Source organism: Nocardioides sp. WJ219, assembly GCF_058559815.1.
In genome coordinates, this window is record NZ_JBZUJV010000005.1 from 112,362 (window position 1) to 168,444 (window position 56,083).

Genomic DNA, 56,083 nt, shown 5'->3' on the forward strand with positions numbered 1-56,083 from the left:
TGACGCGCTGGAGATGGCGTCGTCGACGGTCGGGTCGTCGCCGTCGATCACCTACCTTCACAACCCGCCGCACCTGCTCGCGGACGTCCGGTAGGAGCCGGCCGTGGGTTTCGTCAAGGAGACCGTCGACGACGTACGACGGGTGCGCAAGGGGTTCCGCTGGGGACGGCGGGCGCAGGTGCCGCGCTCGGCCGAGCCCTTCGTGCCGGCGCCCTCGCCCAACGTCTACCCCAACGACTGGTCGCGCACGAAGAGCGCCACCGTGGCGCGCGAGGTCGCCCAGAAGGCCGCGCTCGAGCCGCTGTTCCGCTCGGTGGTCCGCACCCGCGTCGAGGGGCTCGACGTCCTCGACCGCATCGACGGCCCGGTCATCTTCGCCGCCAACCACGCCTCCCACCTCGACACCCCGCTCATCCTGCTGTCGCTGCCCGACGCATGGCGGCGTCGTACGGCGGTCGCGGCGGCGGCCGACTACTTCTTCGACACCTGGTGGCGCGCCGTCGGCTCGTCCCTGGCCTTCAACACGATGCCGATCGACCGCCGCGGCGGGTCGATGGCGACCACCCCGCGCGAGGTGCTCGACGACGGCTGGAGCCTGGTGATCTTCCCCGAGGGCACCCGCTCCAAGGACGGCTGGCTCGGCACGTTCCGGATGGGCGCCGCCTACCTCGCCATCGAGCACGGCGTGCCGGTCGTCCCCGTCGCGCACCGCGGCACCTTCGCGGCGATGCCCAAGGGCGCCGCCTGGCCCGCCCGCGGACGCCGCCAGCTCACCGTCCGCTTCGGCGACCCGCTGGCGCCCGCCGAGGGCGAGTCGGTGCGCGAGTTCGCCCCCCGCATCCGCGACGCCATCGCCCGGCTCCTCGACGAGGACGAGACCGACTGGTACTCCGCCATGCGCCGCGCCGCCGACGGCACCACCCCCGACCCCGCCGGCCCCGCCGTCGCCCAGTGGCGCCGCGTCTGGCACACCTCCCGCTCCCCCGAGGTCGCCACCACCCGCGGCCGCGCCTGGCGTCGGAGCCGCTGACCGGCGTCCGGCGGGTGGGGTCGGTCGCCCCGGCGAGATTTCACCGGTTCACCGGCGATCCCTGAACGCCGTCCGCCGCCCCCAGCACTCGGCTACCCCACGACCGTAAACCGATGGCGCCCGCCGCGCGGGTCGGCGATCGTCCGTGTCGTGACCTCGAGCGACTACTGGGATGCCGACGACGCGGCGCGCTACGACGAGTCGTCGGCGTTCATGTCCACCCCCGAGGTCCTCGACCCGGCCGTCGACCTCCTCGCCGAGCTCGCCGGGGACGGCGGCGCCCTCGAGCTGGCCATCGGAACCGGCCGGGTGGCCATCCCGCTCGCCGACCGCGGCGTGCCGGTCACCGGCATCGAGCTCTCCCAACCGATGGCAGACGAGCTGCGCCGCAAGCGTGCCGACCTGCCGGTCGTGGTGGGCGACATGGCGACGACCATCGTCGACGGCCGGTTCTCGCTCGTCTACGTCGTGTGGAACAGCATCGCCAACCTGCGCACCCAGGACGAGCAGGTCGCCTGCTTCGCCAACGCCGCCCGCCACCTCGCGCCGGGTGGGAGGTTCGTCGTCGAGCTGTGGATCCCGGGCCTGCGGCGGATGCCGCCCGGCCAGGAGGCGGTGCCGTTCCACGTCGGTGAGCGGCACGTCGGGTTCGACACCTACGACCTGGTCACCCAGCAGGGCACCTCCCACCACTACACCCGTGAGCCGGACGGGGTGGTGCGCTACGGCGCCAGCAACTTCCGCTACCTGTGGCCCTCCGAGTGCGACCTGATGGCCCGGCTCGCCGGCCTCGAGCTCGAGCACAGGTACGCCGACTGGCGCGGGGCCGAGTTCACCGGCGACAGCGACAACCACGTCTCGGTCTGGCGCGCGCCGGCCTGACGCGAGGACCAGGCCCGCGGCGCCCAGCCACGGCTAGGCCCCGACGTACGCCGCCAGGTGCTCGCCGGTCAGCGTCTTGTCCTTTGCCCCGACCAGCTCGGCCGGCGTGCCCTCGAAGACGACCCGGCCGCCGTCGTGTCCGGCGCCGGGCCCGAGGTCGATGATCCAGTCGGCGTGGGCCATCACGGCCTGGTGGTGCTCGATGACGATGACGGACCGGCCCGCCTCGACCAGGCGGTCGAGCAGCGCGAGCAGGTTGTCGACGTCGGCGAGGTGGAGGCCGGTGGTCGGTTCGTCGAGGACGTAGACGTCGCCCTGCTCGGCCATCTGCACGGCGAGCTTGAGTCGCTGGCGCTCGCCGCCGGACAGGGTCGTCAGCGGCTGGCCGAGGCTGAGGTAGCCGAGGCCGACGTCGTCGAGGCGGGCGAGGACCTTGTGGGCGGCGGGTGTGCGGGCCTCGCCGTCGCCGAAGAACGCCGTCGCCTCGGTGACCGACATGTCGAGCACCTCGGCGATGTCGCGTCCGCCGAGGGTGTGCTCGAGGACCTCGGCCTTGAAGCGGCGGCCGCCGCACTCCTCGCAGGGCGACTCGAAGGTCGCCATCGGCCCGAGCTCGGTGAAGATCACCCCCGCGCCGTTGCACCCCTCGCAGCCGCCCTCGGAGTTGGCGCTGAACAGGGCCGGCTTGACGCCGTTGGCCTTGGCGAACGCCTTGCGGATCGGCTCCAGGAGCCCGCTGTACGTCGCCGGGTTGCTGCGCCGCGACCCCTTGATCGCGCCCTGGTCGACCACGACCACGCCGTCGCGGCCGGCCACCGAGCCGTGGATCAGCGAGCTCTTGCCCGAGCCGGCGACCCCGGTGACGACGCAGAGCACGCCGAGCGGCACGTCGACGTCGACGTCGTCGAGGTTGTGGGTCGAGGCCCCCCGCACCTCGAGCACGCCGGAGCGCTCGCGCACGGAGTCCTTGAGGGTCGCGCGGTGGTCGAGGTGCCGACCGGTGACCGAGTCGCTGGCCCGGAGCCCCTCGACCGTGCCCTCGAAGCAGATGGTGCCGCCGTGCGACCCGGCGCCGGGGCCGAGGTCGACCACGTGGTCGGCGATCGCGATCGTCTCGGGCTTGTGCTCGACGACGAGCACCGTGTTGCCCTTGTCGCGCAGCCGCAGGAGCAGCTGGTTCATCCGCTCGATGTCGTGCGGGTGCAGCCCGATCGTGGGCTCGTCGAAGACGTAGGTGACGTCGGTCAGCGACGAGCCCAGGTGGCGGATCATCTTGGTGCGCTGCGACTCACCGCCGCTGAGCGTCCCGGACGGCCGGTCGAGGGAGAGGTAGCCGAGCCCGATGGCGTCGAAGGAGTCGAGCAGGTGCTGCAGGCCGCCGAGCAGGGGCCCGACCGACGGTTCGTCGAGCTCGCGCACCCAGTCGGCGAGGTCGGTGATCTGCATCGAGCACAGGTCGGCGATGTTCTTCTCGCGGATGCGCGAGCCGAGCGCCTCCCGGGTCAGCCGGGTGCCCTCGCACTCGGGGCAGCGCTGGAAGGTCACCGCCCGCTCGACGAAGCGGCGCACGTGGGGCTGCATCGCCTCGGGGTCCTTGGACAGCATCGACTTCTGGATCTTGGGGATGATCCCCTCGAAGGTGAGGTTGACGCCCTCGACCTTGATCTTGGTCGGCTCGGCGAACAGCATCGTGTCGAGCTGCTTGGCGGTGAACGTCGAGATCGGCTTGTCCATCGGCAGCCCGACGCCCTCGAACAGCCGGCCGTACCAGCCGTCCATCGAGTAACCCGGAACCGTCAGCGCGCCGTCGGCGAGCGACTTGGAGTCGTCGTACAGCGCCGTGCGGTCGATGTCGTTGACGTTGCCCATGCCCTCGCACCGCGGGCACATCCCGCCGAGGTAGACGGCCTGCTTGACGACGTTCTTCTCGACCCGGCCGCCCTTCTCGGTCGACATCACGCCGCTCGCCCGACGCGTCGGCACGTTGAACGAGTACGCCGTGGGCGGGCCGATCTGCGGGTCGCCCAGCCTGCTGAACAGGATGCGCAGCATCGCGTTGGCGTCGGTGACGGTGCCGACCGTCGAGCGTGGGTTGGCACCCATGCGCTCCTGGTCGACGATGATCGCCGTCGTCAGCCCCTCGAGGTAGTCGACCTCGGGACGGGCCAGCGTCGGCATGAAGCCCTGCACGAAGGCGCTGTAGGTCTCGTTGATCATCCGCTGCGACTCCGCGGCGATGGTCGCGAAGACCAGCGAGCTCTTGCCCGACCCGGACACGCCAGTGAACGCCGTCAGCCGCCGCTTCGGCAGCTCGACGCTGACGTCCTTGAGGTTGTTCTCGCGGGCGCCCTGCACCCGGATCAGGTCGTGCGTGTCGGCCGTGTGGGCGGTCTCGGTGGTCGTGTCGGTCATCCTCGTCCTCTGCTCGTGCTGGTGGTCGCTACTACTACCAGGGGTCCGGGACAGCCAGGTGTCGCCGCGGGCTCAGGGCATCTCCTGGATCCGGACCATGTTGCCCGCGGGGTCGCGCACGGCGCAGTCGCGCATCCCCCAGTCCTGCTGCACCGGCTCCTGGACGACCTCGACGCCCCGGCCCTGCAGGTGCTCGAACGTGGCGTCGAGGTCCGTGGTCGCGAGCATGATGCTGGCGTAGGTGCCCTTGGCCATCATCTCGGCGATGGTGCGGCGCTCGTCGTCGGTGATACCCGGGTCGGCGCCCGGCGGGTGCAGCACGACCTGGACGTCGGGCTGCCCGGCGGGCCCGACGGTGAGCCACCGCATGCCCTCGTAGCCGACGTCGTTGCGCAGCTCGAAGCCGAGCGTGTCGCGGTAGAAGCCGAGGGCCGCGTCGGCGTCGTCGTGCGGGAGGAAGGTGGCGTGGATGCTGATGTCGATGGGGGTTGCGTTGGTGGTCATGAGGCTCACGCTAGGACGGGGTCGACCGCCGGCGCTTCTTCGTTCCTGACCGGTTCGGGTGGCCTGCGCACCGGCCGGGTGACCTTCCGGGCCTCGCACGGCGGCATCCCCGCCGTGGCGCCCGCCGCCTGGTCCCGGTAGACGCTCGGCGGGACCCCGACGAGCTGGGTGAAGCGGGTGCTGAAGCTGCCCAGGGACGAGCAGCCGACGGCGACGCAGACGTCGGTGACGCTCAGGTCGCCGCGTCGCAGCAGCGTCATCGCCCGCTCGATGCGCCGCGTCATCAGGTAGGAGTACGGCGGCTCGCCGTAGGCCCGCTTGAACTCGCGGCTCAGGTGACCGGCCGAGAGGTGCACGTCGCGCGCGAGCGCCTCGACGTCGAGCGGCTCGGCGTACTCGCGGTCGATCCGGTCGCGGACCCGCCGCAGCAGCGCCAGGTCGCGCAGCCGTTGAGCGTCGGCCGGACTGGTCGTCACGCGCTGATCGTGCCACGACTCACGCCCTCGCGACGCTCAGCTCGTAGGTGATCCCGCCATCGGTGGTGGGGGTGGCGAACGAGGCGCCCTCGCCCGTCACGGTGAAGGTGTCCTCGAGGTCGGTCAGGGCGAGACCGCCGTCGGCGGAGGCCGGCGCCATGTCCTGGCTGGTCTCGACCACGACGGCGCCGTCGTCGGTGTCGGTGATCTCGATGCGGACCTCCTCGCTCAGCCCCTCGACCCACACCTCGTTGCCCTCGGCCACGATCACCGTGGCCGTCTCGGGCGACGACACGTGGTCGGGGTCCCAGCCGTTCCAGTCGGTGGAGACGATGGTCAGCTCGCGCTCCGGCACGTTGCCGCCGGTCTGGTCCCCGTCGCCGCACCCGGACAGCGCGAGGACGGCGGCGGCCGCGAGGACCAGCGCGACGGGACGACGACGGACGGTCGATGAGGTGAGGGGCATGGCGGTGGGACGTCAGCCGGCGTCGGAGGGTTCCGGGGACACCGCGGCGCCGCCGACGCCGACCTCGTTGCCCCCGGGGCTCGGTGTCGTGGGTGCGAACGTCACGGCGTTGCCGGCGAACAGGTCGTCCATGTCAGCACCGACCAGGCTCGACGCGCCGACTCATCGGAGCCGGTCGACCGGATCCCCGTCCCCGGCCGCGAGCAGCAGCCGGCCGAGCCGCACGCACGCGTGGCGCAGCTCGGCGGGCTCCTCGACGCGGAACGGCGCCTCGACCCGCAGCAGCTGCCAGGCGTACCACCCGGTGTCGTCGGTGCTCCCGACCACGCGGGTGCGGTCGCCGTCGAGGGCCTCGAGCCGGCCCAGGGTCCGCGGCAGGCAGGCGGCCACGACGTCGACGGGAGCGTCGACCACGACCGCCACCGCCCGGCCCCAGCCCTCGGACATGTGGTCGTCGACCGTCGCGACGACGTCGAGGTCAGCCGGTGGGTCGAAGCGCTCGGCCAGCGCCTCGTGCGACTCCACGCGGTCGAGGCGCAGCACCCGCTTGGCGTCGGCCGCGTGCGACCAGCACAGGAGGTACCAGCGGTCGTGGCGCAGGTGGACGCCCCACGGGTCGACCACCATCTCGCGCGGCTCGGTGCCCCCGCGGGTCCGGTAGCGCAACCGGACCCGGGCGCCGTCCTGGGCGGCGCGTGCCAGGTCGCTGGCCAGGCGGGGGTCGGGGCCCTCGGGCGTGCGCTGGGCGGCGGCGATGCTGCGCAGGGCGGCCGCCGGACCGGCCAGGGGCTCGGGCAGCACCCGCACGATCTTGTCGAGGGCGGCGTCGACGGCGCCGTCGCCGCCGACCGCGCCCCGGCCGCGCACCGCCGCCATCACCAGCGCGAGGGCCTCGTCGGCGGAGAACATCAGCGGCGGCACCCGGAAGCCACGGCCGACGCGGTAGCCCCCGTGGCGACCCGGCGTGGACTCGACCGGGATCCCGGCCTGGCGCAGGATGCCGACGTAGCGCCGCGCGGCGCGCGAGGTGACCCCCAGCCGCTCCCCCAGCCGCTCGCCGGTGACGCCCGGCCGGTCGTGGATCATCTCGAGCGCCGCCAGCGCCCGGGCGGTCGGCGTCGCGTCGTCGGCGCGGAACTCGGTCACCGACCGCACGCTAGTACGAGGGTGACCCCGGCGGCGGCCGTCAGTCGCCGCGGCCGGTGGAGTCCTGGAGCCGCTCGATCTGCTCGGAGGCCTCGGCCTTGGTCAGGTCGGCCGACAGCGTCTCGCCGGCCTCGCGGGCCAGGGTGTCGAGGTAGCTGCGCTGCGCCCCGGTCATCGGCTCGTCGCCGGTGACCCAGTCGCTGGGGTCCTTCTCGGTCGTGGTGGGCGCCTCCGCGCCGAGGACGTCGCCGGTCGGCTCGGTGGGTTCGGAGGACTCGGTCGAATGGGTGTTCGATTCGCTCATGCTCCGACCGTACGACGTCGCGCCGACGGTGCAGGTCACCCGCAGGGACGATCCGGCGATCGGCCAGACCTCCTGGTCACTCGTGACCAGATCGGCGCGGGCGGCCACGACGGCGTGCCGGGCGTCCTACCGTCGAGGTGAGAGGAAGGACGGTGGACCCGATGTGGGACTCGATGGACGACCAGGTGCACAGCCACCTGACGCACGACCTGCCGTGCGGCCGTTGCGGGCACGCCGTGCACACCTACCTCGCCTGCAGCGACACCTGCACGTGCGCGCCGTGCGTGCCGCCGGGCGTGCCGGCCCGCGTGCTGACGCACGTCTGAGCCCCGGTCAGGGCTGCAGCAGCACCTTGATCGCGGTCCGCTCGTCCATCGCCCGGTAGCCGTCGGCCACCTGGTCCAGCGGCAGCGTGAGGTCGAAGACCCGGCCGGGGTCGATGGTGCGCGCGAGGACGAGGTCGAGCAGCTCGGGCAGGTAGCGCCGGACCGGCGCCATGCCTCCGGCGAGCCCGATGTTCTTGCTGAACATCACCCGCAGCGGGGCCTCGATCCCGTGCGGTACGCCGACGAACCCGACGGTCGCGCCCGGTCGCGCGACCCGGAAGGCCTGGTCGAACGCCGGTCCGTTGCCCACGCACTCGAGCACCGCGTCGCCGCCGACCCCGCCGAGGATGTCCTTGACCGCGGCCACGCCCTCCTTGCCGCGCTCGGCCACCACGTGGGTGGCCCCGAACGCGCACGCCAGCTCCTGGCGCGGCTCGTGCCGCGACATCGCGATCACGGTCTCGGCCCCCATCTGCGCCGCGGCCAGCACGCCGCAGAGCCCGACGGCACCGTCGCCGACGACGACCACCGACCCGCCCCGTCGTACGCCGGCCGACACCGCGGCGTGCCAGCCGGTGGCCATCACGTCCGACAGTGCGAGCAGCGAGGGCCACAGGTCCTGGTCGGGGACGCCGTCGGTCTTGACCAGCGAGCCGTCGGCCTGGGTGACGCGGGCGTACTCGGCCTGGCCGCTCCTGGTCATGCCGACGTTGTCGCACGCCGAGTGGGCCCCGTTGCGGCACGCCGCGCAGGTGTTGTCGCAGTGGTCGAAGGGCACCACGACGAAGTCACCGGCCCGGAAGTCGCGCACCTCGGAGCCGACCTCCTCGACCACCCCGAGGCACTCGTGGCCGATGGTGTGCGGCTCGGTGGTCTCGTCGTCGCCGCGGTAGGGCCACAGGTCGGAGCCGCAGATGCACGACGCCGCGACCTTGACGATCGCGTCGGTCGGCGCCTCCAGCGTGGGGTCCGCGACCTCCTCGAAGCGGATGTCGCGCGGTCCGTGGATCACAGTCGCCCTCATGTGTCGATGAAACCAGACGCCACGCCGAGGGCCGAGTTGGGCCGTTATCTCACATGTGAGTTACCGTGGATCTCATGGTCACCGACTACAAGGGCCGCATCGGCAACCTCATCCGCGACGCCCGCAAGCACCGAGGTCTCACCCAGACCCAGCTCGCCGATCTGCTGAGCACCAGCCAGAGCGCGATCAACCGCATCGAGAAGGGCCACCAGAACCTCTCCCTGGAGATGCTGGCGCGCATCGGCGAGGCCCTCGACTCCGAGATCGTCGCGCTCGGCGCCGGCCCCACCCACCTGCGGGTGCAGGGACCCACGACGCTGTCGGGCGCCATCGACGTCAAGACCTCCAAGAACGCCGGGGTCGCGCTGCTGTGCGCCTCGCTGCTCAACCGCGGCCGCACCACGCTGCGCAAGGTGGCCCGCATCGAGGAGGTCAACCGGCTGCTCGAGGTGCTCAACAGCCTCGGCGTGCAGACCCGGTGGATCGGCGACGACGGCGACCTCGAGATCGTCCCGCCCAAGGTCCTCGACCTGTCCCAGATCAACGAGATCGCCGCCCGGCGCACCCGCTCGGTGATCATGTTCCTCGGTCCGCTGCTGCACCGGGCGGAGACCTTCGAGCTGCCCTACGCCGGCGGCTGCAACCTCGGCACCCGCACCGTCGAGCCCCACATGACCGCGCTGCGGCCGTTCGGCCTGGAGGTCAAGGCGACCGACGGGATGTACCACGCGCAGGTCAACCAGGCCGTCGAGCCGCGGCGGCCGATCGTGCTCACCGAGCGCGGCGACACCGTCACCGAGAACGCCCTGATGGCCGCGGCGCTGCACCCCGGCGAGACCGTCATCCGCAACGCCTCGTCCAACTACATGGTCCAGGACCTGTGCTTCTACCTGCAGAAGCTCGGCGTCCGCATCGACGGCGTCGGCACCACCACCCTGCGCATCACCGGCCTGGAGACCATCGACGTCGACGTCGACTACGCGCCGTCGGAGGACCCGATCGAGGCCATGTCGCTGCTCGCCGCGGCGATCGTGACCCAGTCGTCGATCACCATCCAGCGCGTCCCGATCGAGTTCCTCGAGATCGAGCTGGCGGTGCTGGAGGAGATGGGCTTCCAGTACGACCGCACCGAGGAGTACGTCGCCCGCAACGGCCACACCCGCCTCGTCGACCTCCACACCAAGCCCTCGACGCTGCACGCCCCCCTCGACAAGATCCACCCGATGCCGTTCCCGGGGCTGAACATCGACAACCTGCCGTTCTTCGCGGTCATCGCCGCGGTCGCCGAGGGACAGACGTTCCTGCACGACTGGGTCTACGAGAACCGCGCGATCTACCTCACCGAGCTCACCAAGCTCGGCGGGCACGTCAAGCTCCTCGACCCCCACCGCGTGATGATCGAGGGCCCCACGTCGTTCTCCGGCGCCGAGCTCGTCTGCCCCCCGGCCCTGCGCCCGGCCGTGGTGATCCTGCTGGCGATGCTGGCCTCCAAGGGCACCTCGGTGCTCCGCTCGACCTACGTCATCCACCGCGGCTACGAGGACCTCGCCGAGCGCCTCAGCGCCCTCGGTGCCAACATCGAGACCTTCCGCGACATCTGACGTCGACCGGCCGCTCAGCCGCCGTACGCCGCCGCCAGCTCGGCGCCGATGCGCGCCAGGTGGTCGCGCACCGACGTCGGTTCGACGACCTCCACCAGCCGGCCCCACCCGGCGAGCGTGCGGGCCACGTCGAGCGGCGTCGGTGCGGCCAGCCGGACGCGGACCCGGCCGTCCTCCTCGGTGCCGACCCGCTCGCAGTGCCGGCCGAAGTGGTCGTGGAGGATCGGCACCCACCGCTCGTCGCTCAGCACGGTCGCCCAGGTGGTCGAGCGTCGTCGCTCCATCGCCTCGACGGTCTCGCTCCACGCCTCGTCGAGGACGAAGCCGGGCGGCGGCTCGAAGGCCTCCCCCGTGACCTCGGCGGCCGTGACGCGGTCGAGGCGGAAGGTGCGGCGGCCGCGTGGCGTGCCGGCCATCAGGTACCAGGCGTCGTCCTTGTCGACGAGGCCCCACGGGTCGACCAGACGCACGCTGGTGGCCCCGCGGGCGTCGGCGTAGGTGAGCCGGACCCGCTGCCGGCGGACCACCGCGGCCTGGAGCCGCTCGACGAGCGGCGGGCGCGCCCGATCGGACGCCCCCCACGGCAGCGGGTCGACGGCGGTCGCCGACGCGGCCGCCTCGGCCTCGTCGCGGAACGTCGCAGGCAGGGCCCGCAGCAGCTTGCGCAGCGCCGTGCGCGACGCCGACGAGCCCCGGGCTGAGGGCCCGAGCGCGAGGAACAGCGCCTGCGCCTCGGACCCGGACAGCCCGCTCAGGTCGGTGCGCGCCCCGCCGACCAGCTGCCACCCTCCCCCGCGTCCGGGCTGGGGGTAGACGGGTACCCCGGCGGTCGCCAGGGCCTCGAGGTCTCGGCGCGCCGTCGGCACCGACACCTCGAGCTCCGTGGCGACCTCGCGGGCGGTGACCCGTCCGCGCTGCTGCAGCAGCAGGACGGTGGCGACGAGGCGATCGGCACGCACCGCTCCAGCCTGCCAGGAAAGTGATCACTTGGTGATCACTTCACGGAGCAGAGTGGTGATCACCGGCGCACCAGCCGGGCCCACCCGCAGGAACCCCACCGAGGAGCCAGTCATGTTGCGAGGACTCACCACCATCACCTACGTCGCCGACGACCTGGAGGTCGCCCGCGCCTGGTACGCCGAGGTGCTCGGCGTCGAGGCGTACTTCGCCAAGGAGGCGGCCGGCACGCTCGCCTACGTCGAGTTCCGCGTCGGCGACCACCAGCACGAGCTCGGGCTGCTCGCCCGCCGGTTCGCACCCGCCGCCGACGGCCTCGCCGCGGCCACGACGTACTGGGCCGTCGACGACGTGCACGCCGCGCACCAGCGGCTCCTCGACCTCGGCGCCACCGCCCACGAGCCCCCGACCGAGCGCGGCCCCGGTTTCGTGACCGCCTCGGTCGTCGACCCGTTCGGCAACGTCGTCGGCGTCATGTTCAACCAGCACTACCTCGACGTCGTCGAGGCGTCGCGGGGAACAGAGCACGGGGACTCATGACGGCGCTGCGGGCAGGCGCGATACTTCCCCGGTGACCTCCCCCCGCACCGGCCGGCCCTACCTCGACGCGGTGCTGCAGCAACCGGGGTCGGTCATCGCGCTCGCCCACCGCGGCGGCGCCTACCACCCCGAGATCGAGGGGCTGGAGAACACGCTCGAGGCGTTCCGGCACGCCGCCGCCCTCGGCTACCGCTACCTCGAGACCGACGTGCACGTCACGGCCGACGGGGTGCTGATGGCCTTCCACGACGACGTCCTCGACCGGGTCAGCGACCAGCAGGGCGCGATCGCGGCGCTGACCCACGCCGACGTACGACGGGCGCGCGTCGGGGGGCGCGAGGAGGTGCCGACCCTGGCGGCGCTGGTCGAGGAGCTCCGGGGCGCCCGGTTCAACATCGACCTGAAGTCCGACGGCGCCGTCCGCCCGCTCGCCGACTTCGTCGCCGCGCGCGACCTGTGGGACGACGTCCTCGTGGGGTCCTTCTCGCTGCCGCGGATGCGGGAGTTCCGGAGGCTGACCGGGGGGCGGGTCGCCACGTCGGCGGCGCCGGCGGAGGTCGCGGCGTTCGTCGCCGGCGTACCGGCGCGCCGGGCGGCCTGGGACGCCCTGCAGGTGCCGCGGCGACGCGGTCGGGTCGTGGTCCTCACGGCGCGTCTGGTCCGCCGGGCGCACGCGGCAGGCAAGCATGTGCACGTCTGGACGATCGACACCGCCGAGGAGATCCACGAGCTCCTCGACGGCGGCGTGGACGGCCTGTTCACCGACCGGACGGACGTGCTCCACGACGTGCTCGTCGAGCGCGGGCAGTGGCTGGACCCGGGGAGGGAGACCACGTGAACGACGGACCGGCGGCGATCGCCGACCTCGCGCCGCTGCAGCGCGCGCAGGAGCAGAAGGCCTGGTACTGGTACGACTGGGCCAACAGCGCCTTCTACACCACGGTGCTCAGCGTCATGTTCGCGCCGTACATGATCGAGGTGGCCGGCAAGGCCGCCGGCTGCGCCGACCCCGACGACACCTGCGACCGCACCGTCAGCGTGCTGGGGCTCGACCTCGCCGCAGGGTCGCTGCCGTTCTACCTGACCAGCTTCGCCACCATCTTCAGTGCCCTCCTGCTGCCGATCGTCGGCGCGGTCGTCGACCGGTCGCACCACAAGAAGCGGCACATGGCCGGGTTCGCCTGGGCCGGCGCGGCCTGCGCCGCACTGCTGTTCTTCGTGCGCGGCGAGAGCTGGCAGCTCGGCGCCGCCGCGATCGTGGCGGCCAGCGTGCTGGCCGGCTGCTCGGTGATCAGCTACTCCGCGATCCTCGTCGACATCTCCACCGAGGACGAGCGCGACCGGGTCAGCTCCCGGGGCTGGGCGTTCGGCTACCTCGGCGGCGGCCTGCTGCTCGTGGTCAACCTCGGCATGTTCCTCGGCCACGACGCGATCGGCCTGTCCAGCTCGATGGCCGTGCGCCTGTCGCTGCTCTCGGCGGCCGTGTGGTGGGCGGGGTTCACGATCATCCCGTTCGTGCGGCTGCGCGACCGGCCGCCGGCGAACGCCGTGGAGGTCTCCGGCAACCTCCTCGACCGCAGCTTCGGCCAGCTCTGGCGCACCCTGAAGGAGCTGCGGCAGTACCCGATGACGCTGACCTTCCTGGCGGCGTACCTGTTCTTCAACGACGGCATCCAGACCGTCATCTACGCCGCCTCGACCTACGGCTCCAAGCAGCTCGGCTTCGGCGACACCGTGCTGATCGCCACCATCGTGCTGATCCAGTTCGTGGCGTTCGGCGGGGCGCTGCTGTTCGGGCGGATCGCCCAGCGGATCGGCAGCTACAAGCCGATCCTGTACGGCGTCTACGCGTGGATCGCGATCGTGGTCGTCGCGTTCTTCCTGCCGGAGAAGAACGTCGCGCTGTTCCTGGTCGTCGGCCTCGCGATCGGCATCGTGCTCGGTGGCACGCAGGCGCTGTCCCGCTCGTTCTTCAGCCTGCTCATCCCCCGCGGTCGCGAGGGCGAGTACTTCGCGCTCTACCACGCCTGCGAGCGCGGTACGTCGTGGCTCGGCACCGCCGTCTTCGCGCTGGTCTTCCAGCTCACCGGGTCCTACCGACCGGCGATCCTCGCGCTGATCGCGTTCTTCGTCATCGGCGGCGCGCTGCTGCTGCGGGTCGACGCCGCGCGCGGCATCCGCGAGGCCGGGAACGAGGTCCCCCGGTCGCTCCTGAGCGCCGAGGGGCGGCGCGACGCGCGCAGCACCTGACCGGCCCGGCGCCCGCGGGAGGCCCGCCTCGGGTGTATTTCAGGAGTGGAATCTTGGCACGCTGGGTACGGTTGAGGAAGATGTCGGGCGGTCTGCCCGACCAATCACCACGCACAACGTTGGGAGGTGCCCTCATGGCAGAGCGCACACTGCGTGGCGCGCGACTGGGCGGCCAGAGCTTCGAGGACGAGCGGGGGATCGAGTTCGCTGCGCGTCAGCAGGTCGGCTACCGGTGTTCTCAGGGTCACGACTTCGAGATCACCATGTCGGTCGAGGCCGAGGTCCCTGCGGTGTGGGAGTGCCCGCGCTGCGGCGCCGAGGCACTGAGCACGGCAGGCATCGAGCGGGTGGAGAAGGCCGAGAAGCCGGTCCGCACCCACTGGGACATGCTGCTCGAGCGTCGTTCGGAGAAGGAGCTCGAGGACATCCTCAAGGAGCGGCTCGACCTGCTCCGCGGGGGCGAGATCGGGCCGGCCCACCTGCACCGTCCCGGACCGAAGAAGAAGACCCGCGCCAACGCCTGAACCGGACGGGGCTCAGCCCTCGTCCTCCACCACCTCACCCCGGACCACAGGTCCGGGGTGTCGTGCGTCCGGGCCCGTGCGGTAGGTCGCCCCACCAGCCGGGCCGGTCATCCCGCCGACGACCGGGAGCCGCCGGGCGACCACCCGGGCGAGCACGCGGCGCAGCAGCGGACGGGTGAACGGCAGGATCAGCAGGATCCCGAGGATGTCGGTGACGAAACCCGGGCTGAGCATCAGGGTGCCGCCGACGAGGATGAGGGCACCGTCGGCGATCTCGGTGGCCGGCATCCGGCCGTGCTCGAGCGCCGACCTCAGCGCGGTCCAGGCGCGCCCGCCCTCGCGCCGGATCAGCCAGGTGCCGACGATGCTGTCGAGCACCAGCAGCCCGATGGTCCACCAGGCCCCGATGACCTGACCGACCTGGATGAGCACGTAGATCTCCAGGAGCGGGACGACGACGAACGCCACCAGCAGGATCCACGGGAGACGTCGACGGGCGGCCACGCTCCGAGTCTAGAAGGCGCGTCCTCGCGCGCGGACCGCGACGGCGCGGCGCACCTGGTCGCGACGCTCGCGCAGCCCCCACACGGTGATCCGGCGCAGCGACTCGGTGGCCACCGAGCCGCTCATCTTCGACTCCCCCCGCACCCGCTCGACGAACTCGATCGGGACCTCGCGCACGACGAGCCCGGCCTGCAGGGTGCGCGAGACCAGGTCGGTCTGGAACACGTAGCCGGTCGAGCGCACCTGGGCGAGGTCGATCTTCTCCAGGGTCGCCCGGTGGAAGAGCCGGTAGCCGGCGGTGGCGTCGCGGACGCCGACGCCGAGCAGCAGCCGCACGTAGAGGTTGCCACCGCGCGAGAGGGCCTCGCGGTGCAGCGGCCAGTTGACGACGCTGCCGCCGGGCACCCACCGCGACCCGATCACCAGGTCGGCGTCGGGCAGCGCCGCGAGGAGGCGGTGGAGCTGCTCGGGCTGGTGGGACCCGTCGGCGTCCATCTCGCCGATCACGTCGTAGCCGCGGTCGAGCGCCCACGCGAACCCGGCCAGGTACGCCGCGCCGAGACCCTCCTTGGCGGCCCGGTGCAGCACGTGCACCCGCGGGTCGGCGGCGGCGAGCCGGTCGGCGACCTCGCCGGTGCCGTCGGGCGAGCGGTCGTCGACGACCAGGACGTCGACCTCGGGCTGCGCGGCGTGCAGGCGGTCGACGACCCAGGCGAGGTTGGCGGCCTCGTCGTAGGTCGGCAGCACCATCACGGTCCTCATGCCGGGACCTCCTGGGCGCTCCGCCGCTCCACGTCAGCGCTCGCGCTGGTGGGCGCCGCAGCGCGGCGCGACCGGCGGTGCAGCACGATGCCCCACAGGACGCCCACGACGGTGACGAACGGCGTGGCCCGGTGCAGCGCCGTACCGATGCCGAGGCCGGGCGTCGCCCCGCTCTTGAGGTCGACGGTCTCGACGAGCAGGTCCTGGGTGCGTCGCTCGGTGCGGTCGACCACGGACCCGTCGGGGGCGATCACCCCGGCGACGCCGTTGGTCGCCGCCACGACCAGGTAGCGACCCGACTCGATGGCCCTCGCCCGCGTGATGGCGAACTGCTGCTCGATCTGGTCGGTGAAGATGAAGCTGGCGTTGCTCGTCTGCACCACCAGCAGCTCGGCCCCGTGGTCGACCTGCTCGACGAACCCGTCGTCGTAGCCGACGTCGAAGCAGATGGCGTCGGCGATCTCGACCCCCGCGATCGTCAGCGGGGTCTTGCGGTCGCCGCTGAGCATGTCGCGCGGGATCCGGGCCAGCTGACCGCTCTCCACGAGGCTGTCGGGCAGCTGGTCGCGGAACGGGATGAACTCGCCGAAGGCGACCGGGTGGCGCTTGGCGTAGCGCTCGCCGGGGCCGGTGAGGGGGTCCCAGACGATGCCCTGGTTGAGCACGTGGTCCTCCCCCGCGTCGACGATGCCGCCGACCAGGATCGGGACGCCGATGGTGTCGACGGCGGTCTGGATCCGGGCGTTGATGCTCGCGTCGGCGAACGGGTCGGTCGCGGTGGAGTTCTCGGGCCAGACCACGAAGTCGGGCTTCGGTGCCTGTCCCGCGGCGACCCGGTCGGCGAGCTCGACGGTCATGTCGACGTGGTTCTGGGTGAGCTGCTGGACGTCGACGAGCACGTCGTCGCCCCGGCCCGGCACGTCGCCCTGGACGGCGGCCACGGTGGTCTGGCCGGTGGTGGTGAGGGTCCACGGCACCAGGGCCGGCACCACCGCGGCGGCGGCCACCAGGACGACGCCCCCGGCCGCGAACAGCCGCTCGTCGCCGCGGGGGGTCAGCACCGCCTTGGCGAGCAGGAAGCCGAGCGCTGCGACCAGCAGGCTCACGCCGTTGACCCCGACCCAGGCGAGGGCGGGAGCGAGCGGCGTGTCGACCACCCCGAACCCGATGCGCCCCCACGGCATCCCGCTGAACGGCCAGGTGGAGCGGATCGTCTCCATCGCGACCCAGCCGGCCGCGAGCCACGCCGGCCACGCCCGCAGCCGCTGCAGGACCGGCGAGAGCGCGCCCAGGACGCCGTAGAAGGAGGCCTCCAGGGACGCCAGCAGCAGCCAGGCCGGGAGCCCGATCGAGGGGCTCATCCAGTAGATGTGCGGGAAGTAGAACCCGACCCCGAAGGCCAGTCCGACCACGAACCCGGCGCGCGAGCGCACCTCACGGGTCGCGAGCGCGTACGCCGCCAGGCAGAACGGCATGACGTAGGGCAGCGCGACCGGCTCGAAGGCCAGTGAGAGCACGACCCCGGCGAGCCCCGCGACGAAGATCCGGGCGAGCATGATGGGCAAACGGTACCCGGCACTCCCTGGGCACGTGCAGGGCATCGGGAGGGCCCACCCCGGCTCCGGCCGTCCCCGGCCACGACGGGCTGCCGTGACGGAGTCGTTGTCTCGGCCCGGGTGGGCCCTCCCGTGTCGCTCCCGCGGCGCGGACCGACCTCCGCGAACCAGCGTCACCACGATGTTGGCGCTACACCTGGTGATCGCCGGCCACTCGGACGTCGGTCCGCTCCCCACGTCCTGCACGAGCGAACGGCCGCAAGGTTTCCGCGCCGCCACCCGGGTGTCAACCGGGCCCTGACCTGCGACAACGCGGAAAGCCGCAGGTCAGGGACGGGCACCCGGCGACGAAATAGCCCTCGAAATAGTCCTTGCCGTCGGCGTGTCGTCCCGGACGCGCCGATGGCCACGCGGTAGTGCGCCCGCGTCACCGGACCGGTGGGTCAGGGCACGACGACGGTGCCGGTGGCGGTGGTGGCCAGGAGCGGCGGGTCGAGGACCTCGGCGCGCCCCGGCCGGTCGTCGGTGGCGGCCCCGCGGGCGACCACGTGGACGCTGAAGCGCACCTGCCGCGACCGGGTGCCGGCCCGCACCAGCTCGGCGGTGATCTCCAGCACGTCACCGGCGCGCACCGGGGCGGTGAACTGGACGTCGGAGTAGGAGGCGAACAGGCCTTCGTCGCCGTCGGTGACGATGCACAGCTCGGTGGCGACATCGCCGAACAGCCCGAGGCTGTAGGCGCCGTCGACGAGGTTGCCGGCGTAGTGGGCGTGGGCGTAGGGGACGTAGCGCCGGTGCACGACCCGCGTGCCGATCAGGGACTCGTTCACGAGGCCACCTTGGCGGAAGCTAACCGGTGGGCGATGAAGGAGGCGACCTCGCCGGGCGTCGTACCGCGGCCGAAGACGCGGTCGACCCCGAGCTCACCGGCCATCGCCTCGTCGAAGCGGGGACCGCCGACGATGAGCAGCGGGCGCCGGTCGGACGGGTAGGACTCGCGGAACGCCGCCGACATCTCGCGGGTGTTGAGCAGGTGGGCGTCGCGCTGGGTGACGACCTGGGAGACCAGGACGGCGTCGGCCCGCTCGGTGCGGGCCCGGTCGACGAGCTCGGGCACCGAGACCTGGGCGCCGAGGTTGACCACCTTGAGCTCGCGGTAGTACTCCAGCCCCTTCTCACCGGCGAAGCCCTTGATGTTGAGGATCGCGTCGATGCCGACCGTGTGGGCGTCGGTGCCGATGCAGGCCCCCACGACCGTCAGGCGGCGCCGTAGGGAGCGCTTGACGGCCGCGTTGACCTCCTTGGGCGTCAGCAGCGGGTAGTCGCGCTCGACGACCTGCACGACACTGGGGTCGACCACGTGGTTGACCCGCCCGTAGACGACGAAGAAGGTGAAGCCCGGCCCCATCGGCTTGGCGTGCACGACGAGCGCGGGGTCCATGCCCATCTTGCCGGCCAGCTGCAGGGCGGAGCCCTCGGCGATCTTGGAGTGCGGCATCGGCAGGGTGAAGCTCAGCTGCACCATGCCGTCGCCGGTGGTGTCGCCGTACGGCATCACGACGCTCACAGCGCCTCCTTGGCGTCGAGGATCTCGGTGGCCGGGTTGTAGTAGACGCCGGACTTGCGGGCGACGCCGTCGAGGCCGCGGCCGGCGTCGGCGGGGCGCTTCATCAGCCCGAACGTGCCGTCGGCGATCGCGTCGAGCAGGCCACCGCCGCTGGGGCTGTCGACGATCCGCTCGAGCAGCTCGATCGACTCCCCCAGCACCTGCTTGGCGCGGCTGTCGATGAAGCCGCCCGGCGCGGGGTGGAAGTCCTCGTGCAGCCGGCCGGCGGCCTCCATCACGTAGCGGACGTTCTGCAGGGCGATGTCGCGGTCGGAGAGCCAGGGCGTGACGACCGCCTCGGTCATCATCCCGACGAGCAGGATGCCCTGCCCGGTGAGCGCGCCGGCGAGGTTGAAGAAGCCGTCGAGGAGGTTGCCCTTGAACACGTCGCCGGTCATGTGCCGGGTCGGCGGCATCCACTTCAGCGGCGCCTTGGGGAACACCTCCCGGGCCAGCAGGGCGTGGGCCAGCTCCATCCGGAACGAGTCCGGCACCGCCGGGTCGATCTCGAAGGCGTGGCCGAGGCCGAGCTGCCAGTCCTCGAGCCCGGCCTCCTTGGCGAAGTACTCGTTGAGCAGCTGGCTGGTCGTGACCGTGTGCGCGGCCTCGATCGCGTCGGCGGTGGTGAGGTAGTTGTCCTCGCCGGTGTTGATGATGATCCCGGCCCGGGCGTGGACCTGGCGGCTGAACCGCTGGTCGACGAAGGTGCGGATCGGGTTGATGTCGCGGAAGAGGATCCCGTACATCGAGTCGTTGAGCATCATGTCGAGACGCTCCAGCCCGGCCAGCGCGGCGATCTCGGGCATGCACAGGCCGCTGGCGTAGTTGGTCAGCCGCACGTAGCGGCCCAGCTCCTTCGACGACTCGTCGAGGGCGGCCCGCATCAGGCGGAAGTTCTCCTGCGTGGCGTAGGTGCCGGCGTAGCCCTCGCGGGTGGCGCCCTCGGGCACGAAGTCGAGCAGGCTCTGCCCGGTGGAGCGGATGACGGCGATGACGTCGGCACCCTCGCGGGCGGCCTGCTGGGCCTGCGGGATGTCCTCGTAGATGTCTCCGGTGGCGACGATGAGGTAGATCCAGGGCTGGCGCGGGGCGTCGCCGTGCCGCTTGATCAGCCGGTCGCGCTCGGCGCGGCGCCGGTCGACGGTGCGGAGGCCGGCGGCCACCGCCTTGCGGCTGGCCTTGCGGGCGCGCTCGGCGTCGCGGCCCTCGGGCAGCCGGAACGTGACCGACCCGGCTGCCGCCTTCTGGGCCAGGGTGGCCAGGTCGTCGGCCTCGCCGCGCACCAGGGCGTCCCAGACCGGGAGCGCGGCGCCGTGCTCGAGGCCGACGTCGGCGCGGACGGTGTCCATCAGCCGGTTGACCCACGGCGAGCCCTCGTCGTCGGCGCCGGAGAGCCCGGCGAGCCGCAGGGTCGCGCGCTCGACGGCGACGGTGGTGTGCTGCTGGGCGATCCGCACGATCGGCCGGCCGGCCTTGCGGGCCAGGCTGCGGGCGTGCCGGACGGTGGCCGGGTCGAGGCTGAGCTTGTTGGCCGGCCTGGCCGGCCTGCGGGTGGTCGCGGCCATCAGTCGAGCCGGCTCTCGAAGAGGCGGCGTACGCCGTCGGTGCGGCGCAGCAGGTCCATCGCGTACGCCGCGTGCCCCGGGACGTAGCCGTTGCCGACCAGCATCCGCACGTCGGCGGCGAGCCCCTCGGCGCCGAGGGCGGCGGCCGGGAACGAGGTGGCCATCGAGAAGAAGACCACGGTGCCGCCGTCGGCGGTGGCCAGGACGGCGCCACCCTCGCAGCCCGGCACGTCGACGCACACGACCGTCACGTCGGCCGGACCACCGGCCTTCTCGACGGCGTCGCGCAGCGCGATCGGGTCGCGGGCGTCGGCGATGGTGACCTCGTCGGCCAGGCCGGCGGCGGTGAGCAGGTCGGCCTCGGCCTGGTGCGGCACGACGCCGATGGTGCGGCCGGCGCCGGCGTCGCGGGCGGCGGCGAGGCTGAGCGAGCCGGACTTGCCGGCCCCGCCGACCACGGCCACGACCGGCGCACGCCCGATCGCGGCGTGCTCGCGGACGACCCGGGCGGTCAGGGCGGGCGCCCCGCACACGTCCATCACCGACAGGCTCAGGGCGACGGGCAGGTCGTCGGGGATCACGGCGGCGATGGAGCGGCCGAACAGCACGGCGTAGCCGTCGCACGGCACCTGCTCCCCCAGCCCGTCCCAGCCGGCGAGGCCGTCCTCGACGACCAGCGGGGTCAGGGTCAGCGAGACCAGCGTGGTGACGCGGTCGCCGACGGCCAGGCCCAGCGGCGAGTCGGGGCCGACCTCCTCGACGGTGCCGACGAGCATCCCGCCCGACCCGGTCTCGGGGTTCTGCATCTTGCCGCGGGCGGTGACGATGTCGAGCACCTCGGCGCGGATCGCGGCGCCGTCGGGCACGCCGTCGATCGTGTGCTTGCCCTCGAGCTGGCGGTAGGACGCGGCGTCGAGGTTGAGCCGCTCGACCCGGATCCGGACCTCGTCGGGCCAGAGCTCACGGCGGGTGTCCAGGCGCTGGGCCGCCTGCGGCAGCACGGCCGGGCGGTCGAGGACCCGGTGCAGTCCGGTGGGGTCACTCTCGGGTCGGGTCACGCCGGTTGTCCTTCACGATGAGGTTGGAGCGGGATGATTTGCGGCCGACGAGTAGGCAGGCCGGACGATCTCCACGTACTGTAGGTCACACGGCGCCCCCGGCGCAGATCAGCGAGCACGGAGAGTCGATGAGCATCGAGACCAGCATCGGTCTGGAGACCGGTCAGCCCTACCCCTACCAGCAGGTCGAGCTCGTCGAGCCCGACTGGACGCGGTTCCCCGGCTGGAAGGACGTCACCGCCGCCGAGTGGGCCTCGGTGCAGTGGCAGCGGGCGCACTGCGTCAAGAACGTCAAGCAGCTGCGCGAGCTGCTCGGCGACCTGGTCGACGAGCGGTTCTACCTCGACCTCGAGCGCGACCAGGCCGAGCGGGCCACGATGTCGATGCTGGTGCCGCCGCAGATGATGAACACGATGGTCCCCCACGCGCCCGTGGGAGGCCCGGGCTCGCTGACCGAGGCGTTCTACGCCGACCCGGTCCGCCACTACATGATCCCGGTGCTCAGCGACCGGCGTACCGACTGGCCCTCCCACCCGCACGCCACCCGCGACTCGCTGCACGAGCACGACATGTGGGTCGCCGAGGGCCTCACCCACCGCTACCCCACCAAGGTCCTGGCCGAGCTGCTGCCGACCTGCCCGCAGTACTGCGGGCACTGCACCCGCATGGACCTCGTCGGCAACTCCACCCCGACCGTCGAGAAGCTCAAGTTCGTCGCCAAGCCCACCGACCGCATCGAGTCGATGCTCGACTACCTGCGGCGTACGCCGACCGTGCGCGACGTCGTGGTCTCCGGCGGCGACGTCGCCAACATGCCGTGGCCCCGCCTCGAGGCGTTCCTCAGCGCCGTGCTGGAGATCGACAACGTCCGCGACATCCGGCTGGCCACCAAGGCGCTGGTCGGCCTGCCCCAGCACTGGCTGCAGCCCGACGTCGTCGAGGGGATGACCCGGATCGGCACCACCGCCCGCGCCCGGGGGGTCTCGGTCGCGATCCACACCCACGCCAACCACGCCAACTCGATCACGCCGCTGGTGGCCCAGGCGTCCCGGGCGATGCTCGACGCCGGCGTCCGCGACGTGCGCAACCAGGGAGTGCTCCTCAACGGCGTCAACGCCGACCCGCACGCCCTGCTCGACCTGTGCTTCCGCCTGCTCGACGGGGCGCAGATCATGCCCTACTACTTCTACATGTGCGACATGATCCCGTACTCGGAGCACTGGCGGGTCTCGGTCGGTGACGCCCAGCGGCTCCAGCACCACATCATGGGCTACCTCCCCGGCTTCGCCACGCCGCGCATCGTCTGCGACGTGCCGTTCGTCGGCAAGCGGTGGGTGCACCAGCTGGCGTCGTACGACGAGGTGCGCGGCATCTCCTCGTGGACCAAGAACTACCGGACCTCCATCGAGCTCGACCAGGCCGACGCCCTCGACCGCACCTACGAGTACTACGACCCGATCCACACCCTCCCCGCCGAGGGCCAGTCGTGGTGGGCCACCCACGCCGACCTCGACACCTCCGCGCTGAAGGCGGCCGAGGTCGCCGAGGCCTCCCGTCGTACGGCGGCGCTGCAGGCCTACTGAGGACCGGTCCCACCGGGGTCGTTGCGCGCGTCCTCGGCGACGAGCACCGCTCGGGCTGCCTACGTCCTCGGCACGTGCGCCCGCGCGAACGTCTCCGACCTGTCAGGCGGCTGGGCCCCCGGCATCGTCGCGGTCATCGGCCGACCTCCGCCGGCCGGTCCAGACCGGACACGACCCGATCTCGGCTTCGGCAACCTGACGACGCAGGGCGCCCTAGGTTCGCCACGACGCCCACACTCGGTGGGTCATCTCAAGGGACCTCTCATGCGGATCACCAAGACCGGGGTCCTCGCGGCCGCCGTCGTCACCGCCCTGCTCGCCAGCAACCCGGCCACCGCGGACGCCGCCCGGCTGATCACGGGCGCCGACATCAAGAACGGCACCATCACCAGCATCGACGTCAAGGACGGGTCCCTGCTGGCCAAGGACTTCAAGGCCGGTCAGCTGCCGCGCGGCCCGCGGGGAGCGACCGGAGCGACCGGTCCGAGCGGACCGGCGGCGGTCAGCGTCTTCAGCGGGGAGATCGAGATGGTGCCGGGCACCGGCACCATCGACCTGACCAAGTCGGCCGACTTCGAGTTCACCGGTGGGACGGTCCAGGTCACCCTGGGCGAGCGCCAGGCCGTGCTGGTGACCGGGACACAGGTCGTCGGCACCACCGGTGACCCGGGGCCGGTCGCCATCGGGACGTGCGTGGGCACGGGCACCGGTTCCCCCACCAACATCGGCGAGTGGGCCGTGGTCGACGTGGCCTCGACCAGGATGGAGCTCACCTCGGTCAGCTACAAGCCGATGCCCGCCGGCACGTACGTGATCGGCACCTGCGCCGACCCCGGCCTGATCAACCTGGACGCCAACGACTACAACAACGGTGTCGTCCAGGTCGTGACCGCTTCTCCGGGGACCGGGTCCGGGTCCGGGTCCAGCCGCGGCGCGCCCGTCGGGCGCTGACGGGCGACAGGTGCTCCGGCTGCGCTCGGACGGCTCGTCCACGCCCGCCGCGCTCACCCGCCGATGACCGGCCGGTTCTCGTACGGCGTCGACAGCACGATCGTCGTCCGGGTGGCGACGTTGGCCGCGGAGCGGACCCGGGCGAGCAGGTCCTCGAGGTCGCGGGGGGTGGCGACCCGGATCTTGAGGATGTAGGACTCCTCCCCCGCCACCGACCAGCACGACTCGATCTCGGGGATGTCGCGCAGCCGCTCGGGCGAGTCGTCGGGCTGCGACGGGTCGATCGGGCGGATCGAGATGAACGCGGTCAGCGGGAGGCCCACCTCGTCGTGGTTGATCGTGGCGCCGTACCCGAGGATCAGGCGGCGCTGCTCGAGCCGCTTGACCCGCTGGTGCACCGCCGAGGTGGACAGCCCGGTCGCCTTGCCGAGGTCGGTGAACGACATCCGGCCGTCGGAGGCGAGCAGCTCGAGGATCCGGCGGTCGGTGGCCTCGAGCTCGGTCGTCACGGCGTGAACAGTAGTGGCCGCGAGGGTTCGTCGGGAGGCGCTCCGACGGCCGGACCGCGCCGGGGTCCGTGGCAGGATGCGCCGCGTGACCAGCGACCCGGGCCGCCTGCTGCTCCTCGACTCCGCCTCCATGTACTTCCGGGCCTTCTTCGGGATGCCCGAGTACGCCGCCCCCGACGGCACCAACGTCAACGCGGTCCGCGGGATGCTCGACTACGTCAGCCGGCTCGTCGACCAGTACCGCCCCACGGACCTGGTGTGCTGCTGGGACGACGACTGGCGGCCGCAGTGGCGCGTCGACCTGATCCCGTCGTACAAGGCGCACCGGGTGGTCGAGGAGGTCGCGAGCGCGCCCGACGTCGAGGAGGTGCCCGACCCCCTCGAGACCCAGGTGCCGATCCTGCGGGAGGTGCTCGAGGCGTTCGGGATCTGCGTGATCGGCGCGCCCGGCTACGAGGCCGACGACGTCATCGGGACCCTCGCGACCGGTGCCGGACAGCCGGTCGACATCGTCACCGGCGACCGCGACCTGTTCCAGCTCGTCGACGACGGCGCCGCGGGCGGGCCGGTGCGGGTGCTCTACATCGGCAAGGGCGTCGGTCGGCACGAGCGGGTCGACGAGCAGTGGGTGCGCGACAAGTACGCCATCGAGGCCCGTCAGTACGCCGACTTCGCGACGATGCGCGGCGACGCCTCCGACGGACTGCCGGGCGTCGCCGGGGTGGGTGAGAAGACCGCGGCGACCCTGCTGCAGCGGTTCGGCGATCTCGACGGCATCGTGGCCGCGGCGACCGACCCAGGCTCCGCGATGGCCCCCGGGCCACGCGCGAAGATCAAGGCGGCCGCCGACTACCTCGCCGTCGCGCCCGCCGTCGTCGCGGTGGCCCGCGACATCGACCTCGACCGCAGCCGGACGGCGCTCCCCGCGACGCCGGTCGACCCCGACCGGGTCCTGGCGCTGTCCGAGCAGTGGGGCCTCGGGTCGCCGGCCACCCGGCTGGTCGGGGTCCTCACCGGTGAGTGACCCCGGCGCCGCCCGTTTCGAGATCCTCAGCTCCCCCGGCAGCGGCCTGCGCCGGCTGACCGTGCTGGGCGTGGCGTTCACGGCGTTCATGGTGTTCCTCGCCGGCGGCTGCCTGCTCGCCCTGCTCACCCGCCCGCTCTCCGGCACGGGCGCCCTCACCGCCGCGGTCATCGGCGCGACGGGGGCCGTCGGGGCGACGTACGGCGTGCGCGGCGTCGCCGGCCTGCGCGCCCTCGCCCGCACGCACGTGCTCGCCCGGCTCGACGCCGAGGGCGTCCACCTGCACGAGGGTCTCGGCGTCCAGGGGCTCCCCGAGGAGGCCGCCTGGACCACCGTCCCGTGGAGCTGGGTGTCGACCGTGAGCCACACCGCGCTCGACCTGGCCACGGCCAAGCGCCTCGGGCCCGAGGTCCGGCTCGAGGTGCTGCGGTTCGTCCTCGCCGACGACCGGCTGCTCGACGCCGCACCCGTCGACGGGCCGGAGCTCGCGGCAGCGGCGCGGATGCTGGGCCTCACGCCCACCCAGGCGCGCACCGTGCTGCTCGACGAGGCCGGTTCGTCGTCGTACGCCGCCGCCCTCGACTGGCTGCGGGCGCACCATCCCGACCTGCCGATCCTCTCCGGCACGACGTTGCCCTGGTCGACCCGCGCGACCCCCGAGGCGTGGCCCGACAGCCCGCGCGTCGCGGTGGTCGGTGCCCACGGACGGCTCGGCCGGCACGTCGTGGAGGTGCTGGGCCGCCGCGAGGAGGCGCCGCCGGTGGCGCTGGTGCGCAACGAGGCCCACCGCGCCGCCCTGGAGCGGCTGGGGGCCGAGGTCCGGATGGTCGACCTTGCCCAGGGCCCGGCGGCGGTGGCCGACGCGCTGCGCGGGTGCGCCGCCGTCGTGCACCTCGCCCCGACCGCTCCGGACGTCGTCGTCGAGGCGGCGCGCCGCGCCGGCGTCTCGCGGCTGCTGCTGGTGCCGGCGCCACGCGACGGCGACCGCCTGGGTGCACTGGCGGCCTCGAGCGGACTGGCGTGGTCGGCGTTCCGACCCGCCGCGCTGACCGACGACCCGCCCACCGGGGAGGTGGCGCTCGGCCAGGACGTGCCGGCCGGGCCGGTCCCCCGCGCCGACCTCGCCGAGGTGCTGGTCGCCGCGATCCGCGACGAGGACTCGGTGGCCGCGACCTGGCCGATCGCGGGGGCTCCGGCAGCTCCGGCGGCGCCGACGTCCTGAGGAGCACGACGACGCTCCCGGTCCGTGGGGACCGGGAGCGTCGTGGTGCTGGTGAAGGGACTCGGCTCAGGTGGAGAAGAACATGCTGCCGAACGAGCGCTGGCGGTGGTGGCCGTGGTGGCCGCCCTGCTGCTGCCACCCCGGCGCCTGCTGGTAGCCCTGCTGCGGGTAGCCCTGCTGCGGCGGGTAGCCCTGCTGGGGCTGCTGCGGCTGCTGCGGGGGCGGCGGCGCCGCCGCGAGGTACTGCTGCTCGGCACGGTTGACGGCCTCGAGCTCGCCGTAGTCGAGGAAGATGCCCCGGCAGTTGTCGCACTGCTCGATCTGGACGTTGGCCCGGGTGTAGGTCCGCATCATGCCCGGACACTTCGGGCACTTGAAAGTCGTCGTCACGCGCCTGTCGCCTCTCTGCAAGGTGCCCCGATGGGTCAGGGCGGTGTCGGGATGCTACCAACCGCGACGATGCGGCGGCAGGACTCGACGAGCCAGTGCGCGGGCGTGTCCGGCCCGTCGTCCGCGTCCCTGACGAGCACGCGTGCGGCCATCTGGACGGTCAGCGCGCGGGCGGCCGGCTCGAGGTCGGGCCAGGGGTCACGGCCGTCGGCGAGCACCGGTCCGCCGGCGTCGTGGTAGCCGGTGAGGAACGCCGTCCAGTCGGTGTCGGCGAGCATCCCGGTGAGCCACCAGGCCGCCGGCCGTGCCAGGTCCCAGGCCGGCGCCCCGAGGCCCACGTCGTCGACGTCGAGCAGCACCAGGTCGCTGGACCCACCCGGCGGGACGACGAGCTGGCCGAGGTGGACGTCACCGTGGACCAGCGCGTCGGTGCGGGGCCAGGGCGCCGCCCCGGTCGTCCACGGGGCCAGCGTGTCGGCGGCCGCCAGGACCGGCGCCGCGTCCGGGTGGCCGTGCGCGCGCAGGGCGTCGACGGCGCGTCCGACCCGGTCGGGTCCGTGCGCCACCAGCCCGTCCGCGACCGACGTCGGCTGCCGGTGCAGCCGCGCCACCACTGCTCCGGTCTCGGCCCACGGCGCGGCGTCGGGGTCGGTGCGGTCGACGACCCGGCCGCGCGGCCAGGCCGTCACGGCCCGGCCCGCGACCGTGACGACGTACGGCGGGACGTCGGCCCCGGGCAGGGCGAGGGGCGAGAGCAGGTCGGGCACCCGGCCGGCGATCGTCGCCCGCCGGGCGACGTCCGGGGCCGGCGTGTCGAGCCGGTGCGCCTTGACCACGACGTCACCGACGAGGACGACCACCGTGCCGTCGTGGTCGGCGACGACCTCGGGCGCGGCGCCCCCGTGGTCCGGCAGGGTGCGGGACAGGGCGACCATGCGGTCGACGAGCACGGGCCCGTCGGACCCGCCGGTCCCGTCCGACTGCGCCGCGGCTCGCACTGGGCCATGATGTCCCAGCACCAGACACCGTCCGACACCCCTCCCGGAACCGAGGAGAACGCCCACCGATGGTCACCCTGCAGTCGAGCTGGACCAGCGCCGACGACGCGATCGACAAGGGCCACGCGCTGCGCGAGACCGCGCCGCTCGACGTCCACTCCTCGGTCCCGCGGCCGACCGAGCGCCCGAGCATCAAGCAGTTCCTCACCGACCGCAACGCCGGCCGGATGAGCGAGCTGCTCCCGATCGGGCACGGCCGGATGGCGGCGAGCCCGTTCTCCTTCTACCGCGGGTCGGCGGGCCTGATGGCCCACGACCTCGCCGGGTGCCCGGTCACCGGCGTCGACGCGCAGATCTGCGGAGACGCCCACGCCGCCAACTTCGGCCTCTACGGCACCGGCGACGGGCGCATCGTCGTCGACATCAACGACTTCGACGAGACCGTCGTCGGACCCTGGGAGTGGGACCTCAAGCGCCTGGCGACCAGCCTGGTCCTCGCCGGCCGCACCGGCGCCCACGTCGGGGACAAGGCGAGCCGCAAGGCCGCCCGTGACTCCGCCAAGGCCTACCGCAAGGCGTGGAGGCACCTCGCCACGATGCCGTTCGTCGACTCCTGGGCCGCCCTCGGCGACGAGTCCGCCATCGCGAACGCCGAGGCCGACGAGCTCTTCGACGACTTCCAGCAGGCCGCCAGCGAGGCCGCCCGCAACACCAGCGAGAAGGTCGCCCGCAAGAACACCGAGCGGCTGCCCGACGGCACCTGGCGCTTCGTCGCCAAGCCCCCCGTCCTGACCCCTGTGGACGAGGAGACCAAGCGCGCCGTCCTCGACGCCCTGCCGGGCTACTACGGCACCCTGCGTCGCTCCTCCCAGGGGCTCGCGGTGCGCTACCGCCCCCGCGACGTCGCGATGCGCGTCGTCGGCACCGGCAGCGTCGGCATGCGCGCCTACGTCGTGCTGATGGAGGGCAACCGCGACGAGGCGCTGATCCTGCAGGTCAAGCAGGCCGGCCCCTCGGCGCTCGCGCCCTACCTGCCCGACACCGGGTCGACCCAGGGTCACGCCGAGCGGATCGTCCTCGGCGCGCGCCGGGTCCAGGCCGAGACCGACCAGCTCTTCGGCTGGGCCGACGTCGCCGGCACGCCGTACATCGTGCGGCAGTTCCGCAACCGCAAGGGCTCCATCGACGCCTCCCTGCTCACCAGCGACCACCTCGACGACTACGGCCGCCTCGTGGGCGCCCTGCTCGCCCGCGCGCACAGCCGCTCCGTCGACCCGCGGGTGATGCACGGCTACCTGCACAAGGGCAAGGAGTTCGACGACGCGATCGCCGAGTTCGCCCTGGCCTACGCCGAGCAGGTCGAGTCCGACCACGCCGAGCTGCTCGACCTGATCGCCTCCGGCGCGATCGAGGCGGCGGCCGACGTCTGAGGCCGCAGACCCCGCAGACCCCGCAGACCCTCAGTCCTCGGCCAACCCGGAGTAGGCGACCACGCCCCGCTTGACGAGCCGGATCACCTCGCGGGCGGTGGCGCGCAGGGGGGTGGGGCCGGCGGCGTCGGCGACCTGGCCGGCGAGGTCGAGGAGCTGCTTGGTGGTGCGGACGAAGTCGCCGGCGGACATGTCGGACCCGGTGGAGCCGAGCAGGTCGTCGAGGTCGTCTCCCTCGGTCCACCGGAAGGCGAGCCAGGCGAAGCCCGGGTCGGGTGGGCGGAGGAAGTCGAGACGGTGGTCGCGCTCGAGGGCGTCGAGGTCGGCCCAGAGGCGACGCGTCGCCTCGAGCGACTGGCCGGTGGCGCCGCCGGGCACCCGGGGTACGGCGCCCTCGTCGGCGCGGCGGGTCTCGAAGACCAGCGCCGAGAGCGCCGCGGCCAGGCCGGCGGGTGGGAGGCCGTCCCACAGCCCGAGGCGCAGCGCCTCGGCCGCGACCAGGTCCATCTCGCCGTACAGCCGCATCAGCCGCTGCCCGCGGTCGGTGACCTCGTCGCCGTCGAGGTAGTCCAGTGCGGTCAGCACCTCGCACACCCGGTCGAACTGGCGGGCCACGGTGTTGGTGCGCTGCTCGATCCGGCGGCGCAACGTGGCCGCGTCGCGGTCGAGCTTGAACCACCGCTCCGCCCAGCGGGCGTGGTCCTCGCGGTCGGGGCAGCGGTGGCAGGGGTGCGCGCGCAGCTGCTCGCGCAGCGCCTCGATCTCGGCCTCCACCGACGACGGGAAGGCCGTGGTGGCGCGCGCCCGGCCGGGCGGCAGCGGGGCGAGGCCGTGGGTCTTGTCGCGCAGCGCGCTGGCCAGGTCGCGCCGCATCTGCGGGTTGCGGCCGTTGAAGCTCTTCGGCACCTTGACGCGGGTCACCGCGGCCACGGGCGTGGGGAAGTCGATCATCGCCAGGCGCCGCGCCTGACGGTCGGCCGTGACAACCATCGGACGTGGGTTGTCCGGCGTCCAGCCGGGGTCGACGACCACGGCGTAGCCGGAGAACTTGCCGGCCGGCACCGAGATGACGTCGCCGACCTTGAGGTGCCGCAGCGACTCCACGACCTCCTCGCGCCGGTCGGTACGACGGCTGCGGCTGGCGGTCTTCTCGACGTCACCGATGCGGTGGCGCAGGGCGGCGTACTCCATGAAGTCACCGAGGTGGCAGCTCGCGGCCTCGACGTAGCCGGCGAGCGCGTCGTCGCTCTTGGCCAGCTGCCGGGCCAGGCCGACGACGGCCTTGTCGGCCTGGAACTGCGCGAACGACTGCTCGAGCAGCTCGCGCGAGCGCTCGCGGCCGAACTGGTGCACCAGGTTGACCGCCATGTTGTACGACGGCCGGAACGACGACCGGAGCGGGTAGGTCCGCGTGGAGGCCAGGCCGGCGAGGTCGCGCGGGTTGGTGCCGGACTGCCACAGCACGACGCCGTGGCCCTCGACATCGAGGCCGCGCCGCCCGGCGCGGCCGGTGAGCTGGGTGTACTCCCCCGGCGTGATGTCGGCGTGCGTCTCGCCGTTCCACTTCGACAGCTTCTCGATGACCACGGTCCGCGCCGGCATGTTGATGCCGAGCGCGAGGGTCTCGGTGGCGAAGACGACCTTGCACAGCCCGCGCAGGTAGAGCTCCTCGACGACCGCCTTGAACGCCGGCAGCATCCCGGCATGGTGGGCGGCGACGCCGCGCGAGAGCGCCTCGAGGAAGTCGTGGTAGCCGAGCACGTGCAGGTCGTCGGCCGGCAGGTCGCGGCATGCGCCCTCGACGTAGGTGACGATCTCGTCGCGCTCGGCGGGCGTCGTCAGGTGGACCCCGGCGGCCAGGCACTGCTGGACCGCCGCGTCACACCCGACCCGGCTGAAGATGAAGACGATCGCCGGCAGCAGCCGCTCGCGCTGGAGGCGGTCGATCACGTCGGGCCGGCTGGGGATCCAGATCCGTCGTCCGTTGCCGACCTGCTTGGGCCCGCCGCGGCGCTGCTGCGCCTTGGGCGTCCGCCGGTCCTTGATCCGGGTGGCCGCCCAGTCGTCGCGGGCGACCTTGAGCAGCTCCTCGTTGACCGGAGCCCCCTCCTTGACGAACCCGGCGGCGGCGTCGACGTCGGAGGAGGCGAACAGGTCGAGGAGCCGGCGACCCACCATGACGTGCTGGTAGAGCGGGACCGGGCGCTTCTCCTCCACGATCGTCGTCGTCTCGCCACGGACGGTGGCCAGCCACTCGCCGAACTCCTCGGCGTTGGACACCGTCGCCGAGAGCGAGACCAGGGTCACCGACTCGGGCAGGTGGATGATCACCTCCTCCCACACGGCCCCGCGGGACCGGTCGGCGAGGTAGTGCACCTCGTCCATCACCACGAAGCCGAGGCCGATGAGGGTGCGCGAGCCGGCGTAGAGCATGTTGCGCAGCACCTCGGTGGTCATCACCACGATCGGCGCCTCGCCGTTGATGACGTTGTCGCCGGTGAGGAGCCCGACCTGCTCGGGGCCGTAGCGGGCCACGAGGTCGTGGTACTTCTGGTTCGACAGCGCCTTGATCGGGGTGGTGTAGAAGGCCTTGCGTCCCGTGGTGACCCCGAGGTGGACGGCGAACTCGCCCACGACGGTCTTGCCCGACCCGGTCGGGGCGGCGACCAGGACGCCGCGGCCGTCCTCGATCTCGCGGCAGGCACGCTGCTGGAAGTCGTCGAGCCCGAACTCGTAGTGGGCCTCGAAGTCGCGGAGCACCGGGTGCTTGGCCGCGCGTCGAGAGGCGGCGTAGCGCTCGGCCGCGCTCATGCTGCCGTCGTGGCTCGTGCTCATGGCGTGCTCAGCACCTGGAGGGCGCCGGGGACGCACTCGATGGTCACCGGCAGCGGCCCGAATCGCTCGCCGTCGGCGTAGCCGACGATGCCGGGTGCGGCGACGGTCACCCGTCGCACCCGGTGGCGCTCGTACTGCGGATGGGTGGTGTGGGTGCCCTTGAACAGCTTGGGGTAGGTACGGACCAGCTCGAGCTTGCTGATCGGCTTGATCACCACGACGTCGAGCAGCCCGTCGTCGAGGACGGCGCCCTCGGCGATGCGCAGGCCGCCGCCGAACGACGGTCCGTTGCCGATCGCGACCAGCATCGCGTCGACCGTGTGCTCGCGGCCGTCGAGGTCGAGCACGTAGGTCAGGGGCGAGAACGTGCGCAGCTCGAGCACGGTGGCGAGGTTGTAGCGCATCTGGCCGCGTGGCCAGGTGAGCCGGTTGGCGCGCTCGTTGACCACCGCGTCGAACCCGGCCGCCATCACGGTGGCGAAGTAGCGCCCGCCGGTCCGGGCCAGGTCGAGGGTGCGCCGCTCGCCGGTCGCGAGGGCGCGGACCACGCGGTCGGCGGCGGCGAGCGGGTCCTTGCGGTGCAGGCCGAGCAGGCGCGCGACGTCGTTGCCGGTGCCGGCCGGGAGGATGCCGAGGGCGGTCTGCGTGGTCGCGGTGACCTGCAGCCCGAGGTTGACCAGCCCGTCACCGCCCAGGACGACGAGCGCGTCGATGCCGTCCTGCACCGCACCGCGCGCCAGGTCGAGCGCCTCGTCGGCGTCGCGGCCCATCAGGGTGCGCACGGCGAGGCCGGCGGCGGCGAAGCGCGGCAGGACGAGGTCGCGCACCTGCAGGGCCCGTCCCTTGCCGGCGGTCGGGTTGACGAGCAGCGCGATCTCGCGGCGGGGTGCTGAGGTCACCTCCCGAGCCTAGGGCGTGGCTCCTCATCCAGGGTGGCGCTGGCGCCGCCCGGGATGAGGAGACCCGCCCAGGGCCTGGCTCCTACGGCCCGGCGCCCCGCGGTCGTCGGTCGGTCAGCGCCCGAGGCGCAGCAGCACGGCGTAGGAGCGTTGGTCGGCACCCAGCGCCTTGGCCAGCCGGCCAACCGCCTCGAGCACCAGCTCGGGGGTGAACGACGCCCCGGGCACGAGCAGCGTCAGCCGGTCGTCGTAGGTCGCGAGGTGGACCTGCGCGTGCCGCCAGGCCTGGTGGGTCTGGAGCCGGGTGTGGTCGTCGGCGACCGGGGCCGGGAAGGCCTCGTCGACGGCGAGCAGGTCGCAGGCGAGCGGCTCGCCCCCCTCAGGCTCCAGGCGGCCCTGCACGCGGTGGCTGCGGAGCCCGTCGACGGCGCGCCAGACGACGTCGCGGGTGCCGAGCTCGTCGGGCAGGTCGAACGGGTCGACGGGGCGAGGGGCTGCCGGAGGCTGCATCAGGCGGGCATCAGGCCGGCATCAGAGCGGCGACAGCTCGTCGTCGCTCCACTGGTCGGTGCCGGTGGAGCGCTTGCCGCGGACGCGGTCGACCCACCGTGCGATCACCTCGGCGATCAGGAACAGCACCAGCATCGGCAGCGCCAGCATGATCATCGAGAACGGGTCGGTCGACGGCGTCGCCACGGCGGCGAAGACGAAGGTGCCCAGGATGATCCAGGTGCGGTAACGACCCAGCTGGGCGCCGGAGACGATGCCGGCGAGGTTGAGCATGATCACGAACAGCGGGATCTCGAAGGCGATCCCGAAGACCAGCAGCATCCGGGTCAGGAAGCTGAAGTACTCACCGAACTCGACCAGGTTCTCCAGGCCGTCGGGCGTGAAGCCGATGAGGACCTCGAGACCCTTCGGCAGCACGTAGTAGCCGGTGGCCACGCCGGCGAAGAACAGCGGGCCGGCGACGGCGGTGAAGATCCGCGTCCACTTCTTCTCGTGCGGGTGCAGGCCCGGCATGATGAACGCCCACAGCTGGTAGAGCCAGAACGGGCTCGAGATCACCAGCGCGGCGACCCCGCACAGCTTGAGGTTGAGCAGCAGGGGCCCGGTCGCGCCCTTGATGTAGGCCTCGGTCTCGGTGGAGGCACCCAGCGCCTCGCGGGCGTCGTTGTAGGGCTTGAGGACGATGTCGAGCAGCTGGTCGTAGAAGAACAGCGCGACCACGAAGACGACGAGGAAGAACGCCACGGACCGGACGATCCGGGCCCGCAGCTCGCGGAGGTGGTCGGCCAGGGCCATCCGGCCGTCGGCACCGACAGGGTGGTGCGGACGGACCGAGAACAGCCCCAGGACACGGTTGACGCGCACCTGGGGGCGGGCGCGGACGGCGCTCAGGCCGGGTCGCTACGCCGAGCGGTCCCGGGCTCGTCGACCTGCTCGGCCGCGGTGCTGCCACCGGGCAGCGGCCGCACCGGGCCGGAGGCCTCGGGCTTGGGGGACGGCTTGACCTCGTCGTCGTCGTCGTCGTCGTCCATCAGGCCCTTGGTCTCGGCCTTGAAGATCCGCAGTGCCCGGCCGCTGCCCCGAGCCAGCTCGGGCAGCTTGGACGCGCCGAAGAGCAGGACGATGACACCGAAGATGATCAGCAGCTCGGTCGTGCCGAGCCCGATCAGCGGGGCGATGAGCGCGTTCATGGGTGTCCTCACGTGGTGGGTGTCGGTATCGGCGAGTCTACGCCGGGTCGCCCAGGTACAGCGCCAGAGCGTCCTGGGCGGCCGCGGTGAAGCCGTCACCGTAGGGGCCGGGGGTGACTACGGAGGCGTTCGGAGCCAAACGCAGCAACAACTTGGTCAGCCAGCGCTGGTCGGCGACGTGGAGGTCGACCTCGACCCCGCCGGCCGGGTCGTCCGCGCCGGTGAGCGGCCGTACGGCCTCGACCGGGTAGTACTCGGTGACCCAGCGGGCGGCCGGGCCGAGCCGCAGGGTGACCAGGGTGGTCTCGTCGGCGCGGGTGAACATGCCGTCGGACAGGTCTCGCGGCGCCGCCGGCTCGGTGGTGACCGGGGTGTCCAGCACGACGGCCGAGGCGATCCGGTCGAGGCGGAACAGCCGGGGCGCCTCCGCGACGTGGCACCAGGCGTCGAGGTAGACGTGGCCGTCGAGGTGGGTGGTCCCCCGCGGGTCGACGACGCGGTGCGACAGCTCGTCGCGCGCCGGCACGTAGTAGTCGAGCTCGACCTGCACGCCGCGGCGCACGGCGTCGTCGAGGCGGTCGGCCAACCGGCGCGTCTCGGCGCGGTCGGCGTCGTCGGGGGCCGCGTCGACGAGGCCGGCGGCCGGGCCCGCCGCCGCCGCGCGCTCGAGCTTGGCGAGGGCGCGGTCGACGATCTCGGCCGTCTCGCGGGACGACCCGGCGCGCAACGCGCGCAGCGCGACGATCACTGCCGACGCCTCGACCGGGGTCAGCCGCAGGGGGCGGGAGAGGTAGTCGGCGTTGCTGACCCGGATCACGCCGTCACCGTGGACGGTGCCGTCCTCGTCCTGGAGTGCGTCGAGGTCGACGTCGATCAGCTCGTCGGGGTAACCGCCGGGCAGCCCGCACAGGAAGAGCACCTTGAGGTCGCGCAGCAGCACGGCCGGCTGCACGCCGAGCGCCTCGGCGGCCTCGGCGAGGCGCACCGAGCCGCGGGCGTGCAGGTAGGGGACGAGCGTCAGCAGCCGGGCGACCTGATCCTTGGCGGCCGCGCCCGCCGCCCCCGGGGACGGCGCGGGCGTCGTGGTCATCGGGAGACCACCTCCCGGAGCCGGGCGACCACCTGGTCGCGCAGCGTCGCGGGCGACTCCACCACGAGGGCGGCACCGAACCCGAGCACCTCGTCGGCGATGCCGACCGAGGCCCGGGTGAGCACCAGGCGGTCCCAGGAGGTGCGGTCGTCGGGCCCGGGCACGCCGGTCTCGACGGTCTCGGCGGCGCGACGCAGCGGCAGCGCGGCGCCGGCGCGCACCAGCAGGACGACGGGCTCGGTCGACAGGTCGGGCACGAGGCGGCGGGTGACGGCGGAGATGTCGGTGCCCTCGGGGATCGTGTAGGCGCCGGGGCGGCCCACCTTGCGCGCCTCGCCCTGCACCCGCGAGAGGCGGAAGACGCGCTCGGCGTCGCGGTCGAGGTCGTGGCCGACGACGTACCACCGGCCGGAGTAGCGGGTGACGCCCCACGGCTGGAGACGACGCCGCGACGGCCCCGCCGTGCCGCTGCGCAGGTAGTCGAACTCCACCACCGTCCGGTCGAGGATCGCGTCGAAGAAGATGTCGAAGGCAGGCTCGTCGGCCGGTAGGCGAGGCTGGACGATGTCGAGGGCACCGAGGTCGATCTCGGCACCGGCGGCGGTGAGCTTGCGCACCGCCTCGGTGGTGGCCTGGGCGAGGCGCTGGTGGTCCCAGACCCGGGTGGCCAGGCCGACGACGGCGGCCTCGTCGGAGGTGAGGTCGACGTCGGGCAGCGCGAACTCGTCGGGCTTGATCCGGTAGCCGGGCTCGTCGTCGAAGAAGGCGTCGATCTGCCCCAGCTCGACCGGGACCCCCAGGCTGCGCAGCTCGTCCTTGTCCCGCTCGAACATCTTGTCGAACGCCTCGGTGGACGCGTCGGCGTACAGGATCTCGCGGATCCGCTCCTTAGGGACGAAGCGCTTCGAGACCAGCAGCATGATGAGCAGGTTGAGCAGGCGCTCGCTCTTGGCTGCGCTCATGTGTGCCTCACCTGCCCCTCGGGTGCTGTCGCGGCCGCCGGCCGCTCAGACGGTGGCGAGGATGTCGGCGACGAAGTAGAGCGTCGAGCCGGCCGGGATGCCGGGCTGCTTCTTGTCGGCGTAGCCCTTGTCGGGCGGGATCCGCATCAGGACCCGGCTGCCGACGGTCTGCCCGACCAGGATCTCGTCCCAGCCCTTGACCACGGCGCCGAGGCCGATCGGGACCTGCAGCGGCTCCTTCTTGGCGCTGTAGCTCTCGTCGAAGGGCTTGGCCCCGCCGTTGACCTGGCCGAGGTAGTCGATGACGACCAGGTCGCCCTTCTCGACGGTGTCGCCGGTGCCCTTCTTGATCACGCCCTGCTGGAGCTCGTCCTTGGCGGTCGGCTTGGCGATGCCGGTGAAGTCGAGGCCGGACGGACCCCGGCCGTTGAAGTCGATCTTCGGCGCCCAGGCCGGCGCCGCGGCGGGCTCGCCGTCGGGGCTCGGGAGCACCTCGACGTCCATCACGTCGGCCACCATCACCAGGCCGTCGTCGTTGCCGATGCCCTCGGAGGCGAGCAGCTGGCCCAGCTGGGTCATGTCGGCGCCGGGGAAGAAGGCCGGCGTGTCACCGGTGATAGCGATCCGGCTGCCGCGCGTGAGGCCGGCCTCGACCTCGTCGGCCAGGAGGTTCTTGACGATCTCGTCGAGGGAGGCCGGCTCGGCGGCCGGCTCGGCCCCGACCGTCAGCTCGACGGCCGCGGCCTCCTCGCCGAACGTGTCGATGGCGGTCGTCCGCGTGTACCCGTTGCCGAAGGCGAAGTTGACGAAGACCTTGTCGCCGTCGGCGAGGGGCTCGCCGGTGCCCTCCTCGAGGACCTCCGACTCCAGCTCGCCGGCAGACATGCGCTCCTCGAAGGAGATCGTGGCGGCGCCGACCTCACCCTCGACGCTCACGGCGTCGAGCCGCTCACCGAAGTCGAGGCCGGTGCCAGGCGTGGAGTCTCCCCCGCAGGCGGTGAGCGCCCCGGACAGGACGACGAGCGACGCGGCGAGAGCCACGGTGGGACGGGAGCCTCGGAGCACGGTTCAACCTTCGATGCTGGCTTCGGTGGACGGTCGGGGTGAAGCGACGGAAGCCTACAAGGCGGGGCCGCAGCCGCGTGACCCGTGGGTCGGCGAGGCGCCGCGCCGTGACGACCTGCGGGACCTGCCGGTCGTCACATGCCGTCGATGAGCCGCTGCACCCGGTCGTCCTGGGAGCGGAACGGGTCCTTGCACAGCACGGTGCGCTGGGCCTGGTCGTTGAGCTTGAGGTGCACCCAGTCGACGGTGAAGTCGCGACGCTTCTCCTGCGCCTTGCGGATGAACTCGCCGCGGAGCCGGGCGCGGGTGTTCTGGGGCGGCACCGACTTGGCCTCGAAGATCTTCAGGTCGGACGTCACCCGGGCCACCGACCCGCGCTTCTCCAGCAGGTAGTAGAGGCCGCGCTCACGGTGGATGTCGTGGTAGGCGAGGTCGAGCTGGGCGATCCGGGCGTGCCCCAGCGGGAGGCCGTGCTTGGCGCGGTAGCGGTCGATCAGCTTCCACTTGATCACCCAGTCGATCTCGCGGTCGATCAGCCCGAGGTCGTCGGACTCGATGGCCTTGAGCCCGCGCTCCCACAGGTCGAGGGTGCGCTCGATCAGCGGCGTGCTGATCTGGCGCCGGTCGACGAAGTCACGCGCCTTGGCCAGGTACTCGCCCTGGATGTCGAGCGCGCTGGCCTCGCGCCCGTTGGCGAGACGCACCTTGCGGCGGCCGGTCACGTCGTGGGAGATCTCCCGGATCGCGCGGATCGGGTTCTCCATCGTGAGGTCGCGCATCACCACGCCCTCCTCGATCATCCGCAGCACCAGGTCGCAGCTGGCGACCTTGAGCATGGTGGTCGTCTCGCTCATGTTCGAGTCGCCGACGATGACGTGCAGGCGGCGGTACTTCTCCGCGTCGGCGTGCGGCTCGTCGCGGGTGTTGATGATCGGGCGGCTGCGGGTGGTGGCGCTGGAGACGCCCTCCCAGATGTGCTCGGCCCGCTGGGAGACCGAGTACGACGCCCCGCGCGGGGTCTGGGTGACCTTGCCGGCGCCGACGATGATCTGGCGGGTCACCAGGAACGGGATCAGGACGTCGGCCAGCTTGCTGAACTCCCCGGCCCGGCCGACGAGGTAGTTCTCGTGGCAGCCGTAGGAGTTGCCGGCGGAGTCGGTGTTGTTCTTGAACAGGTAGATCTCACCGGCGATGCCCTCGTCGTGCAGCCGTTGCTCGGCGTCGAGGAGCAGCCCCTCCAGGACCCGCTCCCCCGCCTTGTCGTGGGTGACCAGGTCGACGACGTCGTCGCACTCGGGGGTCGCGTACTCCGGGTGGCTGCCGACGTCGAGGTAGAGCCGGGCGCCGTTGCGCAGGAAGACGTTGCTGCTGCGGCCCCAGCTGACGACCTTGCGGAACAGGTAGCGCGCGACCTCGTCGGGGCTCAGCCGGCGCTGACCCTTGAACGTGCACGTGACGCCGTACTCGTTCTCGATCCCGAAGATCCGACGGTCCATACGACGACCCTACGGGTCGGCGGGTCACCAGGCGGCGGAAATCGCACGCCGCGCCGTCGGCCGACGGGCGCGGCTCAGAGGAGGCCGGCGTGGTCGAGGGCGAGGTAGATCTGCTCGGTCGTGCCCAGGCGTCCGGTCGACACCTGCTGCCGCAGCTCGGGCACCGGCACCAGGACGACCTCGATCTCCTCGAGCTCGTCGAGCTCCTGACCACCCTCGAGCCGGGCGCCGCGCGCCACCACGACGTGCCGGGGCCGGGTGTGGCTGGGCGGGTCGACGCTGGCGACCAGCTCGGCCGCCGTCACGGCGTGGCCGGTCTCCTCGCGCAGCTCGCGGACGCCGGCCGCGACCGGGTCCTCCCCCTCGTCGACGAGCCCGCCCGGCAACGACAGCACGACCCGGTCGGGGCCGGGCCGGTACTGCTGGACCAGCACGACCCGGTCGTCGTCGGTCAGGGCCAGCACCGAGACGGTTGCGGGGGTGTCGTGCACGTCCCAGGTGGCCTCGCGCCCGTCGGGCAGGCGGAGCGGGCGCTGCAGGACGCGCGCGAACCCGTCGTAGGCGACCGTGTCGGCACCGGTCCGGGTCCAGGGAGCGGGACCGGTGCCGGTCACGACGGTGGTGCGATCGGCGGCTCGCCCGTGGACGGGCCGGGGGTCGGGTCCTCCAGCGGCGGGACCGCGCCGCTGACCTGGTCGGTCGGGTCGGCGGTGTCGTCGGTGGTGGGGACGGTGGTGCCGCCACCGCCACGGCGCCCGTCGCCGGAGGAGACGTCGCCCGGGGTGGAGGGTCCGCGGTCGCCGAGGAGCTCGTCGAGCCGGGCCGGCGAGAGGCGCCGGAACTTGCGGGTCTGGGAGCGCGTGCGGTCGAGGACGGCGACCTCCAGGTCACCGGTGGGGATCACCCGGTCACCGGACTCGCCGTGCCCCAGCGCGACGACGGCGGCGCGCAGCGCGTCGGCGAGCGGGGCCGACTCGACGTAGGCCGACTCGAGGCTCGCGACCACCGACTCGGTCTGCCCGCCCATCACGGCGAACCCGTGCTCGTCGGCGACCTGCCCGTCGTAGGTCAGGCGGTAGAGCTGGTCGTCGGCCGCGGTCTCGCCGACCTCGGCCACGAAGATCTCGACCTCGTAGGGCTTCTCGCCGCCGCTGGAGAAGATGGTGCCGAGCGTCTGGGCGTAGGCGTTGGCGAGGCCGCGGCCGGTGACGTCGAGGCGGTCGTAGGCGTAGCCGCGCATGTCGGCCAGCCGGACGCCGGCGATCCGGAGGTTCTCGAACTCGTTGTAGCGCCCGACCGCCGCGAAGGCGATCCGGTCGTAGATCTCGGAGACCTTGTGCAGCGCCTGCGAGGGGTTCTCGGAGACGAACAGGATGCCGTCGGCGTACTGGACGGCGGCGACGGAGCGCCCGCGGGCGATGCCCTTGCGCGCGAAGTCGGCGCGGTCCTTCATCAGCTGCTCGGGCGAGACGTAGAACGGCGTGCTCATGCGCGCTCCCCTCCGGTCATCTCGGCCCAGGGGCCGTCGGGACGCACCATCCGGCCGGAGATGATCCGGTCGGCGATCGCGGCGACGTCCTCGTCGGGCATCCGCTGCCCGCCGTCGGCGGTGATGACCTGGACGACAGGGAAGATGCGCCGGGTCAGGTCGGGGCCGCCGGTGGCGGAGTCGTCGTCGGCGGCGTCGTACAGCGCCTGGATGACCACCTCCACGCAGCCGGTGGCGTCGAGGTCGTCGCGGTAGAGCTTCTTCAGCGCACCGCGGGCGAACAACGAGCCGGAGCCGACCGAGTGGAACGCGGTCTCCTCGTAGCGGCCGCCGGTGACGTCGTAGCTGAAGATGCGGCCCTGGTCGGCGCGCAGGTCGTAGCCGGCGAACAGCGGGACGACGGCCAGGCCCTGCATCGCCATCGCCAGGTTGCCGCGGATCAGCGTCGAGAGCCGGTTGGCCTTGCCGTCGATCGAGAGCGTCGAGCCCTCGATCTTCTCGTAGTGCTCGAGCTCGGTCTGGAACAGCCGCACCATCTCGACGGCCAACCCGGCGGTGCCGGCGATGCCGACCGCGGAGTACTCGTCGGCGGGGAAGACCTTCTCGATGTCGCGCTGGGCGATGACGTTGCCCATCGTGGCGCGCCGGTCGCCGGCGAGCACGACCCCGCCGGGGAAGGTCGCCGCGACGATCGTGGTGCCGTGCGGGGCGATGTCACCCAGCGGCGTACCGGTGGGGGTGCCGGTCGGGAGTGCGCGGCGTCCGGGCAGCAGGTCGGGCGCCTGGTCGGAGAGGAAGTCGGCGAAGGAGGACATGCCCGGCCGGAGGTAGGCGGCCGGGAGGCGCGGGTCGGAGTGGCTCATCGGGCGCTCACTGACCGCCCTTCTGGATGAACGACTTCACGAAGTCCTCGGCGTTGGACTCCAGCACCTCGTCGATCTCGTCGAGGATGTCGTCGATGTCGCTGTCGAGGGCTTCCTTGCGCTCGGCGACGTCGGTCTCGGGGGCGACCTCGGTCGACTCCTCGGTCTCCTGAGACTTGCGCGGCTGCTTCTGCTCCTGGGCCATGTCCCGACCCTAGCGAGTGGGTACGACGGTTTCGACGGACATCCGGCGCCGTTGGGGTGACCGGGGGCGTTCGGGGTTCCGGGTCGGGTGGGTTCGTTCGGGGTTTTGGCCGTGATGTTCAGATTTCCCCGGGTGGACCGGGGAGATCCGCACCCGCCGGAACCCAGGGGTCACAGCGGCACCATGGGCACCACTTCCCAGGCAGAGCCTGAACTTCCCGGGCAATGCATTGCCTGGGAAGTTCAGGGTTCCCCGGTCCACCGGTGAAATCCCGCCCCGCCCCCGCGCGACCGCAGCCCAGGCGCCGGCCGATCAGCTCCGGGTCAGCGCCGAGAACAGCTGCTCGGCGGTGTCGCAGCGGTCGAGGAGCTCGCCGACGTGGGCCCGGGAGCCGCGCAGCGGGTCGATGGTCGGGACGCGCTGCAGCGACTCGCGGCCGGGGAGGTCGAAGATCACCGAGTCCCAGGACGCGGCGGCGACGTGCTCGGCGTACTTCTCCAGGCAACGGCCGCGGAAGTAGGCGCGGGTGTCGGGGGGCGGGTCGTGCATCGCGTCGTCGACCGACTGCTGGTCGAGGAGCCGCTCGATCCGGCCGGAGGCGACCAACCGCTGGTAGAGGCCCTTCTCGGGACGGATGTCGGAGTACTGCAGGTCGATGAGGTGCAGCTTGGCGTCGTCCCAGTCGAGCCCGTCGCGGGAGCGGTACTGCTCGAGCAGCTGCAGCTTGGCCACCCAGTCGAGCTCGCGGGCGCACAGCATCGGGTCGCGCTCGAGCCGATCGAGCACCGACTCCCAGCGCGCGAGCACGTCGACCGTCTGCGGGTCGGCGTCGGCGCCGTACCGGTCCTCGACGAACTTGCGGGCCAGGTCGAGGTACTCCAGCTGCAGCTGGACGCCGGTGAGCCGGCGCCCGTCCTGCAGCGTGACGGTGTGGCGCAGCGTCGGGTCGTGCGAGACCGCCCGTAGCGCCGCGACCGAGCCCTCGACACTCAGGTCGGCGGAGATGAACTTGTCCTCGATCATCGACAGCACCAGGGCGGTCGTGCCGACCTTGAGGTACGTCGAGACCTCGGCCAGGTTGGCGTCGCCGATGATGACGTGCAGCCGGCGGTACTTCTCGGGGTCGGCGTGGGGCTCGTCGCGGGTGTTGATGATCGGGCGCTTCAGCGTGGTCTCGAGCCCCACCTCGACCTCGAAGAAGTCGGAGCGCTGGCTCAGCTGGAAGCCGTGCTCACGTCCGTCCTGGCCGATGCCGACCCGGCCCGACCCGGTGATCACCTGCCGGCTCACGAAGAACGGCGTGAGGTGCCGCACGATGTCGCCGAACGGCGTCGAGCGGCGCATCAGGTAGTTCTCGTGGGCGCCGTAGGAGACGCCCTTGTTGTCGGTGTTGTTCTTGTACAGGACCAGCTGCGGCGCGCCGGGGGTCTGGCCGGCCCGGCGGGCGGCGTCGAGCATCACCTGCTCCCCCGCCTTGTCCCAGCGCACGATGTCGAGCGGGGTGGTCACCTCGGGGGTGGAGTACTCCGGGTGGGCGTGGTCGACGTACAGCCTCGCCCCGTTGGTGAGGATCACGTTGGCCAGGCCCATGTCCTCGTCGGTGAGCTGGCTGGGGTCGGCGACACCGCGCGACATGTCGAAGCCTCGGGCGTCGCGCAGCGGCGACTCCTCCTCGAAGTCCCAGCGCGCCCGGCGGGCCTTGACCGTCGAGGACGCGTAGGCGTTGACGACCTGCGAGGACGCCACCATCGGGTTGGCCTGGGGCTGGCCGACCACCGAGATGCCGTACTCGACCTCGGTACCCATCACGCGGCGGACGCTCATGCTCACGAGCCTACGGGGTCACCGACGTCGAGCACGGGCGCCGACCAGGACGCCGGAGGCCTACCAGGAACGGCGTTCCTCCTCGCGCAGCCGCGGCTCGGTGGCGAGCTCGGGCCGGAGGCCGTGCTTGTCGGCGTAGAAGGCGCGGATGACGTCCATGTCGGCAGCGACGTCGCCGGTGAGGTCGATCGTGGGCCCCCAGCCGACGGTGCGGGTGGCGCGGTCGAGGTAGGCGAGGGTGACCGGGATGCCGGTCTGCCGGGAGATCCGGTAGAAGCCCGACTTCCAGTACTCGCTCCGTCCGCGGGTGCCCTCCGCCGCGATGCCGAGCAGGAACGCCTCGTCCTCGCCGGCCTCGGCCAGCAGTGCGTCGATGGTGGAGCGCGGGTTGTCGCGGTCGAGGGCGACGGACCCGAAGGCGCGCATGAAGACCCCCACCGGGCCCTTGAAGAACGACTCCTTCACCAGGAGCCGGATCCGGACGCTGCTGTCCCAGGCCAGGAGCTGGGTGATCACCCAGTCCCAGTTGGACGTGTGGGGCGCGCCGACCAGGATCCCGCGGCTCGGCACCACGCCGGCGGTACGCCACCCGACGGCTCGCAGGAGCAGGCGCGCCGTCGTACGGCGGACGAGGTAGCGGCGACGCATGCGCAGAACCTACCGGTCACCCGACGCCGCCACGGGGGTGGTCGGCGCCGGGCTCGGGGGTCGGGCTAGAGGTACTGACCGGTGTTGGCGACGGTGTCGATGGACCGGCCCGGCTCGGTGCCCTGCTTGCCGGTGATGAGCGTGCGGATGAAGACGATCCGCTCGCCCTTCTTGCCGGAGATGCGGGCCCAGTCGTCGGGGTTGGTCGTGTTGGGGAGGTCCTCGTTCTCCTTGAACTCGTCGACGCACGCCTGCAGCAGGTGGGCGACCCGCAGGCCGCGCTGGTCGTGGTCGAGGAGGTCCTTGATCGCCATCTTCTTGGCGCGGTCGACGATGTTCTGGATCATCGCCCCGGAGTTGAAGTCCTTGAAGTACAGGACCTCCTTGTCACCGTTGGCGTAGGTGACCTCGAGGAACCGGTTCTCCTCGGTCTCGGTGTACATCCGCTCCACGGTCGCCTGGATCATCCCGGCCACGCACGCCTCGCGGTCGTTGCCGAACTCGCCCAGGTCGTCGGCGTGCAGCGGCAGCCGCGAGGTGAGGTACTTGCTGAAGATGTCGCGCGCCGACTCGGCGTCGGGCCGCTCGATCTTGATCTTCACGTCGAGGCGGCCGGGCCGCAGGATCGCGGGGTCGATCATGTCCTCGCGGTTGGAGGCGCCGATGACCAGCACGTTCTCCAGCGTCTCGACGCCGTCGATCTCGCTGAGCAGCTGCGGGACGATGGTGTTCTCGACGTCGGAGGAGACCCCCGACCCGCGGGTGCGGAACAGCGAGTCCATCTCGTCGAAGAACACGATGACCGGCGTGCCCTCGCTGGCCTTCTCGCGGGCCCGCTGGAAGACCAGCCGGATGTGCCGCTCGGTCTCGCCGACGTACTTGTTGAGCAGCTCGGGGCCCTTGATGTTGAGGAAGTAGGCGCGCCCCTCCTTGCCCGGCCCCTCGGCGCCGGTCTTGGCCGCCACCTTCTTGGCCAGGCTGTTGGCGACCGCCTTGGCGATCAGGGTCTTGCCGCAGCCGGGAGGCCCGTAGAGCAGCACGCCCTTGGGCGGCTTGAGCTCGTGCTCGACGAACAGCTCGGGGTGCAGGTAGGGCAGCTCGACCGCGTCCTGGATCGTCTCGATCTGGTTGAAGAGGCCGCCGATGTCGGTGTAGTCGATGTCGGGCACCTCCTCCAGCACCAGCTCCTCGACCTCGGACTTCGGCACCCGCTCGTAGACCCAGCCGGCCCGAGAGTCGAGCAGCAGCGAGTCGCCGGCGCGCAGCGTGACGTCACGCAGCGGCTCGGCGAGGCGGACGACGCGCTCCTCGTCGGCGTTGGCGATCACCAGGACGCGGTCGCCGTCGGCGAGCACCTCCTTGAACATCACGACCTCGCCGACCCGCTCGAACTCCAGGGCGCCGACGACGTTGAGCGCCTCGTTGAGCATGACCTCCTGACCACGCTGCAGGGCGTCGAGCTCGACGCCGGGGCTCACGTTGACGCGCAGCTTGCGGCCGCCGGTGAAGACGTCGACCGAGTCGTCGTCGTTGCGCGAGAGGAAGGTGCCGAAGCCGGCCGGAGGCTGGGCCAGCCGGTCGACCTCCTCCTTGAGCTTGGTGATCTGGTCGCGCGCCTCGCGCAGCGTCTGGGCCAGGCGCTCGTTCTGCGCCGTCACCCCCGCCAGCGAGCGCTGCGTGTCGGCGAGTCGCAGCTCGAGGCCGCGTGACGACACCGGACCGTCGGAGAGGCGGCGCCGGAGCTCGCCGACCTCCGCCTCGAGGAACCGCACCTGTGACAGCAACTCCTCGCTGCTGCGCCCACCCGTGCTCGAACCGTCACCCATGCTCGACATTCGGTCCACCTCCTGTCCCTGCGACCCTACCCGCGCGCGTCGGTCACGGAAGGAGTTGACCAGCCGGTGTCGGTCACGTTTGTGTCACCGCTGGTAGCGGGAGGCGAAGTTGCGCAGGACGGTCATCGGGTGCCGGACCTCGACCTCGGCGCCGGCGGCCCGGAGTGCGCCGGCCTCGCCGGGGTCGAAGTAGCCGAAGGTGGCGTAGGTCTCGATCCGGGTGCACAGCCCGTCGAGGTCGAGCTCGGGGTGGAACTGGGTGGCGTAGACGTGCCGCCCGACCCGGAACGCCTGCACCGGGCAGGCGGTCGAGGTGGCGAGCACGACGGCGTGCGACGGCGGTCGGCTCAGCGCCTCCTTGTGGCCGCCGTACGCCGCGAAGTCGCGGGGCACCCCGGCGAACAGCGGGTCGGCCAGGCCGTCGTCGGTGAGCGTGATGGACAGCGGGCCGACGGGCTCGGGGTGGCTGCGGTCGACCAGCCCGCCCTGGTGGCTGCCGAGCGTGCCGATGCCGTAGCAGGCGCCCAGGAACGGGAAGTCGGCCTCGACGACCGCGCCGAGGACCGGCGTCAGGTCGGCCTCGGCCCGCTGCTGGACCGCCGACTTGGCGGACGGGTCGTCGGACCAGGTGTAGGAGCCGCCGCCGAGGAGGATGCCCGACCAGTCGTCTAGCCGCGGCGCGACGTCGGAGACGTCGTCGTGGCCCAGGCGCCGGCGCGGCAGGTCGTCGCGCTCCACGCCGAGGAACCGGGCGAACGCGGCGTGCTCGTCGTCCGCCGCCGCCGGCTCCGCCCGGATCGACAGCAGCAGGAACGGCCTCACTGCTCGCCGTCGTCCAGCGGTACGTCGTCGGCCCGCGGCCCGGTGTAGTCGGGGCCGTAGGCACCGGGTGCCGGGCGGCGCTTCTTCACCGGCGCCCGCTCCCCGGGGGCCATCCGCCGCGCGGTGACCAGGAACGCCGTGTGGCCGATCATCTTGTGCCCGGGACGCACCGCGAGGCCTTCGACGTGCCAGTCGCGCACCAGCGACTCCCACGCCTGCGGCTCGGCGAACCCGCCGTGCACCCGCACGGTCTCGGTGAACCGGGACAGCTGGGTCGTGGTGGCGACGTAGGCGCACACGATGCCGCCCGGACGCAGCGCGTCGGCCGCCGCGTCGAGGCACTCCCACGGCGCGAGCATGTCGAGGATGATCCGGTCGCACCGCCGGCCCGAGGCCGGCAGGGCCTCGGCGAGGTCGCCGAGCGTGAGCTCCCACGCGGGGTGCTCACCGCCGAAGAACTGCGTGACGTTGCGCCGCGCCACGTCGGCGAACTCCTCGCGCCGCTCGTACGACGACACCCGCCCGTGCGGGCCCACCGCGCGCAGCAGCGAGCAGGTCAGCGCCCCGGACCCGACGCCGGCCTCGACGACCTCGGCGCCCGGGAAGATGTCGGCCATCGCCACGATCTGGGCGGCGTCCTTGGGGTAGACCACGGCCGCGCCGCGCGGCATCGAGACCACGAACTCGCTCAGCAGCGGGCGGAACACCAGGTACTCGCCACCGGTGGAGGCGGCGACCGTGAAGCCTTCCTCCCGCCCGATCATCTCGTCGTGCTCGAGGTGGCCGCGGTTGGAGAAGAAGCGCTTGCCGGCCACGAGCTCGATGTTGTGGCGGCGGCCCTTGGCGTCGACCAGCCGCACCCACTCACCGGCACGCAGGGGTCCGCGGTGCACGCCGGACCAGGCTTCCTGGGGTACGTCGGGGCTGTCCTGCACGCGCGGAACCGTACCGCCTCACGGGCCTCGGGGCGTGGTCCGCGGGGCTGCTCAGCCGGCGGCCTCGGCGCGAGCGGCGGCGAGCTGGCCCGACGACCCCGCCCAGGCCAGCGCGGCGAGCAGCAGGCAGACCGCCCAGGTCGACACCCCGGGCGCGGTGCCGGTCACCGGCACCAGCAGCGCCGGCACGAGGAGCAGCACCACGGCGACAGCCCGGCCGACCCAGCCCGCGGCCGTGGCACCGCGGGTCGGTGACCCCGTCAGCCGCCAGGCGGCCGCGCGCACGATCCGGCCGCCGTCGAGCGGCGGGGCCGGCAGCAGGTCGACCAGCCCGATCAGGAGGTTGGCCACCACCAGCGCCTCGAGCACCAGCGCGCCGACACCCTCGTCGACGACGAGCCGGGCGGCCAGGGCCGTGAGCCCCAGCACCAGCGAGACCGCCGGACCCGCCGCGGCGGTGAGGGCCTCCTCCCCCGGCGTGGCCGAGCGTCCCTCGACGCCGGTGCGCCCGCCGGCGGCCGTGACCCGGATCGACGGCACGCGGTGCCCGTGCCGGCGGGCGACGACGGCGTGGGCCGACTCGTGCACCAGCGCGGCGGCGTACACCAGGACGCCGACGGCGGCGCCGACCAGCCAGGCCCCACCCCCGAGCCCCGGGAGCAGGTCGGCCGCCCGGGGGCGGAACGCCACCGCGATCAGCGCCACGACCAGCAGGCACGACGCGGACAGCTCGACCCGCGTCGCCGTACGCCGGCCCAGGACCAGCGTCCACGGCGGCGGGTCGTCTCGACGCATGCGGTGCAGCCTAGGTGGCGCCGGCCTGTCGGTGCCCGCACCTAGGCTGAGCGACGTGGGCACCGAGATCCGAGACGCACCGGTCGAGGGCGCGTCCCCGGCCGAGCGCGTCTCGACCAAGGTCGACGGCGTCGACGTGCTCGGAGCGCTCTCCCCCAGCCGGGCCTCCGACTTCCTGAGCTGTCCCCTGCTCTACCGGTTCCGCACGGTCGACCGGCTGCCCGAGACGCCGTCGGTCGACGCGGTGCGCGGCACCGTCGTCCACCAGGTGCTCGAGGACGTCTTCGACCTCCCGGCGCCCGACCGCACGCCCGAGCGCGCCGAGGCCATGGTGCAGTCGACCTGGGAGCAGCTCCTGGTCGACCAGCCCGAGCTGGGGCTGATGTTCGGCGACGACGGTCCCGACGTCGTGGCCTGGCTCGCGTCGTGCCGCGAGCGGGTGCGTCGCTGGTACGACCTCGAGGACCCCACCCGCCTCGAGCCGTCCGAGCGCGAGATCTACGTCGAGTCGCTGCTCGCCTCCAAGCTGCTGCTGCGCGGGTTCGTCGACCGCATCGACGAGGCGCCCGACGGCGCGCTCCGCGTGGTCGACTACAAGACGTCCACCTCACCGCGCGAGGGCTTCGAGGGCCGGGCGCTGTTCCAGCTGCGGTTCTACGCGCTGGCGCTGTGGCGCACCCGCGGCGTCGTGCCCAAGGTCCTGCAGCTGGTCTACCTCGGCAACACCGAGATCGTCACCTACGAGCCCGACGAGGACGACCTGCTGGCCACCGAGCGCAAGGTCGAGGCCGTCTGGCGCGCCATCCGCCACGCCGAGCAGACCGGTGACTGGCAGCCCCACCGCAGCCCGCTGTGCGGCTGGTGCTCCCACCAGGCGATCTGCCCGGCCTGGGGCGGTACGCCGCCGCCCCTGCCCCAGCCGACCCAGCCCGACCCGCGCCCGGCGGACTGACTGGCTGACTGACTGACTGAGGCGAGCCCGGCGCAGCAGCTACCCGGCCTCGGGTCCGTCGCCTGGGCCGTCGGGGTAGAGCACGCAGGCGACCTCGACACCGCCGGCGCGCCGCAGCGCCGGGTCGACGCGGTCCTCGAAGCGGACCTGGACGCCACGCCCGTCGGACTCCAGCGACCGGACGCCCGTCCAGAAGGGCTCGTCGGGGTTCTCGGCGCGGACCTCGTCGAGCAGGCCCAGGGTGCGCTGGGGGTCTCGGGCCCCGAAGGTCGACGACGTCTCGGCGCGGTCGAGCTTGTCGAGGTCGCCCACCAGCTTGCGCTCGGCGTCGTAGTCGGCCGACCCGCGGGTCCAGTGCTGCTCCAGGACGACGCGCAGGTCGCGCGGCTCCCAGCCGCACTCGGCCACGGCCTCGGGGCAGCGCGGGTGGAACGAGCAGCCCAGCGGCGGCTCGGCGGCGTCGGGGATCTCGCCGCGGGGCAGGTCCCGCGGGACCATCCGCGTCGGGTCCGGCTCGGGGATCGCCTTGAGCAGCGCCTTGGTGTACGGGTGCCGGGGGTTGGCGAAGATCTCCGCGGTGGGCCCGATCTCCACGATCCGGCCGAGGTACATGATCGCGATCCGGTCGCAGAAGTACTTCGCGCTGGCCAGGTCGTGGGTGATGTAGAGGTAGGACAGCCCGAGATCCTGCTTCAGGTCGAGCATCAGCTGCAGGATCTTGGCCCGCACGCTCATGTCGAGCATCGAGATCGGCTCGTCGGCCACCAGCACCTCGGGGCCCAGGATGATCGCGCGGGCGATCACCGCGCGCTGCTTCTGCCCGCCGGAGAGGTCGGAGGGGTACTTCGTGGCGAACCGCTCGACCGGCGCCAGCCCCACCCGCTCCAGGGCGTCGTGCACCCGCTTGCGCTTCTCGGCGCCACGGGCGATCTTGTGGATCTCCAGCGGGTGCCCGACGGCCTCCTCGATCGTCATCGACGGGTTGAGGGCGGCGCTGGGGTCCTGGAAGACCATCTGCAGGTCCGTGCGCAGGGCGCGCAGCTCGCGACCGCGCATGGCCGAGACCCGCCGCGGCCCGGCCTGCGAGTGGTAGGTGATGTGACCTCGGGTGGACGCCACCAGCCCCAGCAGCGCGCGGCCCAGGGTGGTCTTCCCGCTGCCGGACTCACCGACCAGGCCGAGCACCTCGCCGCGGTGCAGCTGGACGTCGACCCCGTCGAGCGCCTTGACCGTGCGGGCGCGCAGGCCGAGCAGGCGCGACAGGGCGCCGCCCTGCAGGCGGAAGTGCACCTCGAGACCCTCGGTCTCGATGATCGGCGGGCCGCTCCGGCCGCTCCCGTCGGGTACGACGTCGGGCCCGGGGGCGGGCTCAGGCTTCGTCGGCAAGGTCGATCTCCTCGCGCTCGAGGGGGGCACCGTCGGCGTCGTCGAGCACCACGGCTCCGTGCCGGACGTCGCTGGCCCAGCAGGCGACGCGGGTGCCGCCCGGCAGGTGCCGCGGCGCCGGCTCGCGGCGGGCGCAGATGGCCATCGCGTCCGGGCACCGCGGGTGGAAGTGACAGCCCGGTGGCGGGTCGGTGAGGTCGGGCGGGGCGCCCTCGATGTAGTTCAGGCCCGTCGTCGACAGCGAGATGGTCGAGCGCAGCAGCTCGCGGGTGTAGCTGTGCTCGGGGTGCGCGAAGACCTGGCGGGCCGGCCCGATCTCGACGATCTTGCCGGCGTACATGACGGCCACCCGGTCGCACGCCTCGGCGACGATGCCGAGGTTGTGGGTGATCAGCAGCAGCGAGGTGTCGTAGGTCTCGCGCAGGTCGTGGAGGATTCGGATGATCTGGGCCTCGACGAGGACGTCGAGTGCGGTCGTCGGCTCGTCGGCGACCACGAACGCCGGTCGCAGGACCAGTGCCAGCGCGATCATCAGGCGCTGGCGCATCCCGCCGGAGAACTCGTGGGGGTAGGCCCGGAACCGGGTGGGCGGGATCCCCATGACCCGCAGCGCCTCCAGCGAGCGCTGCTCGACCTCGGCCTTGTCGATGCCGCGCTCGTGGGCCTTGAGGGTCTCGGAGAAGTGCTCGGAGATCCGCATCAGCGGGTTCAGCCGGGTCAGCGGCTCCTGGAAGATCATCCCGAGCTGGCTGCCGCGCATCCGGTACTGGTCCTTGCGCTTCATCGTCAGCAGGTCCTCGCCCCGGAACCGCAGCACCCCGTCGCGGGCCGCGGCCTCGGGCAGCAGCCCGAGCAGACCACGACCGAGCGTCGACTTTCCGCAGCCCGACTCGCCCACGAGGCCGAGGATCTCCCCCGGCTGCAGGTCGAAGGAGACCCCGTCGACGGCGCGCACGGGGCCCCGGTCGGTCCCGTACCAGACCCGCAGGTCCTCGGCCGAGATCACGGGCTCGCCGGGCGTCCCCGGTACGACGTCGCGCAGCATCGCGTCGGTCATGACGACTCCTTCCGTGCGTCGCCGGCCGCGGTCGCCCCGGCCGTCGCGGTCGTCCCGGTCGCGCCCTCGCGCGGCGGCATCGAGAACGGCCGCAGCCGGCGCCGGCGCAACGCCGGGTTGAGGGTCTCGTTGAGTCCCTCGCCGACCAGGGTGAGGGCGGTGACCAGCAGGATGATCGCCAGGCCCGGCCACAGGGCGGGGCCGAGGTCGCCGGCGCTGACGTTGTCGAGGGCCCGGCTCAGGTCGTATCCCCACTCCGACGCCTCGGTCGGCTGGATGCCGAACCCGAGGAAGCCGAGCGCGGCGAGCGTCCCGAGGGCGTCGGCGGCGTTGAGGGTGCCGATCACGGGCACCGACTGCACGACGTTGCCGAACAGGTACTTGCGCATCACGGTGACCGGCGGCGCGCCGATCGCCTTGGCCGCCTCGACGTACGTCGCCTCGCGTGCGGCGACCGTGGTGTTGCGCACGACGCGGAAGTACTGGGGGATGTAGATGGCCGTCAGCGACAGGGCGGCGGCGACGATGCCGCCCCCCACCGCGTCGCGCAGCAGGAACGAGAAGACGATGGCCAGCAGGAGCGACGGGAACGAGTAGAGCGCGTCCATCAGGAACAGGGTGATCCGGTCGAACCACCCGCCGACGAAGCCCGACACCAGGCCCAGCGGCACCCCGATGACGGCCGAGAGCACCACCGACAGCAGCACGACGAGCACGGCCGTGCGGGCACCCCACACGACCCGGGAGAAGATGTCGAAGAACTGGTCGTTGGTGCCGAGCAGGTGCCCGTCGACCCGGCCCGAGCTCTTGGGGAAGTTGCCGCCGGAGTCGCGCACCTGGTCGAAGCCGTACGGCGCGATCCACGGGGCGAACGCGGCGCAGGCCAGGAAGACCAGGGTGATGAGCACGCCGATGAGCAGCAGCCACCGGGCCAACCCCTTGGTGGCCCAGATGGTCCGCACGAAGCGCGGCACCCGGCTGCGCCGCTCGCGTGGCGTCTTGGCGACGCGTCCCCCGACGGGTCCGTGGGCGGTCTCGGCCATCAGTACCTCACCCTCGGGTCGACCAGGGCGTTGAGGACGTCGACCAGCAGGCTGACCAGGACGACCGCCAGTGCGAAGAACGTGACCAGGCCCTGGACCGCGACGTAGTCGCGGTCGGTGACGTAGGCGACCAGCTCGGTGCCCAGGCCGGGCCAGTTGAAGGTGCGCTCGGTCAGGATGGCTCCGGAGAGGGTGAGCGCGAACTGGAGCCCGATCACCGTGATCACCGGCACCAGGGCGTTGCGGAAGGCGTGCGTGCGCACGACGCGGCGCTCGGGGATGCCCCGGGCGCGCGCCGCCTCGACGTAGTCGTCGTCGAGGGTGCGGATGACGTTGATCCGGACCAGCCGGATGATCACGCCCGACAGCAGCAGCCCGAGCGTGAAGCACGGCAGCGCGTGGTGCTTGAGCACGTCGATGGTCGAGACCGAGTCGTTGGCCAGGATCGAGTCGACGAGCAGGATCTTCGTCTTCTCGGGCACGTAGTAGAGCGTGCTGGAGTCGGCGATGCCGTCGATCGGCCAGCCGGGGAACAGCTTGATGACCAGCAGCACCAGCATGATGCCGACCCAGAAGATCGGGGCGGCGTAGCTGACCACGCCGAAGATCCGGATGCCGGCGTCGATCGCCGTGTCGCGGCGGCGCCCGGCGATCCGCCCGAGGGGGACGCCGATCAGCACGGCGAAGATGAACGCGCCGAGGGTGAGGGTCAGCGTCGCCCCACCCTGGGTCTGGATGATGTCGAGGACCGGTCGCCCGTCGCTGATGGTGGTGCCCAGGTCGAGGCGGGCCACGTCCCCGAGGTAGTCGAGGTACTGCACGATCATCGGTCGGTCGAGCCCGAGCTGGGCGCGCCTGTCGTCGAGCGCCTCGTCGCTGAGGCGGTCGCCGAACGCGGCGGTGACCGGGTCACCCGGCGCCACCCGCAGCAGCACGAAGACCATGGTGAGCAGCACCCACATCATCGGCACGACCAGCAGGAGCCGGACGAGGATGTAGCGGGGCAGCGACCCGGACGCGGAGCTCATGACCCTCCTCGGGGCCTAGGGCTGCGCGCTGGAGGGCACCCACCGCACCGGTGGGCGCCCTCCGCGCGCGAGGACGATGGCGACAGTGGCCCCTCAGCCCTTGGAGATCTCCCAGAACCGGAAGATGTAGGTCGGGTCGAGCGTCTCCTGGACGCCCTGCATCTCGTCGGTGGCCACGGCGACGTTCTCGCCGTTCCACGACGGGATCAGCGGCACCTCCTCGGCGACGATGTCCTGGATGTCTCCCAGGATGGTCTCGCGTGCCGCGGCGTCGGTCTCGCCGACCTCCTGGTCGAGCAGGCTGTTGACCTCCTCGTTGGAGTAGCCGTTCTGGAAGAAGCCGCCGTCGCGGACGAACGGGCTCAGGTAGTTGTCGGCGTCGAGGAAGTCGGGGTACCAGCCGAGGATGAAGAGGTCGTAGGCGCCCTCCTTGTAGACCGTCTGGTACTCCTCCCACTCGGTGCTCTCGAGCTCGACCTCGAACAGCTCGCTGGAGTTGAGCTGGTCGGCCAGCTCCTGCGCCTCGTCGACGGCGTTGGGGCCGTAGTGGGTCGGGGTGTAGCCGAGGGTGATCGAGACCGGCGTCTCGACGCCCGCCTCGTCGAGGATCGCCTTGGCGGCGTCGACCGACGGCTCGCCGTAGGCCTCGGTGAAGGAGTCCTTCTGACCGGCGAAGCCCGGCGGCACGATCGAGTACGCCGGCTTCACGGTGCCGTCGTAGGCGCGCTCGGCGATCGCGTCGCGGTCGATGATCTGGGCCGCGGCCTGGCGGACGGCGACGTCGGTGCCCGGGCCGTCGAACCCGAGCTGCCACACCCAGTAGCGGAACTCCGAGCCCTCACCCTTGAGCACGTTGACGGTGCCCTCCTCCTCCAGCGAGGTCAGGTCGGTCGGGCTGAGGGTCCGGTAGGCGATGTCGACCTGCTCGGCCGAGATCGCGCTGCGCAGCGGCGCGGCGTCGTTGTAGTAGCGGACGAAGATGGTCTTGGTCTGCGGGGTGCGCTCGCCGGTGTACTCCGGGTTGGCCTCGAGGACCGCCTGCTGGCCCGACTCGTACTGCTCGAGCGTGTAGGGCCCGGACCCGATGACCTGGTCGTCCTCGACGATGGCGTCGGCGGGGAAGGTGTCCTCGTCGACGATCGAGGCGGTCGCGGTGGCCAGCACCTTGGTGAAGGTGGCGTCGGGCTTGTTCAGGTGGAACACGACCGTCAGGTCGTCGGGCGTCTCGATGGCGCCCTCGGCGACGGACTGGTTCTCGGTGTCACCGTTGCTGATGGAGCCCAGCAGCACCGACGAGCCGTTGGGGTCGTTGATGGCGAGGTTGCGCTCCAGGGAGAACTTGACGTCGGAGGACGTCAGGTCGTTGCCGTTGGAGAACTTCAGCCCCTCCTTGAGCGTGCAGGTGACCGTCTCCGGGTCGTCGTACTCGCAGCTCTCGGCGGCGTCGCCCACGGGCTCGTCGGCCCCGGCGGGGATGGCGAGCAGCTGCTCGAAGATCGTGTACTGCATGTTCCAGGAACCGAAGTCGTAGGACCCGGCAGGGTCCATCGCGGT

General features: G+C 72.4%; 57 protein-coding genes (2 of these 57 only partly in view). 15 read left to right on the plus strand and 42 right to left on the minus strand.

The features are described 5' to 3' along the window. The 3 genes from larAH to AC4MBH_RS13500 all read left to right on the plus strand — a co-directional run. A protein-coding gene (gene larAH / locus AC4MBH_RS13490; protein WP_491795405.1) for an NPN-dependent hydroxyacid isomerase, LarAH14/15/16 family crosses the window boundary here: on the plus strand, positions 1-94 show its end. Its footprint begins 1,487 nt before the window's first position; the window shows 94 of its 1,581 coding nt (coding positions 1,488-1,581); its start codon lies off the left edge, out of view; it ends in the stop codon at positions 92-94. Positions 95-103: 9 nt separating this feature from the next. Further along, positions 104-1,030, plus strand: coding sequence for a lysophospholipid acyltransferase family protein (locus AC4MBH_RS13495; RefSeq protein ID WP_491795406.1), 927 nt, complete (start codon positions 104-106; stop codon positions 1,028-1,030). 150 nt (positions 1,031-1,180) lie between these two features. After that, positions 1,181-1,912, plus strand: coding sequence for a class I SAM-dependent DNA methyltransferase (locus AC4MBH_RS13500; RefSeq protein ID WP_491795407.1), 732 nt, complete (start codon positions 1,181-1,183; stop codon positions 1,910-1,912). 33 nt (positions 1,913-1,945) lie between these two features. On the opposite strand, the gene AC4MBH_RS13505 is transcribed toward AC4MBH_RS13500, so the two are convergent. From AC4MBH_RS13505 to AC4MBH_RS13530, 6 genes are all read right to left on the minus strand, one after another. Continuing rightward, positions 1,946-4,324 carry an ATP-binding cassette domain-containing protein gene (locus AC4MBH_RS13505; RefSeq protein WP_491795408.1) on the minus strand — a complete coding sequence of 793 codons (2,379 nt, stop codon included), beginning with the start codon at positions 4,322-4,324 and terminating at the stop codon, positions 1,946-1,948. A 72-nt stretch (positions 4,325-4,396) separates the two neighbouring features. Then, complete coding sequence (locus tag AC4MBH_RS13510; protein ID WP_491795409.1) at positions 4,397-4,828, minus strand: VOC family protein; 432 nt, start codon at positions 4,826-4,828, stop codon at positions 4,397-4,399. A gap of 5 nt (positions 4,829-4,833) precedes the next feature. Next, complete coding sequence (locus tag AC4MBH_RS13515; RefSeq protein ID WP_491795410.1) at positions 4,834-5,304, minus strand: helix-turn-helix transcriptional regulator; 471 nt, start codon at positions 5,302-5,304, stop codon at positions 4,834-4,836. Between the two features lie 19 nt (positions 5,305-5,323). Next, a complete protein-coding gene (locus AC4MBH_RS13520; RefSeq protein WP_491795411.1) occupies positions 5,324-5,770 on the minus strand; it encodes a hypothetical protein in 447 nt (148 codons plus the stop codon). A gap of 162 nt (positions 5,771-5,932) precedes the next feature. Next, the gene (locus tag AC4MBH_RS13525; protein ID WP_491795412.1) at positions 5,933-6,916 is read right to left on the minus strand and encodes a helix-turn-helix transcriptional regulator; all 984 of its coding nucleotides are present in this window, start codon (positions 6,914-6,916) and stop codon (positions 5,933-5,935) included. Between the two features lie 40 nt (positions 6,917-6,956). Further along, complete coding sequence (locus tag AC4MBH_RS13530) at positions 6,957-7,220, minus strand: DUF3072 domain-containing protein (protein WP_491795413.1); 264 nt, start codon at positions 7,218-7,220, stop codon at positions 6,957-6,959. Between the two features lie 161 nt (positions 7,221-7,381). Between AC4MBH_RS13530 and AC4MBH_RS13535 the strand changes: the two genes are divergently transcribed. Further along, positions 7,382-7,546, plus strand: a complete 165-nt coding sequence (locus tag AC4MBH_RS13535) for a hypothetical protein (protein WP_491795414.1) — start codon at positions 7,382-7,384, stop codon at positions 7,544-7,546. 7 nt (positions 7,547-7,553) lie between these two features. On the opposite strand, the gene AC4MBH_RS13540 is transcribed toward AC4MBH_RS13535, so the two are convergent. Further along, a complete protein-coding gene (locus tag AC4MBH_RS13540) occupies positions 7,554-8,570 on the minus strand; it encodes a zinc-dependent alcohol dehydrogenase family protein (RefSeq protein ID WP_491795415.1) in 1,017 nt (338 codons plus the stop codon). Positions 8,571-8,644: 74 nt separating this feature from the next. On the opposite strand from AC4MBH_RS13540, the gene AC4MBH_RS13545 reads away from it, so the two are divergent. Next, a complete protein-coding gene (locus AC4MBH_RS13545; protein ID WP_491795416.1) occupies positions 8,645-10,171 on the plus strand; it encodes a helix-turn-helix domain-containing protein in 1,527 nt (508 codons plus the stop codon). Between the two features lie 14 nt (positions 10,172-10,185). Here the strand turns inward: AC4MBH_RS13545 and AC4MBH_RS13550 are convergent, their stop codons facing one another. After that, positions 10,186-11,130, minus strand: a complete 945-nt coding sequence (locus AC4MBH_RS13550) for a helix-turn-helix transcriptional regulator (RefSeq protein WP_491795417.1) — start codon at positions 11,128-11,130, stop codon at positions 10,186-10,188. A gap of 112 nt (positions 11,131-11,242) precedes the next feature. Between AC4MBH_RS13550 and AC4MBH_RS13555 the strand changes: the two genes are divergently transcribed. The 4 genes from AC4MBH_RS13555 to AC4MBH_RS13570 all read left to right on the plus strand — a co-directional run bounded on the left by AC4MBH_RS13555 (position 11,243) and on the right by AC4MBH_RS13570 (position 14,442). Then, positions 11,243-11,668, plus strand: coding sequence for a VOC family protein (locus AC4MBH_RS13555; RefSeq protein WP_491795418.1), 426 nt, complete (start codon positions 11,243-11,245; stop codon positions 11,666-11,668). A 31-nt stretch (positions 11,669-11,699) separates the two neighbouring features. Beyond that, a complete protein-coding gene (locus AC4MBH_RS13560) occupies positions 11,700-12,506 on the plus strand; it encodes a glycerophosphodiester phosphodiesterase family protein (protein WP_491795419.1) in 807 nt (268 codons plus the stop codon). Beyond that, positions 12,503-13,918, plus strand: coding sequence for an MFS transporter (locus tag AC4MBH_RS13565; RefSeq protein WP_491795420.1), 1,416 nt, complete (start codon positions 12,503-12,505; stop codon positions 13,916-13,918). The genes AC4MBH_RS13560 and AC4MBH_RS13565 overlap by 4 nt, the downstream gene beginning before the upstream one ends. A gap of 134 nt (positions 13,919-14,052) precedes the next feature. Beyond that, a complete protein-coding gene (locus AC4MBH_RS13570) occupies positions 14,053-14,442 on the plus strand; it encodes an RNA polymerase-binding protein RbpA (RefSeq protein ID WP_491795421.1) in 390 nt (129 codons plus the stop codon). 12 nt (positions 14,443-14,454) lie between these two features. Here the strand turns inward: AC4MBH_RS13570 and AC4MBH_RS13575 are convergent, their stop codons facing one another. The 7 genes from AC4MBH_RS13575 to kdd form a co-directional block, all read right to left on the minus strand. After that, complete coding sequence (locus AC4MBH_RS13575) at positions 14,455-14,946, minus strand: FxsA family protein (RefSeq protein ID WP_491795422.1); 492 nt, start codon at positions 14,944-14,946, stop codon at positions 14,455-14,457. 9 nt (positions 14,947-14,955) lie between these two features. Then, complete coding sequence (locus tag AC4MBH_RS13580; RefSeq protein WP_491795423.1) at positions 14,956-15,708, minus strand: polyprenol monophosphomannose synthase; 753 nt, start codon at positions 15,706-15,708, stop codon at positions 14,956-14,958. After that, complete coding sequence (lnt, locus tag AC4MBH_RS13585; RefSeq protein WP_491795424.1) at positions 15,705-17,264, minus strand: apolipoprotein N-acyltransferase; 1,560 nt, start codon at positions 17,262-17,264, stop codon at positions 15,705-15,707. Before lnt ends, AC4MBH_RS13580 begins: the two co-directional genes overlap by 4 nt. A gap of 443 nt (positions 17,265-17,707) precedes the next feature. Then, a complete protein-coding gene (kal, locus tag AC4MBH_RS13590) occupies positions 17,708-18,094 on the minus strand; it encodes a 3-aminobutyryl-CoA ammonia lyase (RefSeq protein WP_491795425.1) in 387 nt (128 codons plus the stop codon). Continuing rightward, positions 18,091-18,831, minus strand: a complete 741-nt coding sequence (kamE, locus tag AC4MBH_RS13595) for a lysine 5,6-aminomutase subunit beta (RefSeq protein ID WP_491795426.1) — start codon at positions 18,829-18,831, stop codon at positions 18,091-18,093. The genes kal and kamE overlap by 4 nt, the downstream gene beginning before the upstream one ends. Then, positions 18,828-20,435 carry a lysine 5,6-aminomutase subunit alpha gene (gene kamD / locus AC4MBH_RS13600; protein ID WP_491795427.1) on the minus strand — a complete coding sequence of 536 codons (1,608 nt, stop codon included), beginning with the start codon at positions 20,433-20,435 and terminating at the stop codon, positions 18,828-18,830. The genes kamE and kamD overlap by 4 nt, the downstream gene beginning before the upstream one ends. Then, positions 20,435-21,493 (minus strand): L-erythro-3,5-diaminohexanoate dehydrogenase, encoded by a 1,059-nt coding sequence (kdd, locus tag AC4MBH_RS13605; RefSeq protein WP_491795428.1) that lies wholly within the window; start codon positions 21,491-21,493, stop codon positions 20,435-20,437. The genes kamD and kdd overlap by 1 nt, the downstream gene beginning before the upstream one ends. Before the next feature lie 128 nt (positions 21,494-21,621). Here kdd and AC4MBH_RS13610 point away from each other — a divergent pair, with 128 nt between their 5' ends. Continuing rightward, positions 21,622-23,076: a KamA family radical SAM protein gene (locus AC4MBH_RS13610; RefSeq protein ID WP_491795429.1), complete on the plus strand. Its 1,455-nt coding sequence runs from the start codon at positions 21,622-21,624 to the stop codon at positions 23,074-23,076. Positions 23,077-23,340: 264 nt separating this feature from the next. Then, positions 23,341-24,027 carry a hypothetical protein gene (locus tag AC4MBH_RS13615; RefSeq protein WP_491795430.1) on the plus strand — a complete coding sequence of 229 codons (687 nt, stop codon included), beginning with the start codon at positions 23,341-23,343 and terminating at the stop codon, positions 24,025-24,027. Between the two features lie 53 nt (positions 24,028-24,080). Here AC4MBH_RS13615 and AC4MBH_RS13620 read toward each other — a convergent pair whose 3' ends face one another. Next, positions 24,081-24,536 carry an Lrp/AsnC family transcriptional regulator gene (locus AC4MBH_RS13620; protein ID WP_491795431.1) on the minus strand — a complete coding sequence of 152 codons (456 nt, stop codon included), beginning with the start codon at positions 24,534-24,536 and terminating at the stop codon, positions 24,081-24,083. A gap of 85 nt (positions 24,537-24,621) precedes the next feature. Between AC4MBH_RS13620 and AC4MBH_RS13625 the strand changes: the two genes are divergently transcribed. Then, positions 24,622-25,560, plus strand: coding sequence for a 5'-3' exonuclease (locus tag AC4MBH_RS13625; RefSeq protein WP_491795432.1), 939 nt, complete (start codon positions 24,622-24,624; stop codon positions 25,558-25,560). Further along, positions 25,553-26,782 carry an NAD(P)H-binding protein gene (locus AC4MBH_RS13630; RefSeq protein WP_491795433.1) on the plus strand — a complete coding sequence of 410 codons (1,230 nt, stop codon included), beginning with the start codon at positions 25,553-25,555 and terminating at the stop codon, positions 26,780-26,782. The genes AC4MBH_RS13625 and AC4MBH_RS13630 overlap by 8 nt, the downstream gene beginning before the upstream one ends. 66 nt (positions 26,783-26,848) lie before the next feature. On the opposite strand, the gene AC4MBH_RS13635 is transcribed toward AC4MBH_RS13630, so the two are convergent. Then, positions 26,849-27,172, minus strand: coding sequence for a TFIIB-type zinc ribbon-containing protein (locus AC4MBH_RS13635; RefSeq protein ID WP_491795434.1), 324 nt, complete (start codon positions 27,170-27,172; stop codon positions 26,849-26,851). A 35-nt stretch (positions 27,173-27,207) separates the two neighbouring features. Beyond that, positions 27,208-28,170 (minus strand): phosphotransferase family protein, encoded by a 963-nt coding sequence (locus AC4MBH_RS13640; protein ID WP_491795435.1) that lies wholly within the window; start codon positions 28,168-28,170, stop codon positions 27,208-27,210. Positions 28,171-28,238: 68 nt separating this feature from the next. Between AC4MBH_RS13640 and AC4MBH_RS13645 the strand changes: the two genes are divergently transcribed. Beyond that, complete coding sequence (locus AC4MBH_RS13645) at positions 28,239-29,600, plus strand: DUF2252 domain-containing protein (RefSeq protein WP_491795437.1); 1,362 nt, start codon at positions 28,239-28,241, stop codon at positions 29,598-29,600. Positions 29,601-29,630: 30 nt separating this feature from the next. Here the strand turns inward: AC4MBH_RS13645 and AC4MBH_RS13650 are convergent, their stop codons facing one another. The 19 genes from AC4MBH_RS13650 to AC4MBH_RS13740 all read right to left on the minus strand — a co-directional run bounded on the left by AC4MBH_RS13650 (position 29,631) and on the right by AC4MBH_RS13740 (position 49,063). Beyond that, positions 29,631-32,435, minus strand: coding sequence for a DEAD/DEAH box helicase (locus AC4MBH_RS13650; RefSeq protein ID WP_491795438.1), 2,805 nt, complete (start codon positions 32,433-32,435; stop codon positions 29,631-29,633). Continuing rightward, positions 32,432-33,334 carry a YegS/Rv2252/BmrU family lipid kinase gene (locus AC4MBH_RS13655; RefSeq protein ID WP_491795439.1) on the minus strand — a complete coding sequence of 301 codons (903 nt, stop codon included), beginning with the start codon at positions 33,332-33,334 and terminating at the stop codon, positions 32,432-32,434. Before AC4MBH_RS13655 ends, AC4MBH_RS13650 begins: the two co-directional genes overlap by 4 nt. A 114-nt stretch (positions 33,335-33,448) precedes the next feature. Next, on the minus strand, positions 33,449-33,844 hold the full coding sequence (locus tag AC4MBH_RS13660) for a hypothetical protein (protein WP_491795440.1): 396 nt from the start codon (positions 33,842-33,844) through the stop codon (positions 33,449-33,451). 21 nt (positions 33,845-33,865) lie between these two features. Next, a complete protein-coding gene (tatC, locus tag AC4MBH_RS13665) occupies positions 33,866-34,708 on the minus strand; it encodes a twin-arginine translocase subunit TatC (RefSeq protein WP_491795441.1) in 843 nt (280 codons plus the stop codon). Positions 34,709-34,731: 23 nt separating this feature from the next. Then, entirely contained in the window at positions 34,732-35,034 is a 303-nt protein-coding gene (tatA, locus tag AC4MBH_RS13670) for a twin-arginine translocase TatA/TatE family subunit (RefSeq protein WP_491795442.1), read from the minus strand. 37 nt (positions 35,035-35,071) lie between these two features. Then, a complete protein-coding gene (locus AC4MBH_RS13675; protein WP_491795443.1) occupies positions 35,072-36,124 on the minus strand; it encodes a helix-turn-helix transcriptional regulator in 1,053 nt (350 codons plus the stop codon). After that, positions 36,121-37,086 (minus strand): helix-turn-helix transcriptional regulator, encoded by a 966-nt coding sequence (locus tag AC4MBH_RS13680; protein ID WP_491795444.1) that lies wholly within the window; start codon positions 37,084-37,086, stop codon positions 36,121-36,123. The genes AC4MBH_RS13675 and AC4MBH_RS13680 overlap by 4 nt, the downstream gene beginning before the upstream one ends. A gap of 45 nt (positions 37,087-37,131) precedes the next feature. Then, positions 37,132-38,127, minus strand: coding sequence for an FKBP-type peptidyl-prolyl cis-trans isomerase (locus AC4MBH_RS13685; protein ID WP_491795445.1), 996 nt, complete (start codon positions 38,125-38,127; stop codon positions 37,132-37,134). 158 nt (positions 38,128-38,285) lie between these two features. After that, positions 38,286-39,647: a Pup--protein ligase gene (pafA, locus tag AC4MBH_RS13690; protein ID WP_491795446.1), complete on the minus strand. Its 1,362-nt coding sequence runs from the start codon at positions 39,645-39,647 to the stop codon at positions 38,286-38,288. Positions 39,648-39,721: 74 nt separating this feature from the next. Then, positions 39,722-40,261, minus strand: a complete 540-nt coding sequence (locus AC4MBH_RS13695) for an NUDIX hydrolase (RefSeq protein ID WP_491795447.1) — start codon at positions 40,259-40,261, stop codon at positions 39,722-39,724. After that, complete coding sequence (gene prcA, locus AC4MBH_RS13700) at positions 40,258-41,136, minus strand: proteasome subunit alpha (protein WP_491795448.1); 879 nt, start codon at positions 41,134-41,136, stop codon at positions 40,258-40,260. Before prcA ends, AC4MBH_RS13695 begins: the two co-directional genes overlap by 4 nt. Further along, complete coding sequence (prcB, locus tag AC4MBH_RS13705; RefSeq protein ID WP_491795449.1) at positions 41,133-41,999, minus strand: proteasome subunit beta; 867 nt, start codon at positions 41,997-41,999, stop codon at positions 41,133-41,135. Before prcB ends, prcA begins: the two co-directional genes overlap by 4 nt. A 7-nt stretch (positions 42,000-42,006) precedes the next feature. Continuing rightward, a complete protein-coding gene (locus tag AC4MBH_RS13710; protein ID WP_491795450.1) occupies positions 42,007-42,204 on the minus strand; it encodes a ubiquitin-like protein Pup in 198 nt (65 codons plus the stop codon). Positions 42,205-42,516: 312 nt separating this feature from the next. Further along, positions 42,517-44,028: a depupylase/deamidase Dop gene (gene dop, locus AC4MBH_RS13715; protein WP_491795451.1), complete on the minus strand. Its 1,512-nt coding sequence runs from the start codon at positions 44,026-44,028 to the stop codon at positions 42,517-42,519. A 60-nt stretch (positions 44,029-44,088) separates the two neighbouring features. Continuing rightward, a complete protein-coding gene (locus AC4MBH_RS13720) occupies positions 44,089-44,676 on the minus strand; it encodes a 1-acyl-sn-glycerol-3-phosphate acyltransferase (RefSeq protein WP_491795452.1) in 588 nt (195 codons plus the stop codon). 65 nt (positions 44,677-44,741) lie between these two features. After that, positions 44,742-46,511, minus strand: coding sequence for a proteasome ATPase (arc, locus tag AC4MBH_RS13725; protein WP_491795453.1), 1,770 nt, complete (start codon positions 46,509-46,511; stop codon positions 44,742-44,744). A gap of 84 nt (positions 46,512-46,595) precedes the next feature. Then, the gene (locus AC4MBH_RS13730) at positions 46,596-47,333 is read right to left on the minus strand and encodes a glutamine amidotransferase (RefSeq protein WP_491795454.1); all 738 of its coding nucleotides are present in this window, start codon (positions 47,331-47,333) and stop codon (positions 46,596-46,598) included. Next, positions 47,330-48,268: a tRNA (adenine-N1)-methyltransferase gene (locus AC4MBH_RS13735; RefSeq protein ID WP_491795455.1), complete on the minus strand. Its 939-nt coding sequence runs from the start codon at positions 48,266-48,268 to the stop codon at positions 47,330-47,332. The genes AC4MBH_RS13730 and AC4MBH_RS13735 overlap by 4 nt, the downstream gene beginning before the upstream one ends. Positions 48,269-48,319: 51 nt before the next feature. Next, on the minus strand, positions 48,320-49,063 hold the full coding sequence (locus tag AC4MBH_RS13740; RefSeq protein WP_491795456.1) for a site-2 protease family protein: 744 nt from the start codon (positions 49,061-49,063) through the stop codon (positions 48,320-48,322). A 55-nt stretch (positions 49,064-49,118) separates the two neighbouring features. Here AC4MBH_RS13740 and AC4MBH_RS13745 point away from each other — a divergent pair, with 55 nt between their 5' ends. Further along, positions 49,119-50,015 carry a RecB family exonuclease gene (locus AC4MBH_RS13745; protein WP_491795457.1) on the plus strand — a complete coding sequence of 299 codons (897 nt, stop codon included), beginning with the start codon at positions 49,119-49,121 and terminating at the stop codon, positions 50,013-50,015. Between the two features lie 39 nt (positions 50,016-50,054). On the opposite strand, the gene AC4MBH_RS13750 is transcribed toward AC4MBH_RS13745, so the two are convergent. The 5 genes from AC4MBH_RS13750 to AC4MBH_RS13770 form a co-directional block, all read right to left on the minus strand. Continuing rightward, complete coding sequence (locus AC4MBH_RS13750) at positions 50,055-51,401, minus strand: oligopeptide/dipeptide ABC transporter ATP-binding protein (RefSeq protein WP_491795458.1); 1,347 nt, start codon at positions 51,399-51,401, stop codon at positions 50,055-50,057. Next, on the minus strand, positions 51,385-52,458 hold the full coding sequence (locus AC4MBH_RS13755; protein ID WP_491795460.1) for an ABC transporter ATP-binding protein: 1,074 nt from the start codon (positions 52,456-52,458) through the stop codon (positions 51,385-51,387). The genes AC4MBH_RS13750 and AC4MBH_RS13755 overlap by 17 nt, the downstream gene beginning before the upstream one ends. Beyond that, positions 52,455-53,501 (minus strand): ABC transporter permease, encoded by a 1,047-nt coding sequence (locus AC4MBH_RS13760; RefSeq protein WP_491795461.1) that lies wholly within the window; start codon positions 53,499-53,501, stop codon positions 52,455-52,457. The genes AC4MBH_RS13755 and AC4MBH_RS13760 overlap by 4 nt, the downstream gene beginning before the upstream one ends. After that, positions 53,501-54,529 (minus strand): ABC transporter permease, encoded by a 1,029-nt coding sequence (locus tag AC4MBH_RS13765; RefSeq protein WP_491795463.1) that lies wholly within the window; start codon positions 54,527-54,529, stop codon positions 53,501-53,503. The genes AC4MBH_RS13760 and AC4MBH_RS13765 overlap by 1 nt, the downstream gene beginning before the upstream one ends. A gap of 93 nt (positions 54,530-54,622) precedes the next feature. Further along, positions 54,623-56,083 carry the 3' portion of an ABC transporter substrate-binding protein gene (locus tag AC4MBH_RS13770; protein ID WP_491795464.1) on the minus strand. 186 nt of this gene lie beyond the right edge of the window, so the window shows 1,461 of its 1,647 coding nt (coding positions 187-1,647); the start codon falls outside the window, past its right edge — the gene reads right to left on this strand; the stop codon is at positions 54,623-54,625.

Coding starts and splice junctions, on each gene's coding strand:
- AC4MBH_RS13505 (WP_491795408.1), bottom strand. CDS start 4,324: ATGACCGACACGACCACCGAGACCGCCCACACGGCCGACACGCACGAC.
- AC4MBH_RS13510 (WP_491795409.1), bottom strand. CDS start 4,828: ATGACCACCAACGCAACCCCCATCGACATCAGCATCCACGCCACCTTC.
- AC4MBH_RS13520 (WP_491795411.1), bottom strand. CDS start 5,770: ATGCCCCTCACCTCATCGACCGTCCGTCGTCGTCCCGTCGCGCTGGTC.
- AC4MBH_RS13530 (WP_491795413.1), bottom strand. CDS start 7,220: ATGAGCGAATCGAACACCCATTCGACCGAGTCCTCCGAACCCACCGAG.
- AC4MBH_RS13535 (WP_491795414.1), top strand. CDS start 7,382: ATGTGGGACTCGATGGACGACCAGGTGCACAGCCACCTGACGCACGAC.
- AC4MBH_RS13540 (WP_491795415.1), bottom strand. CDS start 8,570: ATGAGGGCGACTGTGATCCACGGACCGCGCGACATCCGCTTCGAGGAG.
- AC4MBH_RS13545 (WP_491795416.1), top strand. CDS start 8,645: ATGGTCACCGACTACAAGGGCCGCATCGGCAACCTCATCCGCGACGCC.
- AC4MBH_RS13555 (WP_491795418.1), top strand. CDS start 11,243: ATGTTGCGAGGACTCACCACCATCACCTACGTCGCCGACGACCTGGAG.
- AC4MBH_RS13570 (WP_491795421.1), top strand. CDS start 14,053: ATGGCAGAGCGCACACTGCGTGGCGCGCGACTGGGCGGCCAGAGCTTC.
- AC4MBH_RS13580 (WP_491795423.1), bottom strand. CDS start 15,708: ATGAGGACCGTGATGGTGCTGCCGACCTACGACGAGGCCGCCAACCTC.
- lnt (WP_491795424.1), bottom strand. CDS start 17,264: ATGCTCGCCCGGATCTTCGTCGCGGGGCTCGCCGGGGTCGTGCTCTCA.
- kamD (WP_491795427.1), bottom strand. CDS start 20,435: ATGGCCGCGACCACCCGCAGGCCGGCCAGGCCGGCCAACAAGCTCAGC.
- AC4MBH_RS13610 (WP_491795429.1), top strand. CDS start 21,622: ATGAGCATCGAGACCAGCATCGGTCTGGAGACCGGTCAGCCCTACCCC.
- AC4MBH_RS13615 (WP_491795430.1), top strand. CDS start 23,341: ATGCGGATCACCAAGACCGGGGTCCTCGCGGCCGCCGTCGTCACCGCC.
- AC4MBH_RS13645 (WP_491795437.1), top strand. CDS start 28,239: ATGGTCACCCTGCAGTCGAGCTGGACCAGCGCCGACGACGCGATCGAC.
- AC4MBH_RS13650 (WP_491795438.1), bottom strand. CDS start 32,435: ATGAGCACGAGCCACGACGGCAGCATGAGCGCGGCCGAGCGCTACGCC.
- AC4MBH_RS13660 (WP_491795440.1), bottom strand. CDS start 33,844: ATGCAGCCTCCGGCAGCCCCTCGCCCCGTCGACCCGTTCGACCTGCCC.
- tatA (WP_491795442.1), bottom strand. CDS start 35,034: ATGAACGCGCTCATCGCCCCGCTGATCGGGCTCGGCACGACCGAGCTG.
- AC4MBH_RS13675 (WP_491795443.1), bottom strand. CDS start 36,124: ATGACCACGACGCCCGCGCCGTCCCCGGGGGCGGCGGGCGCGGCCGCC.
- AC4MBH_RS13680 (WP_491795444.1), bottom strand. CDS start 37,086: ATGAGCGCAGCCAAGAGCGAGCGCCTGCTCAACCTGCTCATCATGCTG.
- pafA (WP_491795446.1), bottom strand. CDS start 39,647: ATGGACCGTCGGATCTTCGGGATCGAGAACGAGTACGGCGTCACGTGC.
- prcA (WP_491795448.1), bottom strand. CDS start 41,136: ATGAGCACGCCGTTCTACGTCTCGCCCGAGCAGCTGATGAAGGACCGC.
- prcB (WP_491795449.1), bottom strand. CDS start 41,999: ATGAGCCACTCCGACCCGCGCCTCCCGGCCGCCTACCTCCGGCCGGGC.
- AC4MBH_RS13710 (WP_491795450.1), bottom strand. CDS start 42,204: ATGGCCCAGGAGCAGAAGCAGCCGCGCAAGTCTCAGGAGACCGAGGAG.
- dop (WP_491795451.1), bottom strand. CDS start 44,028: ATGAGCGTCCGCCGCGTGATGGGTACCGAGGTCGAGTACGGCATCTCG.
- AC4MBH_RS13720 (WP_491795452.1), bottom strand. CDS start 44,676: ATGCGTCGCCGCTACCTCGTCCGCCGTACGACGGCGCGCCTGCTCCTG.
- arc (WP_491795453.1), bottom strand. CDS start 46,511: ATGTCGAGCATGGGTGACGGTTCGAGCACGGGTGGGCGCAGCAGCGAG.
- AC4MBH_RS13740 (WP_491795456.1), bottom strand. CDS start 49,063: ATGCGTCGAGACGACCCGCCGCCGTGGACGCTGGTCCTGGGCCGGCGT.
- AC4MBH_RS13755 (WP_491795460.1), bottom strand. CDS start 52,458: ATGACCGACGCGATGCTGCGCGACGTCGTACCGGGGACGCCCGGCGAG.
- AC4MBH_RS13760 (WP_491795461.1), bottom strand. CDS start 53,501: ATGGCCGAGACCGCCCACGGACCCGTCGGGGGACGCGTCGCCAAGACG.
- AC4MBH_RS13765 (WP_491795463.1), bottom strand. CDS start 54,529: ATGAGCTCCGCGTCCGGGTCGCTGCCCCGCTACATCCTCGTCCGGCTC.